Source organism: Oryzifoliimicrobium ureilyticum (assembly GCF_037199735.1).
Classification (GTDB): domain Bacteria; phylum Pseudomonadota; class Alphaproteobacteria; order Rhizobiales; family Rhizobiaceae; genus Rhizobium; species Rhizobium ureilyticus.
In genome coordinates this window covers 115,343-171,725 of record NZ_JBBBVQ010000005.1, presented here as the reverse complement: position 1 = coordinate 171,725, position 56,383 = coordinate 115,343, and the positions used below count along the sequence as shown (strand labels likewise).

The window sequence follows — 56,383 nt, the reverse complement described above, 5'->3', positions numbered from 1 at the left end:
GGGCCGACCAGCGCCGTCACGCTGCCTTCCTCCATCCGCAGATTGATATCCCTGAGGATGACGGCCTCGCCAAACCGCTTTTCAATCTCGATCAGTTCGATCATTGGTTTGCCTCCAGCATGCCGCCGTATCGGGCAAATCGCTTTTCCAGACGCACCTGCAATTGCGACAGGAAAGAACTCAACACGAGATAGATAAGCGCTGCCTCTATATAAAGGATCAAAGGCTCATAGGTGGTAGCCACAATTCGCTGCGCAGCCTGAAACATTTCCGGCACTGTAATGGCGGCAGCAAGCGACGTGTCCTTCACCAGGGAGATGAACGTGTTGGACAGCGGCGGTACGGCAACGCGGGCTGCCTGCGGTAAAATCGTGCGGATCATCGCCTGACGCCAGCTCATCCCAATGGAGTAGGCGGCTTCCCATTGGCCCTTGGGAACCGAGGAAATAACGGCGCGGATGATTTCCGAACTATAGGCCCCGATATTCAGCGTGAAACCGATCAGCGCTGCGGGAAAGGCATCGAGTAAGATGCCGATGCTCGGCAGGCCATAGAAGATGACAAAAAGCTGTACCAAAAGCGGCGTACCGCGGATAACCCAAACATAGAAGCGGGCGAGAAGCGATACTGGCAAAGGGGCGAACAGCCGGGCAAGGGCGGTCAAAAGACCGAGAACCAGCCCGAAGGCAAACGAGAGCAGTGTCAATGGAATGGTGAAGATCAACCCCGCCCAAAGAAGCGACGGAAGTGAATCCACCATGAGTTGGAGCCAGTGCGGCACGTATGTCCCTTTCCCTTACCAAAAGGCGTGAGGTCGGCAGACCCCACGCCTTCAGGCTCTATATGGCAAGATCGCTCTTTTCGGAAACGAGCGTCTATCGTTATTTTGAAACGTCCTTGCCGAAATATTTGTCAGCAATCTTCTGATAGGTGCCGTCAGCCTTGATGTCGGCAAGCGCCTTGTTGATGGCGGCAAGAAGCTCTGGATCACCCTTGCGGATGATGATGCCAGAATAGTCGGCGTTGGCTTCCTCAGCCACCACCTTCACCGGCGCGTCCGGCTTATGCTTCTTGAAGTCAAGGAAGGAAAGGCTGTCGTTTACCGTCGCATCGGCCCGGCGGGTCAGAACCAGCTGGATGGACTGATCAAAGCCGTCGGTTCCAACCAACTCTGCGCCGTTTTGCTGAGCGATCTTGCCAAAGTTACTGGTCAAGGACTGCGCCGCCTTTTTGCCCTTCAGATCGGCAAACGACTTGATCTCATCATTGCCTTCCTGAACGATCAGCACGGCTTTGGAGGCAATGTATGGGTCAGAGAAATCGTACTTCTGCTTCCGCGCCTCGGTAATTCCGACTTGGTTAATGACGGTATCGTAACGCTTTGCGTCAAGACCTGCGATCAAGCCGTCCCACTTTCCTTCAATGAATTGTGGCTTCACGCCAAGCTTTTGAGCAACAGCTTCGCCGATTTCGACATCGAAGCCTGTCAGCTTGCCTTTGTCATCATGATAAGTGAAAGGCGCATAGGTCCCTTCCGTACCGATCTTGAAGACACCAGCCGCCTTGATTGCATCAAAGTTTTGGCCAGCTGCAGCGGGAAGCATGCTCGCTGCCTGCAAAAGCGCAGCAGCGGCCAGTGTTTTCAGAAGGTATTTCACGTCTCGTTCTCCTTAAATTCGATGCGCAATGAATGGCAGAAATAATGCGGCGCGGCGTCGTAGAAAACTTCAAAGAAACGAAGCAGTTTCGAAAAAAATTCTCCAAATGCTGATTTTTTCGGCAAACGTGGATTCATAGCTCGGGAAATGGACTTGCTTTTCCTCTAATGCACGTTTATGCGGCTTCATACTGTTTTGTGCTGGATTCTGCATTGTCATGAGCGAATTGCTTCTTCCAGAGCGTCAGGCTCTCATTTGCCAGCGGTTGAAAAGCCAGGGTCGAGTTGTGTCAGCCGAACTTGCGGCCGAACTCTCGGTGTCCGAAGATACGATCCGCCGCGATCTGAAGGAACTAGCAGCGGCAGGCCTTTGCGAAAAAGTATATGGCGGCGCTCTGCCGCCGGCCTTTCATCCGGGCAGTCTTACCGAAAGAAGCCGTGTTGCCCCTGAGAACAAGGCAAGCCTCGCAAGATCTGCAATCTCGCGCATTGAGCCCGCAACCGTGGTCTTCCTCGACGCCGGAAGCACCAATTTGGCGCTGGCAGAAGCACTCCCGCAGGACTTTGCGTTGACGGCGGTGACGAACGCGCCTGCAATAGCGTCCATCCTCCTCGAAAAACCGGCCGTCGAGACAATTCTCCTTGGAGGAATCGTTGATCGCGCTATGGGCGGAGCGATCAGCGCCAAAGCGCGGGATGATCTGGCAGTCATCAAGCCGGACCTGTGTATCCTCGGCGCTTGCGGGATTGGGACTGAAGGCGATGTCAGAGCTTTCGGATACGAAGATGCTGGGTTCAAGCGCTTTGCAGCCTCGATCAGCAAAAAAACCATGGTGGTCGTCACAGCCGCCAAGTTCGAGATCGTAGCTCCCTATGCCGTTCTGCCGGCGAGCGCCTATGCATGCCTTGTCACCGAACAGGCTGCCGATCGAAACAGACTAAGACTCATCGCAGCCGAGGGCTGTGACATTGTCCTCACAAGGGACTGACAAGCGCTTAGCGCGTCATAAAGCCAGCGGAGGACAAGGGCGGATGACAGACATGAAGCTTGATAGGAAGACGGCGGCGCCCGTCATTACGCGCGAACGGATCGGCGTTTCGCTCATGTTTTTGATGAACGGATTCTACGTTGGTGCATGGGCTCCCAAGATTCCGGAATTCGCTGAGCGTCTGTCGCTGAACGAAACGCGGCTGGGCCTGATGATCCTCGTGTTCGGGCTTGGTTCCCTGGTCTTCATGCCCATCGCCGGAAGCCAGATTCCGCGTCTTGGATCCATGAAGGTTACACGCATCGCCTCTATCATGCTCACCCCGCTGCTGATTTTGCTCAGTATCGTCAGCGAGGTTTGGGAAGCCGCCATCGTCATCTTCCTCTTTGGTGGGCTGATCGGAGCCATGGATGTGGCCATGAACGCAAATGCCGTCGCGACAGAGCGCGGCATGCGACGAGCCATCATGTCTTCGTGCCACGCATTCTGGAGCCTCGGAGGTCTGATTGGCTCGGCAACCGGCGGCGTGCTGATCGCTCATCTCGGCGTTCTCGGTCATTCGATCGCGGCAACGGTCGGCGGTGCGATTGTTCTCGTCATTGGCCTACCTATGCTTCTGAGTGACCTGCCCGAAAAGTCCGAGACCGCGCCGAAGCGCGGACTCCCCCTGACGCCTCTGCCTTGGCTGATTGGCGTGGTTGCCTTGTTTTCAATGGTGCCGGAAGGCGCCGTGATCGACTGGAGTGCGCTTTATCTGCGTAATGAGTTGAACGCATCGCTCTCGCTATCCGGCTTCGCCTTTGCCGCCTTTTCAATGACAATGGCTGCCATGCGCTTTGCGGGTGATGTAGTCCGCGACCGTCTGGGCGCAGTCCTGACCATGCGCCTTTGCGGGATCATCGCTATTATAGGCTTGGTAATCGCCGGGCTCGCTCCCTCACCTTATGTTGCCATACCCGGCTTCGCCTTGGCGGGCATCGGCATATCCAACATGGTGCCGATTGCCTTTTCGGCTGCCGGCAACCTTCCAGGAATGGCCCCCGGCGTTGCACTCTCTGTTGTCACAGTCATGGGATATTCGGGAATTCTTGTAGCACCATCCGTCATTGGCTTTGTCGCCAATCACGTTGGGCTCGGCGTCGTTTATCTCACGCTTCCTGGACTTCTCCTCGTCGTCCTCCTGCTATCAAGCCTGGCGCGCTATGCCGAACAAGATCACGCAGCGGCAAAATGAAGCTGAAGAGTTGACAAGCGATATTGCTTGATCCACCTGAAGGGCAACTTGAAGGGTTGAAGAGACGCTGATGTCTACCGAATACGATCCGAAGCCGCGCCGTGCCTCCGTTGCCGTCGATGTTGGTGGCGTTATTGTTGGCGGCGGGGCGCCGGTTGTGGTTCAGTCCATGACGAACACCGACACGGCGGATGTCGATTCCACCGTTGCGCAGGTCGCCGCGCTCTACAAAGCCGGTTCCGAGATTGTTCGCATCACCGTGGACCGTGACGAAAGCGCTGCCGCCGTTCCTAAAATTCGGGATCGCTTGTTGCGGCTCGGCATGGATGTCCCGCTGGTCGGTGATTTTCACTACATCGGTCACAAGCTGCTTGCCGATCATCCGGCTTGTGCCGAAGCCTTGGCAAAATACCGCATCAATCCTGGCAATGTAGGTTTCAAGGACAAAAAGGACAAGCAGTTCGCCGAGATCGTCGAAATGGCGATCCGCTATGACAAGCCTGTTCGCATCGGCGTAAACTGGGGATCGCTCGACCAGGATCTGCTGACGCGCCTGATGGATGATAACCAGCAGCAGGGCTCGCCCTTGTCGGCGCGCCAGGTCATGCATGAGGCTATCGTGCAATCGGCGCTGATTTCAGCGGAACTGGCCGAGCAAATTGGGCTTGCCAGAAACCGCATCATTCTGTCGGCAAAAGTTAGCCAGGTGCAGGATCTAATCGCAGTGTATTCGATGTTGTCGCAGCGATCTGATCATGCCCTTCATCTTGGCCTGACCGAAGCCGGCATGGGCTCTAAGGGCATCGTCGCTTCTTCGGCGGCCATGGGCTACGTCCTCCAGCATGGGATTGGCGACACCATCCGCGTGTCCTTGACGCCGGAGCCGGGCGGCGACCGCACACGCGAGGTGCAGGTGGCGCAGGAGCTGCTGCAGGTCATGGGCTTCAGGCAGTTCATCCCCGTCGTGGCTGCCTGTCCCGGCTGCGGACGCACCACATCGACGGTGTTTCAGGAGCTAGCCCAGCGGATCCAGGAAGATATTCGCAAGAACATGCCGGTCTGGCGCGAAAAATACCCTGGCGTTGAAGCGCTCAACATCGCCGTGATGGGCTGTATCGTGAACGGGCCTGGCGAAAGCAAGCATGCTGATATCGGCATCTCGCTTCCGGGCACCGGCGAAACCCCGGCAGCTCCTGTTTTTATCGATGGTCAAAAGGCTATGACCCTGCGCGGCCCGAACATTGCGGGTGACTTCGAAGCTCTGGTGGCCGATTACATCGAAAAACGGTTCGGACAAAAGACAGCCGCGGAATAGAAGCCGGCATGCTCACAGTCTCTGTTGCCGCCAATCAGCTTTTGCGGTCGGCGACAAAATGCGCTGCGGCGATCAACAGCGAAGCCCGCTCGCCATAGGATTCAAGCAACGCTTCGGCGTCCTTGACATGCATAGCCAGCTGTTCTTCCGCCCATGACTGACCGTGAAGTCCGACGAGTGTGCCTTTGCCGCGATCTGCGTCCTTGCCCGTCGCTTTGCCCATGGTGGCCGCGTCGGAGGTGATATCGAGGAGATCGTCTGCAAGCTGAAACGCAAGCCCGATCTTCTCCCCAAACCGGCGCATCACCTTTCGCTCCACCTCGGAAGCCCCCGCGATAATGGCACCCGCCTCGCACGCAAAGCGGATCAGCGCACCGGTCTTCATGGCTTGAAGGGTGAGGATACCGGCTTCACCGGGGGATGCCTTTTCGGCCGCTAAATCAAGCGCTTGTCCGCCGACCATGCCGCCAATTCCGGCCGCTCTTGCCAATGCGAGGACGAGTTCGATCTTGGCCGTCGCGGCAAGCTCGGTTTCAGGCGCAGCAATAATATCGAAGGCATAGGTCAACAGCCCGTCACCGGCCAGGATGGCCGTCGCCTCATCGAACGCGATGTGAACCGTCGGCTTGCCACGACGGAGATCGTCATCATCCATTGCTGGAAGATCGTCATGAACGAGCGAGTAGCAATGGATGCATTCGAGCGCTGCCCCGATGCGTAGCGCCGCAGTTTGATTGCCGCCGAACATACGCGTGCTTTCCATCACCAAAAAGGGCCTAAGCCGCTTGCCGCCATTGAGAACAGCATAATGCATAGCCTGCCGCAGTGCCTCGGGACGGGCCACTTCCTGATCCAGCACATCGCCTGACAGCAATCTTTCCAGCAAGTTTTCGATCTCGCTGGCGCTTGCCTTCAGCTCGGCTTCAAACATGTCTCGGCTTGCAATCATGGCGGCTGTTTGGCACGCCGCAGCGGATATTTGCAATGGATTTATCCTTCCACCGATAAGATTTGCATTGGCACTGGTCAGGCTATGCTTCAAACTGTATTTGAAACGGGCAGGAACGGGGCAAGACCGGATTTGGATGTCACGACGGAGCAAGATAGCGCGACTGTCGCGCCCGCCTATCGGCGGGTGACAGCCTGGCTGAAAGGCAGATCCTTGGTACAACGGATTTTTCTTGCGCTCATCGCACTTTTTCTCCTGCCTTACGTCCTGATCGTTCTCTATCTTCCTTCTTTCGTGCACCCCGTCTCGACGCTGATGATCAGGGACCTCGCCCTTCTGCGCGGTTACGACCGGCAATGGGTCTCGATCGACGATATCTCTCCTGTGCTGATCAAATCGGTGATGATGTCGGAAGACGGCCAGTTCTGTTACCATCACGGGGTCGACTGGGGCGAAATGCGCGGACTTGTGCAGGATACGCTGAGCGGCGAGTCCACACGCGGCGGAAGCACCATTCCTATGCAAACCGTCAAGAACCTTTTTCTTTGGAACAGCCGGTCTTTCGTCCGCAAGGGGCTCGAGCTACCGCTCGCGGTGACCGCTGACTTCATCTGGTCGAAACGCCGGATGATGGAGGTTTACCTGAACATTGCCGAATGGGGTCCAGGAATCTACGGCATCGAGGCTGCAGCGCGTCACCATTTCAGAATCCCGGCATCGAAACTGACGCCGCGACAGGCCGCCTTACTTGCGGTATCCCTTCCTAACCCGTTTAACAGGGTTGCGAGCAGACCCGGTCGAGGCATGCGCAATCTTGCTGCAATCATCGAGCGGCGAGCACGTGGTGCGGACGAATACGCCCGTTGCATATTTTGAAACCGAAAGACCACGAGTAAGGACAGGCTAAATCCTTCGTGACGTGCGAGTCAAAAAAAATGCCAGGGGACTGGTCAACCCGGCCCAAGGCATGTATAAGCGCGCAAAATTTCCGAAATCGCGACATGTCCGTTTCGGCCGTAGGCTAGGCCGTGGATATGTTTTGCCTGAGAAGTGGAGTTATTGAAATGGCTGTACCGAAGAGAAAAACAAGCCCGTCCAAGCGCGGTATGCGCCGCTCTGCAGACGCGCTGAAGGCTTCGACCTACGTTGAAGACAAGAATTCCGGCGAACTGCGCCGTCCGCATCACATAGACCTGAAGACGGGCATGTACCGCGGTCGTCAGGTTCTGACGCCGAAGGAAAACGCATAAGGTTTCTGCCTTAGGCGCTTAACATTAAGAGGCTGGCGCGTGCGCCAGCCTTTTCTTTTGACACTTTTTCTCGTCTTGCGTCGAAGCAACCGCCGATCCTGCGTCGCGCGGCACTGGTAGACTGCTATGCCAGACTATCGAGCTTTTCCTGAAGGGCACGAAGCTGCTTCTTCAGTTCGTCGAGATCGGAAGGCTCGGCTTTGCGCGTTTCTTTCGGAGGCGTTCCGCCAAACGGCGTAAACATCTGCATCGCTTGCTGGAACAGCTCGGCATTGCGCTTCATCTGCTCCTCGACCATTTGGATCGGCAGCTGAAGGTTCTTGCCAAAAGGCGTATCGCCGAAGGCTCGTTCCACCTGTTCGCGCATTTGTGACTGCTGCGCCGTGAATGCCTTCATGGATTGATCCAAGAAGCCAGGCACGAACATCTGCATCTGGTCGCCGTAAAACGTGATCAACTGCCGCAGGAATGATATCGGCAGCAATGTGCTGGTGGCTTTCGATTCCTGCTCGAAGATGATCTGCGTTAAGACCGCATGAGTAATATCTTCGCCCGTCTTGGCATCTTGCACGGTGAAGTCTTCCCCCTTCTTCACCATAGCTGCCAAGTCTTCCAAGGTAACGTATGCACTCGTGCCTGTATTGTACAACCGCCGATTGGCATATTTTTTAATAACGGTTGGACCATCCTGCTTGGTCATCCTGCTCTCCCACAGCACAGTCTATTGTTGTTTGACTGCTTCCTCCGCGTTAACTTTAAACGCATAGGAAGGCCGATGACAATCAATTTGTGCAGCGCGGAAAAGTCTATCTGCGCCTATGGGAATGAGGAAACAACACGCATAGCCCGCGTTGTATCATTGCAACCATCGGCTTGGAGCGGGCAAGCAAGGAACAGTATCTACGGTCTTTGCAATTGCCGTGTTTGACTTGATAGACAAGCTCTGCTTGTTTTGCCCCCGAGAAGCGGGGAAGAGGAATGATCGCTATGAGCAACGCATCGATTGTCATTGCCAGTGCAGCACGCACAGCCGTTGGCGCGTTCAATGGAGTATTCGCGGGGGTTGCCGCGCATGAACTCGGTGCAACTGCCATGAAGGCAGCCTTGGATCGCGCGGGAGTTGAAGCTGCAGAAATCGACGAGGTCATCCTCGGTCAGGTGCTGACGGCAGCGCAGGGTCAAAATCCCGCTCGCCAAGCTGCGATGCTCGCAGGCGTCCCGCAAGAAAAGACGGCTATGGTCATCAACCAGCTGTGCGGGTCCGGGCTCCGGTCCGTCGCTCTCGGCATGCAGCAGATTATTTCAGGAGACGCAGAGATCATCCTCGCGGGCGGGCAGGAATCCATGACGATGGCACCCCATGCGGCCTTCTTGAGGTCAGGCGTCAAGATGGGCGACATGAAGATGATCGATACCATGATCAAAGATGGCCTAACGGATGCCTTTCATGGCTATCACATGGGTATCACGGCAGAAAACATTGCGCGCCAGTGGCAGCTGACACGCGAAGAACAGGATCGTTTTGCCGTTGGCTCGCAAAACCGAGCCGAGGCCGCGCAAAAGGAAGGTCGCTTCAAGGACGAGATTACGCCCCATACGGTGTCGACCCGAAAGGGTGACGTGAAGGTGGAGGAAGACGAATATATCCGCCATGGCGCCACACTGGAAGCAATGTCGAAGCTCCGCCCCGCCTTCGATAAGGAAGGCACAGTGACGGCAGGCAATGCCTCGGGGCTAAACGATGGGGCTGCCGCCGTGGTCTTGATGCGCGAGCAGGAGGCGGAACGCCGCAATCTTCAACCACTGGCCCGCATCGTGTCCTGGGCAACGGCAGGCGTAGATCCCAAAATCATGGGAACAGGGCCAATCCCCGCATCCCGCAAAGCGCTTGAAAAAGCGGGATGGTCTGTCGCCGATCTCGACCTGATCGAAGCCAATGAAGCATTTGCGGCGCAATCCTGCGCGGTCGTCAGGGAACTGGGGTTGGATCCTGCAAAGGTGAACGTCAATGGCGGAGCGATCGCAATCGGTCATCCGATTGGAGCCTCTGGCGCGCGCGTCTTGAACACGCTGCTTTACGAAATGCGCCGCCGTCAGGCGAAAAAAGGCCTCGCCACACTCTGCATCGGCGGCGGCATGGGAATTGCGATGTGCATTGAAGCACTTTGACGCCCCCAATCGACCATGATGAAAAAATAATCTAATGCGGGGCACGCCTGAGCGCTCCGACTGGGCAAGGCGAAGAGGCATGATTGTGAATGTCAGGCCAGCAGTGTGCTGATCCAGCAGCTTGTCGGCGCCTGATTTGCATCAAATGCCTCCCAAGGGTCTCGGAGGAACGGCCGATATGTGTCGGCAAAGGAGAAGTAATGAGCAGGGTTGCCTTGGTTACGGGGGGAACGCGCGGTATTGGTGCAGCCATCTCGACGGCTCTGCAGAACGCCGGTTACCGCGTTGCGGCCAACTACGCGGGAAATGATGAGCGCGCGGCTGCCTTCCACCAGGCCACCGATATCGCCGTCTTCAAGTGGGACGTGCGCGATTACGCAGCCTGCGGCGAAGGCGTAAAACGCGTCGAGCGCGATCTTGGCCCCGTCGACATTCTCGTCAACAATGCGGGCATCGCGCGCGATGCGATGTTTCACAAGATGACGCCTGAAGATTGGCATGCGGTCATTGCCACGAACCTGACTGGGCTTTTCAACATGACGCATCAGGTCTGGCCCGGCATGCGCGAACGCCAGTTTGGACGCATCGTGAACATTTCATCGGTCAATGGCCAGAAGGGTCAGGCCGGACAAGTAAATTATGCCGCCTCAAAGGCCGGCGACCTGGGGTTCACGAAAGCACTTGCACAGGAAGGTGCATCCAAAAACATCACGGTCAATGCGGTTTGCCCCGGCTATACCGGTACGGAAATGGTGAGAGCAATCCCGGAAGAGCTCTTGAAGGAGCGCATCCTTCCGCAAATTCCCGTCGGCAGGCTGGGTGAACCGCATGAAATTTCCAGATGTGTCGCATTCCTTGTTGCGGACGAGGCAAGCTTTATCACCGGAGCAACTATCAGCGCCAATGGCGGGCAATTCTTCGCATAGATTGGCAGCCGCCTTCGACCCAACGGTTCCGTTCGGATGGCTTCGCGATGCTGATCACGACCCCGTCCCAAAGAAAACGGGCGCCCAAGGGGCGCCCGTCGCGTTCGGTTGACCTCCGACCGCATGAATTTTAGCGAGGGCAGCGTGCCTCGTAACGACGACCGTAACGGTCACGATAGATGCAGTAGCCGCGATGCTCCTGCGACTGACCGATGAGCGCGCCAGCAAGACCGCCTGCAACCGCACCAACTGCTGCGCCGCCCCAGCTATTGCTGACTGCGCCACCGATGATGGCGCCCGTACCAGCACCGATCGCGGTGCCGCGTTCGGTTGGCGTGCATGACGCCAAGGTACCGACCAGAGCAGCCGCGACAACAATTTTCTTCATCATATTAAGATACTCCCCAGGTAAGATTTGTTTCAGATGCGTCCAAAGGCTATCAAAAGAACAATAATTACGACTACGAGGCCAAGACCTCCCGATGGCCCATAACCCCAACCACGGCTATAGCCCCAATTCGGAAGAGCGCCAATAAGCAGAAGAATAAGAATAATCAGTAGAATTGTACTCACAGCGTGATCCTCGCTTCCCCAATAATGAACCAAGCGAGAAACACTTGTGGCGAAATTTTGTTCCGTGCCAATGGAGCGATTTTTGCTTTGGAATGAATGACCTAAGGACAAGGTTAGTTTTTCGTTGCAGCAGCAACAGCGGGCGTAACCACTCAGCGTCCCAACGGACATAAAGCGCCCTCTCCAGCCGAATGTTTCCAAGCCGCTGTTGGGCATCCACAAGTTAGGAACAGACAGGCAACCTCAGCGAGTCCGCGATTCGTCGCCGATTCGTTCTCATGACGTTCCGCCAACCGGACAGAGGCACATTTCCGAGCGCGCAACGACATAAAGAGCGAGTGATTGTGAATTTGATCTTGCCTTTACGTCCATCACTGTCCATGTGTCAGTCAATCTTCATGAGGACGTCGCGCCTCACTGTGCAGAACGATGAATAGCATTTCGCAACCAATGATCACGAGTGGACGCGGCGTTATCGCCGTACTCGGCCCTACCAACACCGGAAAGACGCATTACGCGATCGAGCGTATGGTCGCTCACGGCACGGGTATTATTGGCTTACCACTGAGGCTTTTGGCCCGCGAAGTCTATACACGGGTTGTCGAAAAAGTCGGCCGCGAAAATGTTTCCCTGGTGACAGGCGAAGAGAAGATAACGCCTCCGCATGCGCGTTTTTCGGTTTGTACCGTCGAAGCCATGCCACGTGACACCAAAGCCGCCTTCGTTGCGATCGACGAAGTTCAGCTGGCCGGCGATCTTGAGCGCGGCCATATCTTCACGGATCGCATTCTCCATCTCCGGGGACGGGAAGAGACGCTGCTTCTTGGGGCAGCAACGATGCGGCCTATCCTCCAGCAGCTCTTGCCGGGGCTGACGGTTGTCGAGCGACCGCGCCTTTCCAATCTTCTCTATGCAGGGCAGAAGAAGATCACCCGCCTTCCACAACGCACAGCCATCGTCGCCTTTTCTGCAGACGAGGTCTATGCGATTGCGGAACTCATTCGCCGACAAAGGGGTGGCGCGGCCGTGGTCCTCGGCGCGCTTAGCCCTCGCACACGCAATTCTCAGGTCGAGCTTTATCAGAACGGTGATGTCGAATACCTCGTGGCGACCGATGCGATCGGCATGGGTCTTAATCTCGATGTCGACCACGTTGCATTCGCGCAGGACAGAAAATTCGACGGCTATCAGTTCCGCAACCTCAATCCGTCCGAACTGGGCCAGATCGCCGGGCGTGCGGGGCGGCATGTCCGCGATGGTACGTTCGGCGTGACCGGCCAGGTCGATCCCTTTGACGACGAACTGGTCCAGCGGATAGAGAGCCACGACTTCGACAGTGTTCGGGTGCTGCAGTGGCGTACACAGAAGTTCGATTTCTCTTCCCTGTCGTCCTTGCGCAAGAGCCTTGAAGATGCGCCGCCAATTGCCGGGCTGACCCGCGCTTTGCCGGCGGTCGATCAGCAAGCCCTGGATCATTTGTCACGATATCCTGAGATTATCGATCTTGCGACCACACCGGCGCGAGTCGAAAAGCTTTGGGAAGCATGTGCCCTGCCCGACTACAGGCGGATCACGCCGGCACAACATGCCGATTTGATTTCGACGCTGTTTTCCGATCTTGTGCGCAACGGCGCGGTGAGCGAAAGCTTTCTCGCCGAACAAGTTCATCGTGCCGATCGAACCGATGGCGAAATTGACACGCTTTCGGCACGAATCGCGCAGATAAGGACTTGGACCTATGTATCGAATCGGCCCGGTTGGCTTGCCGATCCGACACACTGGCAGGAAAAGACGCGGGAAATCGAAGACCGATTGTCCGATGCGTTACATGAAAGGTTGACGAAACGCTTTGTTGATCGCAGGACATCTGTGCTCATGAAGCGCCTGAGAGAGAATGCGATGCTGGAAGCTGAAATCAGTGTGAATGGAGATGTCTTCGTCGAAGGACATCATGTGGGGCAACTGTCCGGTTTCCGGTTCACGCCCGTTTCGGGGACGGAAGGGCCTGATGCGAAGGCGGTTCAGACAGCCTCGCAAAAGGCGCTTGCTCTTGAATTTGAGGCGCGCGCCGCGCGCTTGCATGCGGCGGGAAACAGTGACCTGGCGATGACCTCGGAAGGGCTGGTTCGCTGGCTCGGCGAACCGGTTGCTCGGTTGGCGGGGAGCGACCACATCATGCGGCCGCGCGTGATCCTGCTCGCAGACGAACAACTAACGGGCAACGCGCGCGATCATGTCGCCGCCCGCATCGAGCGGTTTGTCAACCACCATATCAGCACGGTCCTGAAGCCGTTGGACGATCTTTCTCGTGCAGAAGATCTTCAGGGACTTGCAAAAGGCTTGGCCTTCCAACTCGTGGAAGGGCTTGGGGTTCTCTTCCGCCGCGACGTCACCGAGGAAGTCAAGTCGCTGGACCAGGACGCCCGCGCCTCCATGCGTCGGTATGGCATCCGCTTTGGCGCTTACCATATTTTTATCCCAGCGCTGCTCAAACCAGCGCCGGCCGAACTGATCACACTGCTCTGGGCCCTCAGGAATGATGGCCTTGATAAGCCTGGATACGGCGAATTGATTCCGGTGTTGGCAGCGGGACGAACCTCGATTGTGACCGATCCGAGCTTCGAGCGCACCTTCTACAAGCTTGCCGGCTTCCGCTTCCTCGGCAAGCGTGCGGTGCGCGTCGATATTCTCGAGCGCCTGGCCGATATCATTCGTCCCCTTCTGCAATGGAAGCCAGGCCAGCCAAACCGGCCTGAGGGCGCTTACGACGGCCGCCGCTTCACGACGACGACAGCGATGCTGTCGATCCTCGGGGCAACTGCCGAAGACATGGAAGAAATCCTCAAAGGCTTGGGTTACCGCGCCGATGTTGTGACGGCGGAGGAAGCTGCAGCGCATCTTGCTGTCCAATCCAGCGCCGCATCCGAAGCCGCACCTGCCTCTGATGATCAGCAGGCAGCGTCGACCGAGTCTGAAACGGAAGCATCCGCGACGGATGACAGCGACAAAGTCGAGCCTGAAGACAAGGCTGAAGCTTCGGCGGAAGGCGAGGAAAAGCCGGAAGTGTCGCAGCAGCCAGAAGAAGTTCCAGCAGAGGCTTCGGAAGCCAGCGAACCCAAGCCAGTTCTTCTATGGCGGGTCGGCGGCCGTAACGACAATCAGCGCCAGCAGCGTCCTCATCACGGGGAACGCCGCAACGGCGGTGGTGGCCAGCCGGGCAATCAACGCCGTCAGGGCAAGGACGGAGCGAATGGCGAGCGAGATGCACGCGAAAACCGCCGTCCTCAGCCACGCAAGAACGAGCAAGGATCATCCGAAGGCAGGCCTGACCGCGACCGTCGCAACGACCGCTCCGATCGTAAGGACAACAAGCCGCAGCGCGGCGGTCCGCAGCCTGCTCGCTTTGAAGCGCGCCCTCCCAAGAAGGACAAGCCGATCGATCCGGATTCGCCCTTCGCAAAGCTGGCTGCTCTCAAGGAGCAGATGAAGAAGTAAGACATGAGCGACGAAAAACAGTCATCGGCCTCACTGCGCCAGCGCATTGACAAGTGGCTGTTCTTCTCGCGCATGATTAAATCGCGGTCTTTGGCGCAAGCTCATATCGAGCAAGGTCGCGTTCGTATCAATGGCGAAAGGGTCGCTCAGCCCAGTCACACCGTCCGCGTCGGCGATAAGGTCGAAGTCGCTTTCGATCGCCGTGATGTGACCCTTTTCGTTTTGGCACCTGGCACGCGGCGCGGCCCCTATGAGGAGGCCAAGCTTCTTTACGAAGACCTGACACCTGCGGAAACAGAAAAGCTTACTCCATACGAACAAGCCATCCGATCGGCAGGATCAGGCCGCCCGACCAAGAAAGAGCGGCGGGCTATTCAAAAGCTGATGTCGAAAGAAGACTGATCGGGCCTTGTTCTGTCGCTTTCAAAAGCAGATGAACAGGGCCATGGAAAATCATTCCCTGCATCGCGTAAACCATGGTCGCGTTTATTCTTGAAATCAAACAACAAAGCGGCTAGGTCACTTCCGACCTGAAGGAGGCGCTGACGGGCGCCACCGCCTTGTAGGCTGCCCAAGTGTGTCACCAGTTTTGGCCACGAAGCATCTTGCAGATTCCTGGAGTATTTCATGACCTATGTCGTCACGGACAATTGCATTCGTTGCAAATATACAGACTGTGTCGAAGTCTGTCCGGTAGATTGCTTCTACGAAGGTGAAAACTTCCTTGTGATCCATCCGGACGAATGCATCGATTGTGGCGTCTGCGAACCGGAATGTCCTGCCGAGGCGATCAAGCCCGACACGGAGCCAGGTCTGGACAAGTGGCTCAAGATCAACGCCGAATATTCGACGCAGTGGCCGAACATCACGGTGAAGAAAGATCCACTTCCAGACGCCAAGGAAATGGATGGCGTTGCGGCGAAATTCGATAAATACTTCTCCGATAAACCGGGCTCCGGTGATTAAGGCATATCTAGCCTGTGTCAGAGCAGGCTGTGATAGCCTCCAGCAGTCCAGCTTAATCACGCGCTGATACACACGCGGCAGGCACCAGTGAGCGGGCGCTTCAGTCGAGCCTGATCTTTTTTAAATAGCGGAATGCGCCAGATTGCCACGGCCGGGGTGGAACCAAATCGCAAACCGCGCGTTAAGTTGGTAGTTTTTGGCGCAAAGCGTCATCGAGCGGGCGTTTTAAGAAACAGCGTTTCATCATGTCCGTATATTACGGCATCGCATCTATACGTCAGATGCGAGCAACCAAATTATTGATTCCCTCATCTTTTTGTGATAGCTTTACCACACTGTTCCAAAAGGTGCGCCTCAGGTGCCCGAAAACCACCACGAAAGCAAAAATTACCACAGCGGTTTCCGTAACGAATCATTCACTTGAGCTGTCGGATCGTCAGATCGTGCCAGAGCCGCTTTGCTTGAGTTTGGCTGGACCAGAATAAAAGTCACCCGACGGAAGCCTCCGTCTCATCCGGGCCTGACTGACCCGGTTTCGGCGCAGTCCGAAAGCGTAACAGGGAGTTTTTGAATAGTATGACGACCCCGCAGAAGAAGCCTTCCACCGGAGCGCGCCACGGCTTTAAAACAGGCGAAGCAATCGTTTATCCCGCTCACGGCGTCGGTACCATTAGCGCCATTGAAGAGCAAGAAGTTGCAGGCATGAAGCTCGAACTTTTCGTGATCGACTTCGAAAAGGATAAAATGCGCCTGAAGGTTCCTGTTGCAAAAGCCATGAGCATTGGCATGCGCAAATTGTCAGAAACCGATTTTGTGGAGCGTGCGCTTAAGGTCGTTCAAGGCAAGGCACGGATCAAGCGGACCATGTGGTCTCGCCGCGCCCAGGAATATGATGCGAAAATCAATTCCGGCGATCTTATTTCCATCGCTGAAGTGGTGAGAGATCTTTATCGCGCCGAAAACCAGCCTGAGCAGTCTTATTCCGAGCGTCAGCTTTATGAAGCAGCACTTGATCGCATGGCGCGTGAAATTGCAGCCGTGAATAAGATGTCGGAAACCGAAGCCGTACGTCTTGTTGAAACCAATCTCAACAAGGGACCAAAGCGTGGCAAGGCTGTCGAAGAAGACGAAGCACAAGAGGAAGAAGAGGCAGCGTAATCTGCTGCGCTTCCTGAGCCTCAAAAAAACCCGGCCTCGCGCCGGGTTTTTTATTGGAACTTTTTCGGCGGAAAAGCGTTTCTACGCGGTAAGCGTCGAGAACTATGGCCTTCGCCACGGCACAAGACGCTCCCAAGAATATATGTAAAAGGAGCGTACCATGTCCGCTGCAGACCCCGATATCGGCACTTTTCAAGTAAATGCCGATCGCTGCGTATTATGGTTACGATCCTTTAGATAGGGCCTCCTCTGCAAACGTCCAGAGTGAGGCCTTTTCACATTTTGAGGTCATTTGCTTGATCGAAATCTCACCGAACAATTTTCAAAATGAAGCTTTCTAGCTCGCACTCCAGGAGACCGATATGAAGAACATGTCTGCAGACCGGCGCATGATCAAAATCGCGATGGCAGCTCCCTATTTGGACCGCGAGGAAGAGCACAATCTGGCCATCCGCTGGAAGAACAACGACGATCGCCAAGCCCGCAACGAGATCGCCATGGCGCATATGCGCCTCGTCATCTCGATGGCCGGTAAATTTCGCAACTTCGGTTTGCCGATGAGCGACCTCGTCCAAGAGGGCTATGTGGGCCTCTTGGAAGCGGCCGCCCGCTTCGAGCCGGAACGCGACGTCCGATTTTCGACATATGCGAGCTGGTGGATCCGTGCGTCGATCCAGGACTACATCCTGCGCAACTGGTCGATCGTCCGTGGCGGAACGAGCTCTGCACAAAAGGCCTTGTTCTTTAATCTTCGCCGACTGCGGGCCAAGCTGGCACGCGGGGATTCGCAGCTGACGCTCCAGTCCATACATCAGGAAATTGCGTCTGCACTTGGCGTTAGCCTGTCCGACGTTCAGACAATGGATGCCAGACTGTCCGGCAACGATACCTCTCTCCAAGCCCCATCGGTTTCCAACGACGCGGACAGCGCTGAAAAGATGGACTTTCTCATCAGCAACGAGCCGCTTCCCGATGAACAGGTCTCCTCAATGATCGACGGCGAACGCCGCCGTCATTGGCTCGCCTCCGCCTTGACGCATCTCAATGAGCGAGAAATGAAGATCATCAGCGCCCGGCGATTGGCAGAAGATGGCGCGACCCTAGAAGAGCTTGGAGCAGACCTCGGCATATCCAAGGAGCGTGTTCGCCAAATCGAAAGCAGGGCCATGGAAAAGCTTCGCAGCGCCCTCGTCAATGCTGATCCCCATATGGCCAACTACGCCTGACAGCATCGATACGGCCTCTCGCCGACCCGTCAGGCTTCCGAAAATCAACTATGACTTTCGGAAGCCTTTTTTGTTGTCCCGATCATATTTGCGCTTGGGCACTCTGTTGCGGATCTGTAGACGCCGACCGCTTCGGAAAAGATGAATGTCTCCGATGAGACAAGTTGGCGCAGAAATAAGAACAAATAACGGGTAGCGATGTGCCGTCGCCGCTTAAAGCCCTTATTCGGAAATGATTTTCACTCGGTCGCCGACTGCCACCGTAGCACCAGTTGGTAAGGCGTTGATGAGCCTGAAGAGATCGAGCTTGCGATCTGTGCCCATCATACGGGAGGCAAGCGTCGTGACATTGTCACCGGGGGCCACCTTGACCACGCGAATGCGCAACGGCTTCAGCGATTCAGCCTCTTGTGGCGTCATCTTTCTAAAGCTCGAGCGTAACGTATCCGCTGTCGATTGAAGCGCGCTACTTCCTTTGGGAACAGCGGTCAGGAAACGGAAGATCTGCGATTTGTCGCGCACAACGGTCACGTCGAAATCCCACCGGTCGGCGCTTGCCCTTGCAGTCGCCGCTTCCATTCCATTCACATTGGTTTCGCGAATGGTGGACGGATCGAGCCCGGTAACCCAGCCACTCGAAATATAGTTGGTGAGTGACTGCTTATCGGTATCCGCCACGCCATCGAACCGGATGGCAACATCGCCCGGCCCGGTCGCCATAACGGCTTCCACCTTATTATCGATCTTGAAGTAAGGCGGCACGTCGAAGCGAATGCCGAGCCCGCCATGCAGGAATGTCTGGCCGCGAACATAGCCTTCTTGCGGGCTGTCGCCGTAAAGCAAACCATCAATCCCGTCCAGAAAGTAATCCCTGCCTTTGTCGCCAACCTGCCCTTCCTGACCAAACATCCGGGCATGATCGCGCGCAAGTTCGATCCGCTGCGTCGAATTTGGATGGCTGGAGAGGAAGTCCAGGCTTTGGTCAGCGTCAGGATCCACAGACATGAATCGGCTATAGGCTGCCATGGATTCCAGGAAGCGCACCGAGGCATAGGGATCGTAACCTGCCTGTCCCAACATGCGCACGCCGATCGCATCCGCCTGCAGCTCCTGCTGCCGTGAGAAGGCTGCAAGGCGAAGCTTTCCGCGCGCCAAGGCCTGCTTACCGGCGATATCGCTTGAAAGAACCTCGGCAACCACGCGGCTGGCGATGACCTCGGCCTCTTCACGTTTTTGCCGCTCGATGCCGTGATTGGCGGTCACGTGCCCCATCTCATGAGCAAGAACCGCAGCAACTTCCGAGGCATCATTCGCAAGCGCCAGCAGGCCACGCGTGACGTAAAGATATCCGCCGGGAAGTGCGAACGCGTTGATCGCAGGCGAATTCAAGATCGTAATGCGGTAGGATTGACTGGGGTTTTCCGATACCGCCGTCAATGCGCCCGCGATACGCGCAACGAGCTTTTCAGTCTTCGGATCTTTATATTCGCCGCCATAGCTTGCCAGAATGCGTGGATGTTCACGCGCACCCATGGCAGCACGCGGGTCGTTCTTCTGAACCTCATCGACAATCTGCGGGTTCGAGGAAGGCCCGATCTGCGGCTCGTACGTCTTTTCCAGAACGGATTGGCAGCTGCTCAAGGCAACGCACATGGCAAGGAGCAGAACTCCCGCACGCGGCGATACCGATCCCGTTGCGCGACGCGGAGTAAATCGATTGGCAGCACCTCGGCGGATGTCTAGGCTCATAAATGGCTGTTCCGTTATTTTTCTGTCAGCCTGAGTCACTCTAAGCCGCGACTGACCGCTCGTCATCCTTGCCAAGGGGCATACATCCCGCTTCTTTTTACACAATAATGCGGCAAGAGGCTGAGGAGCCGTGCAAATTCAGCAATCGCGAATTGCACAAATCTCCGAAATTTTCAGCCATGCGACTTGAACGACATGCCGCCGCCGCATTCTGTGCCGCCTTAGTACCTGATTTCCATTGGTTTTGCATAGCAGCACTTTTGGTCATCGTTAAAATTACATTCGTCCTAAAGCAGATGTTAATCTTCTGCTGTGCGGCCGGAATTAAGGCAAATGGACGCGACCTTCAAGAAAATCGCAATTAAGCGAAGAAACGCCCAAGGCCGGATCTGCTCCACGACGCGGGCCGATCCCTCATCAGCGCTCGATCAATGATCGTTCCCTCATCGACAAACACAACCTTTTCGGCCAGATGCTCAACTTCCTGCGGATCGTGCGATACAATGAGCATGGTTGCACCACTTTCCCGATGAAGGAGAAGAAGCAGATCGGCCATTTCCCTTCTCAATCCTGGGTCGAGCGATGCGAAAGGCTCGTCAAGAAGAAGCAGTGGCCTCCCCCGCACCAGGGCTCTGGCGAACGCCACCCTTTGACGCTCGCCTCCTGAAAGGCTCGAAGGCAGCCGCTTGTCAAAGCCAGCCAAGCCAACAGCTGCAAGTGCAGTGCTTATCTTTTGTCGCTGGTCCGGCCGCAACCGCCAGGACGAGGTTATGCCGATGCTAACATTTGTGAAGACGTCGAGATGGGCAAAGAGGTTGTTGTCTTGAAACACGAAAGACAGTGGCCGTTGCGAAGGGTGACGAGCTGTCACATCCTGCCCCTCAATTTCGATTTTACCCGAAGCAGGTGTCTCGAACCCAGCTATCAGGTTCAAAAGGGTCGATTTACCGCCACCGGAAGGCCCCGTGACAGCCGTGATTGCGCCCACAGGAAAGCTCTCGTCAAAGAAAAAGTCTCTATTCCCCAGTGACAGGCGAACATCCGTCAATGCGAGAGCGCAACCCCTATCGGCCATGTGAACCTCCGGGCACTGTCGCACGGCGCGTGCCGATCATCGTCAGCGCAAGACACAAGATCGCCAGCAGGAATGCATAACCTTGCGCGTCGTCACTGCGATAATTACCAAGTTGGCTGAAGATCAGCCAAGGCAGCGTTATGAAACTGTCCGAACCGAATAGCGCAACGGCACCGAGATCGCCAAGCGACAATGCCATGGCAAAAGAAAAGGCGATGAGCAATGGACCTCGCAACGACGGCCAGTCAACCAGCCTCAGGCGTGCTATTCCGACCAGACCAAGGCTCGCCGTAAGCTTCAAGGTGCGGGCCCTGTGGCTGGCATAGGCTGGCTCCAGAACACGCACGACGAAGGGTAATGCCATCAACATATTGATGAGGATGACGATTGGCGGCGCTGCAAGATCAAGATCGCCTCCGACTGCCCGAACGGTCATGAACCATCCCGTTGCCAGGACAAGCGGCGGGATCAGCAACACAAAGGATGATGCTGCATTCAAGCCAAGGCTGACGCCTCCTAGCAGGAGCCGGGGCACAAAGCGCGCGCGTTCACCGATCGAGGCTGCAAAGCGAGCATGAATGAGCGTTACGCTGACCGTCAAGGCGCACATTGCCGAAAGAAAGGATATCGTCAGGCTCATCGATAAAGCCCTCCAGAAGAGCGCCTCGCCGACAAGCCGCATGAGATCAGCTTTCAAACCGCTGATCACGATCGATAGCAAAGGAGCGCCGATGAACAGCACGGCTGCCAAAATGACCGACGAGTCAATGATCTTGGATGATTGCGAATGACCGTCCAGGCGCCTCAATCGCTTCCCAACCGTGACGCCATCTTCAGCTGCTCCCGCAAAAAACTGCATGAGAGCCAATATCAAACCCGTCATGCAGACCTGCAACACACATAGAGCAACGGCACGGGCGGGATCGAAGTCAAAACGAAGCGCTTGATAGATTGCCACCTCAATCGTGGTTGCCGCCGGCCCTCCCCCCAGCATGAGGACAAGGGTGAAGCTGGCGGCACACAGCATGAAGATCAATCCTGCAATGCCCGGTAAAACCCTTTTCAGCAGCGGCCACTCGATGAGCCGAAAGACAGAAAACGGCGACATGCCGAGAACGCCGGCGGTCAGCCAATATTCGGCAGGTGTCCTTTCCAGTTGGGCGAGCATCAGCCTGCAGGCGAGCGGCAGATTGAAAAAGACGTGCGCGAGCAGAATACCCGCCAAGCCATAGATGCTGATGGGCTCGAGGCCAAGTCCATGTTGAACGATTGCATTCAGCCATCCCTGCCGGCCCCAAACGCCGACCAGGCCAAGTGCCCCGATCAGCGCAGGTAATCCCATCGGAATCGCCATAAGCCGCAAAATCCAGCTTCTGCCTGGAAAATGAGGCTGACGAGCGAGCGAAAGAGCCACCGGCAGGCCAAGCAGGATCGATAAGAGCGTCGATAAAATGGCCTGCGCCAAAGTGAAGCGCAGGATCTTGAGAATGTAGGGATCGGCGAAGATTGCACTCCATTCGCCATCGGTAGCGAACAGAAGCATGAAGACGGCAAAACTGATGAAAATTGAGATGCCGGCGAGGACGCCGGACCCACCGGCAATGGCAACGCGGCGTTCTGCCGTCGTCAGAAGCATCAATTCAAGCTCATGGCTTGAAGCCACTCATCGATCCAGGCTTTCCGGTTATCAGCAACGGTCTTCGGATCCATCAGGAACGTTTTCGAAGGCTGAACGATCTTGCCGAACGCGTCAGGCAACGGTGTCGATGTCGCAGCGACAGGCATCATCCAGTTATTGGTAGGAATGGTGTCCTGGAAGCCGGTGCTGGTCATGAACTTGAGAAAATCGGTGGCCAAGGCTTTATGCGGCGCGTTCTTCATCAGGCCAGCGACTTCAATTTGAATGTAATGTCCTTCGGAAAAAGCGGCAGCCTGATAGCGATCCGTCTTCTCGGCGACCATATGGTAGGCAGGCGACGTCGTGTAGGAAAGCACCATCGGTGCTTCACCCTTGGTGAAAAGTCCGTAAGCTTCCGACCAGCCAGGCGTAACGGTCAGAACGCGCTTCTTCAGTTTTTCCCATGCTTCAGGTGCTTTATCGCCATAGACGGATTTAACCCATAGCAGCAGACCAAGTCCGGGTGTGGACGTGCGTGGATCTTCAATCACGATCTTCTGCGAAGGATCGCCTTCCACGAGTTCGTGCAGGCTCTTGGGCGGGCTCTTGATCGCTTGCGTGTCGTAAACGACGGCAAAGTGCCCGTAGTCATAGGGCACAAAGACATCATCGGAAAATCCGCCCGGCACTTTGAGTGCGCTCGTGTCGATGCCGCTTTTATCGAACAATCCTGTGCGGCGCGCTTCCTCGACCAAATTGGTGTCGAGCCCAAGAGCGAGATCAGCCTTCCCACTCGCCCCTTCCAGTTTGAGGCGCGACAACAGAGCCACGCCATCAGCGACGCTAACGAAGTTCACCGTGCAGTCGCAGGTCTTTTCAAACGCCGCTTTGACCTTGGGACCTGGTCCCCATTCAGAGGTGAAGCTCTCATAGGTGTAAATCGTCAGCACCTTGGCTGGTGTCTGTGCGTGAACCACCACATGCGATGTAGTGAGGATCGCCAGAGCTGAAAGCGCCCTGACAAAAAATGGAGCTTGCGGCATACGCCTTCCCTTATACTGTGTGCGGAAGAAAGGGGCGGCCAGTGCCACGCATCTAATCCCTCCGCCGGTTTTAACCGGATCAGGTTCCGCGGGTTGGCTTTGCGCCTCTCAGCCCCTTCCTTTTCGGAGAAGAGCACCCCGTTAGATCTCTGTCATGATGTATCGCTGCCGTTCGTTTCTGACAAGAGCCGCAGCGAGGAACGGCTCACTCCGCCGGCGCAGCTTTCACAATACCCGGCAGCTGCACAGGCTTCAGCATAATTGCAGCGATCAAACCAACCAGCCCCATGGCACAGGACGTCATGAAAAGAGGCGAGAACGCCGCGGCATAGGCCTCCTGCACAAGGATCCTCGAGGCCTCCGGCAACGCTGCCATCATTTTCGGCGTCAATTCCTCGATCCGTCCTGCTCCCGGCAGAACAACATGACTTGCTCCGATAGAGGCGCCGATGATCGCCCCATAGATCGATATCGCGATCGAGGCACCGCCCATCCGCGACAGAGTTACAGAGCCGGTTGCGGCACCGACATCGCGTGCGGGTGCAGCATTCTGCACCCCGATCACAGGGACCTGCTGCGCCAAACCAATGCCGATGCCATGCAGCAGCATCAGCAACCCGACAACCCAACCCGGCGTGCCGTAATGGAGTTGGCTAAGCACAGCAAAGGCGAAGGTGCTGATGGTCAAGCTTGCCACGGCAAAGGGTTTATAGCGTCCTGTCCGCGAAATAATGCGACCGGCTGAAATGGAGCCGCAGACAATCCCGCCCGTCAACAGGATGAAAAAGCCGCCAGCGGCAGACGGTGACAGGCCCGTCGTCGTCTGCAGGAAAAGTGCAAAGTAATTCGCCATCCCGATGGCAATGCCGCCGCTCATGACCGAAATGATCAAGAGGAGCGTAAAGGTCGAATTTCGAAAAAGCGGAATGGGAACAATGGGTTCGCTTGCCTTCCGCTCCACGAAAACCCAAAGGCTTGCCGCAACAATACCGATGGCAAGGACGATCGCGGTCTGCGGGGAAAACAGCGAGCCGAAGAGGCTCGATCCATCCGCTGCAATCACGATACTTGTCGTGACGGTCGCAAGAAGCAGAGCACCGGCATAATCGATCTTGGGGCGCCGATGCGGTTTGCGATAGGGCAGCATCCAGGCAAGTCCGAGCAGGACAATCACCCCGATCGGAATATTGACAAGGAAGATCGAGCGCCAGCCGAACAAGTCGCTCATCGTGCCGCCGAGAACCGGACCGATTGCGCCAGAGGCCATCAGCACCAAACTGGAGTAACTTTGGTAGCGCGCGCGCTCGCGAGGCTCGAAAAGATCGGCATTGACGGAGAAAATCGATACCATAATGCCGCCGCCGCCCAGTCCCTGCAACACGCGAGCGGCAATGAGGGTATCCATGGAAACGGCTAGACCGCAAACCGCAGAGCCCACAGTGAAGATGGCGATCGCCGTCATCATCACATATTTGCGCCCGAAAAGATCACCCAGCTTCCCATAAAGCGGCATGACGGCACTCAGAGAAAGAAGATAGGCAGACCCGATCCAGCCAAACCTCTCAATATGCCCGAACTCTCCGACAATGGTTGGAAGGGCGGTCGAGACAATCTGGTTGTCGAGCGTCGCCATGAACATGGCCGTCATCAAGAACAGAAAGAGTATGATCTTTCGCCGCGGGTCGGTAACGAGCGGTTGGAAGGTGGCTTGCATGTCCATGAGTGGCACCTCAATAAGATCGTCCAGATATGTGCTTTTAGCATATAAATGTCAATATCAAGGAATTGCGCTCAGCATATTCTATTGCGCCTTCACTTCTGCTAAGCTGACAACATGGTAGAAGAAGATATTCAAGAACGCCCCGTCCTCGAAGTATACGTCGAGTCGATCGGTGAGAGCATGAGCCGCATGCGGCTGCTGACCGCACGGCGGATCATTGCACGCTTGGCTGTCAGCACCGTCGCTCCGGAACTTGAGGTCTCGCATCTGGATGCGCTTCACGCCGTTGTGCGCGCCGAGCAAACAGGTGAAGTGACCGTGGGAACCGTGGCAGAGGCATTGCGGATAGATCCGTCGAGGGCCAGCCGCATCGTCTCGGATATGGTGAATCGCAATGTGCTCCGGCGGAAAGCATCGCAGAGCGACGCGCGACGCATCGTTGTTGTGGTGACCGCGAAGGGTCAGAAGCTGCTTTCGGAACTGCGCAGGCAGAAACTGTCAGTCGTCTCGGAAATCGTTAAAGATTGGCCTAAACAGGACACCGAACGTTTTGCGGCCCTCTATGAGCGCTATATGAATGGCCTAGAAGAGGTCATTTCGACACGCGGCAAAGAAATCGCCGAATCCTCCGAAAGATGAGATTTGTTTGACCAAGATCAAACAGGGTCTGCGCGACATCCGTTATATTCCGTTGAGACAACAGAGGGCGAGCGTTCACGGGAGGCGAAAGCTTACTCTGCCAACGATGAAGGCTCCTTGCGGCGATTGAATTCGGACGGGCGTCGGGGCGCCTATCCGATGCTGGAATGCGGGATGCGCCTCGCGCGCGACGCAGGTCCAGCTTTTACGGGGCGTCTGCCTGTTTGGCAGCGCCCCTTTTCTTTTTGCCTGGCTTTGCGCTATGGGCATCTCCATGAGCTTATCAGCATTCACCATTCTGCTCGGCGGCGAGCTTGAACCGACAGAGCGCGTTCGCGCTGCGGTCGCTGAAACCCGTGTTATTGCGGCGGATGGTGGTATTCGTCATGCGGGTAGCCTTGGGCTGGTGCCTGAACTTTGGGTTGGCGATTTCGATTCCTCTTCCGAGGATCTTCAGGCTGCCTTTCCTGATGTGCCGCGTATGCCTTATCCCGCAGCCAAGGGTGAGACGGATGGAGAGATTGCGATTGGTGCGGCCATCGCAAGGGGTGCCCGCCGCCTGATTTTAGCAGGTGCGCTGGGTGGCGAACGATCCGATCACGCCCTGCAGCATCTTGCCTATGCGGTCAAACTTGCTGAAGACGGTTATGAGGTTCTGGTCACCACAGGACAGGAGGAAGCCGTTCCACTGGTGGAGGGTGCTATCGAACTTGATCTGCCGCCAACAAGTCTCTTTTCCGTCGTTGCATTTGGTGCCCTTGAGAAGCTTTCGATTGACAACGCGCGCTATCCGCTGGCGATGTTCAACCTTCCCTTTGGTTCGTCGCGAACCATTTCCAACGTGGCTGAGGGTAAAGTGCGGCTGACCCTCAAACATGGTCGGGCTATAGTGATTGCTCGACCTTATGACCTCTCCGGAGTATAATTTTTGGCGCCTCCTATCCTGAAACTGGACAATATTTTCCTGAGCTTTGGCGGCACGCCGCTGTTGGCCGGTGCGGACATGCAGGTGGAGCCTGGAGACAGGATCTGTCTCGTCGGCCGCAATGGATCGGGCAAATCGACCCTCCTTAAAATTGCCGCAGGGTTCGTCGAGCCCCAATCGGGAGAGGTTTTTCGCCACCCTTCAGCAACCATCCGCTATCTGGAGCAGGCTCCCGATTTTGCTGGCTTCGCCACCGTTCGTGCCTATGCAGAAGCGGGCCTTGGTCCAAGCGATGATCCCTACCGCGTGACGTACCTCCTGTCGCATCTCGGGCTGACAGGCGATGAGGACCCCAAGAACCTTTCCGGAGGGGAAGCAAGACGTGCTGCCCTGACGCGTGTTCTGGCGCCCGAGCCGGATATTCTCCTGCTGGACGAGCCGACGAACCATCTCGATCTGCCGACGATCGAATGGCTGGAAGGCGAGCTGCAAAAAAGCCGCAGCGCGCTTGTGGTCATCTCGCACGACCGGCGCTTTCTTGAGCGGGTTTCGACCGCAACGATCTGGCTGGATCGCGGCTTCTCGCGCCGTCTGGACAGGGGGTTCGGCGCCTTTGAAGCCTGGCGCGATGAAGTTCTGGAAGCAGAAGAGGTCGAACAGCATAAGCTCGGCAAAGCGATCGAGCGGGAAGAACATTGGCTACGTTACGGTGTCACGGCCAGACGCAAACGCAACATGCGACGCCTGGGTGACCTCCAGACCATGCGTTCCCAGTATCGCGGCCATCGCGGTCCTCAAGGAACCGTACTAGCGACCGTCACGGAAGGGCAAGAATCCGGCAAACTGGTCATCGAGGCAGAACGGATCGAGAAATCGTTCGGAGACCGCCAGATCATTGCGCCTTTCTCCATCCGCGTGCATCGCGGCGATCGGATCGGTCTGGTCGGCCCCAACGGCGCAGGTAAGACAACGCTTCTCCAACTGCTCACTGGCAGTCTGCAACCCGATGCCGGCACGATCAAACTCGGCACCAATCTGGAAATCGCGACGCTGGACCAGAAGCGCGAAGATCTGGACACGGATGATACGCTCGCAAATTATCTGACGGATGGACGCGGTGAAACGCTGATCGTCAATGGCGAGCAACGCCATGTCACAGGCTACCTCAAGGATTTCCTGTTTCAGCCGGAGCAGGCGCGCACGCCGATCCGCAACCTTTCCGGCGGAGAGCGCGCGCGAATGATGCTGGCAAGAATGTTGGCGCGTCCCTCCAACCTCCTGATCCTTGACGAGCCGACGAACGATCTCGATATCGAAACGCTCGATCTCCTGCAGGAGATCGTCGCAGGCTATGCGGGCACCGTCATTCTCGTCAGTCACGATCGCGACTTTCTCGATCGCACGGTCACGTCCACCATTGCGCCTGCCGTGCCCGAAGCCCCCGATGGCCGCTGGATAGAATATGCCGGTGGCTACAGTGACATGCTCGCGCAGCGCAAAGGCGCAGCAGCCGAGCGCAAGAAAGCGGAGAAGGCAGAGCCCGCCAAACAGACTGAAACAGCCTCGGCCAGCAACGCGAAGGGCAAAGGCAAGCTGTCGTACAAGCAGAAGTTCGCGCTCGATAATCTCCCGCTGCAGATGGCCGAAAACGAGAAGAAGATTGCGGCACTGGAAGAAAAGATGGCTGATCCCAATCTGTTTTCGCGCGATCCCAACAGCTTCAATCGGATCGCCGGAGATCTTGAAAAATTGCGTACCGATCTGGCGCGAATGGAAGAGGAATGGCTCGAGCTGGAAATGCTCCGCGAGGAACTTGAGGGCTGACGCGTCTTAAGCGCAAAGATCTCGCTTGAGCTGACCCAACACGCCTTCAATCAAAAGCGTATCCTAAGCTGATCGCTTCGCCTGACAGAACGCTAAAAGAAAGATTGTTCTCTTACTGGGCCACACTGCAAGCTCGATTGGTTTCAGGGCCGGCGATCCAACCGGCCCTCCGGGGGCTCTACCGAAGCGATCAAATCGCCGGCGCGGTCTCCCGCGGCGCACTCTGCTTTGCCTGTGTTGCCGGCTGCAATGATTGGAGATGCAGAATGCGAGGCTTGAAAGTCTCCGCGAAAGCCGTCGAGCGGCCCATATAGATCATCGTTGACTCGGGAAGGCCGCCAAGCAGCGACATCATGACGGACTGACGTTCAGGCTCGAGACTATCGAGCGTTTCGTCAAAGACGATCCAGCGTGGCTTGGACAAGAGCAGCCGGGCAAAGGCGATCGCTTTATGCTCATCTGCGTTGAGCATTTTGTCCCATCGGGCAACCACATCAAGCCGTGCTATGAGGTTGTCGAGACCCGACTTACGCAAAGCGTTCTCAATATCGGCCTGCTGATAGGCATTGGCGCTCTGCGGGAAAGCAAGCGCCTCGCGCAAAGACCCTCCGGGAACATAAGCTTGCTCCGCGAGAAATGCCATGTCCTCAGCGGGCGGCAAGGCTAGCCGGCCGCTACCGAAAGGCCAAAGACCTGCCAGCGCGTTAAAGACCAGCTTGCGATTCTCGCTATGATCCGCCTCGATCATGATCTTGTCACCTTGATTGATGGTGACCTTGTTCTCCACCAAATAGGCGCCGCCGCATGTGTCGACAGCTTCGTATATTTTTGAGGATACGCGCAGATGATCGGCTTCGAGCTTGTCGCCCTCGTTCGTATCGTACTGGATGGCGTCCTTCAGCGGCTGATCAGCGTCCATCTCTGTCAAGGCCTTTCGGAAATCCGTGACGCGCATCAGCGTGGCACGCCATTCCGCGATCGGTCCGAAATTCGAGACATACCAGCGCAACGCTGTATTCACCTGAGTAAACGCCCCGACCGACATCATGAGCTGGCCGAATGTGAGATTGCTGGAAAAGTAGGCTGGGGCCGCGACGATGATAGGAATGACAACCACCAGCCAGCCATAGCCGGCCGAAACCCAAGTCAGATTGGTATTGGCAAGCGCCAGAGACTTCATCACCTTCAGGACGGAGCTGATATCGGTATCGATCCGCCGCCTCTCATTGTCTTCGCCGCGAGCCAGCGCAATAGCAGGCATATTCTCATTGGCATGCATCAAGGAAAATCGCAGCTCGGCTTCCTTGGAAAAGCGATCTGCATTGAGCGGGACCAATCTGCGACCCACCACCTTGCTAAGAACGGAAGCCGATGCCGCATAGAAGATGGCAGCCCAAACCATATAGCCGGGGATGGAAAAATGGTGACCGGCGAGATTGAAGATGAAGCCGCTGGAAAGCTCCCAGAGTACACCGGTGAAACTGACGAGCAGGATGGTTGCCTGGATAAGACCAATCAACAGGCTGGTCGTGCTCTCAGCAAGGTTACGAGCGTCCTCATGAAGACGCTGATCCGGATTGACACCGATGAGACCGCTGGCAGCCAAACGAATCGCACGCTTGCGCCTCAGCCATTGATCGACGAGATCGCGCGTTAGGCCCTCGCGCATATAGAGCGCAGTCATCTGGTTGAGCCAGGACTGCAGGACGTTCAATAATAAAAGTCCGCCAGCAATGAACGCAAAGATCTTCAACTGATGAAAGAATGACGGAAGATCGCGTCGCGCTATCGCATCGTAAAAAGGCGCGTTCCAGCGATTGAGAATGACGGTAGCATAGGCCGTGGCGAGAATGACAACAATGAGAACCGTTCCGAGAGTAAGGATCCGGAAACGGACCTCAGACGCCCAGAATGCGGCAAACATGATCTTCAAGCGGTCGAACAAACCGATCTCGGCGATGGGCTTCGGCTGGCGCGTGTCATCCCCGCTGCCTCTGTCTTCATCTCTCATTACGCACTTCCATAGGGTTGGCGACAAGACGACTATCTATCACGAGCCTTCAGTCATAGACAGGTCACGCATCGACGGATGGATGGGCGCCCGATCCGCAAGACAAACATGGATTGATTCGGATGTTGAGTCGCTATATCAACAATATTCCTGTGGTGATTTGGCCGGCCGGCTTGCAGCCACGTTAAAAAAATCGCTAAAGGGCCGCGTGCGGACCGGTGGCGATATTTGTCGTTTCAGATGAGTAACCGCAATGCCCATCAAGATTCCCGATACTTTGCCTGCATTCCAGACCCTCGTTCAAGAGGGCGTTCGCGTCATGAGCGAAACGGCCGCGATCCGTCAGGACATCAGACCCCTGCAGATCGGCCTGCTGAACCTCATGCCGAACAAGATCAAGACGGAGCTGCAGATGGCGCGGCTCGTGGGCGCAACGCCGCTGCAGGTCGAGCTTTCGCTGATCCGAATCAGCAACCACAAGGCCAAGAATACGTCAGAAGAACATCTCCTGGCATTCTATGAGACCTGGGAAGAAGTAAAGCATCGCAAGTTCGACGGCTTCATTATTACCGGCGCGCCAATCGAGACGCTGCCTTATGAAGACGTCAATTATTGGGATGAAATGCAGCAGATCTTCGACTGGACGACGACCAATGTCCACTCGACGATGAATGTCTGTTGGGGGGCGATGGCAGCGATCTACCATTTCCATAAAGTCCCCAAATACGAGCTTTCGGAAAAGGCCTTTGGTGTCTACCGCCACCGCAACTTGAAGCCTTCATCCATCTATCTCAACGGCTTTTCGGATAATTTCGAAGTTCCCGTCTCCCGTTGGACGGAGGTTCGGCGCGCCGATATCGAGAAAGTGCCTGAACTGGAAATCCTCATGGAATCGCCAGAGGTTGGCGTATGTCTGGTGCACGAGATCAAGGGACGGCGCCTTTATATGTTCAACCACGTCGAATATGACTCGACGTCGTTGGCGGACGAGTATTTCCGCGACGTCGACGCGGGCGTGCCGATCAAAATGCCGATCAATTATTTCCCGCATAACGACACTTCGATCCCGCCGCAGAACCGTTGGCGCAGTCATGCCCATCTTCTCTTCGGCAACTGGATCAATGAAATGTACCAGACTACGCCCTACGAGCTGGATGCGATCGGCAAGCAGCACCACGATTGAAGTCGGAATTACCGTCGTAACAGCTTCACGCGTCGGCGATACTGTCGCGCGCCGACCGTTGAAGTTTCGAAAGAAGAAGCGCAGGTTCCGTCTCGAACGGTATGCATGACATAGAGGAGATCAGCATGGAGAAACCAACGCGGGAACATTTCGGAACAACGGCAGCAGGGGAGGCCGTCCATCGCGTTTCGATTTCCGGCGGAGGTCTGACCGCAAAAATTCTCACCTGGGGTGCCGTCATTCAGGATCTGCGGCTGGAGGGCCATGATGCGCCCCTTACTCTGGGCTTCGAGGATTTTGCGAGCTACGAGCGCCACTCGCCCTATTTTGGCGCGACGCCTGGCCGCTGCGCCAATCGTATTGCCGGCGGTCGCTTCGAACTGGATGGCACGACCTATCAACTCGAGCTGAATGAAAATGGCCAAACGCACCTTCACGGCGGCAGCGATGGGATAGCAAAGCGTGTCTGGACGATCGTCGAGCATGAAAAGGACAGCCTGGTTCTGAAGATCGTCGATCCGGCAGGTCGAGCCGGTTACCCCGGAAACTGCACGATCCAAGCCACTTTCCGGCTGCGCAAAGATGGCGATCTCTCCATTACCTATGAAACCACAACCGACGCACCGACCATCGCCAATGTGTGCCAGCATGCCTATTTCAATCTTGACGGACAGGGCGATATCCTCGATCACCAGTTGATGATCGCAGCTGATGCTTATTTGCCGACCAATGACGCGCAGATCCCAACCGGCGAAATTCGCAGCGTGGAAGGCACGCCGTTCGACTTTCGGCAATCAAGACCGATCCGGCAGATGGAGAATGGCGCTCAGCTCCCTTACGACCACAATTTCTGCCTATCGCCGAAAAGGGTCGCCAAGCGCTCTGTCGCAATGGCGCGAGGCGCTCGCTCGGGCGTTTCGATGGAAGTGCGCACGACTGAGCCTGGCGTGCAATTTTATAGCGGCTTCAAGATTGCCGTCCCTGTGACCGGGTTGGACGGGCAGAGCTACCAACCTTATTCAGGCTTTTGCTTGGAAACACAAATCTGGCCGGATGCCATCAATCAGGCGGGCTTTCCGGAGGCTGTGATCCACACTGGTGAAGTTTTGCGTCAGCAGACCGATTATATCTTCTCAAAGACCTAACACCGGCCGGCTGAACAAGACCACTTGCGAAAAGGTTCTAAATAGGTCTTAATGTGGGCCTATGGATAGGACCAGTCTTTTTGCTGAATTAAAGCGGCGCGTGGGCGATCTATCGTCCGGGCCGCTTTATAAACGTCTGTCTGCAGCACTGCTTGGCCTTGTTCAGGAAGGTTTACTCAAACCGGGCACAAGCCTGCCGGCAGAACGCGATCTGGCTGAAGGCCTTGACCTTGCGCGCGTCACCGTTCGTTCGGCTTACCGCGACCTCATTGCAGCAGGAATTTTGGAAAGTCGGCAAGGCAGCGGCACCTCCGTTGTCGCACAAGCCGAGAAGATCGAGCATCCGCTCTGGCGTCTTTCCTCCTTTTCCGCCGAAATGCGCTCACGCGGGCAAACGCCTGTCGCAAAGGTACTTTCACGCGCCATCAATAATCCAACCCCAGAGGAAGCCTTTCTGATGGGCCTGGAACCATCGGAAGAGGTGCTGCGCCTTGATCGTCTTCGCCTCGCAGATGGTCGCCCACTTGCCATCGAGCGCGCTGTTGTTCCTCTCAAATTCCTGGGCGGCCGAGCTGCAGGCGAAGGATCGCTCTACGAGGCACTGGCCGCATTCGGCCACCGGCCTGTCAAAGCCGCACAGCGGCTAACAGCTGTTGTACTCGATCGATCTTCTGCCAGGCTGCTGGAAGTAGAACCTGGCGCACCCGCGCTTCTCATCGAACAGATCTCGCGCCTGGTGGACCAGCGGGTCGTTGAATACACGCGCTCGCATTTTCGCGGTGACGCCTATGACTTCATCACTGAACTCAAACTCGGAGATAATGGATGAGCGACGTCAAATCCCTCATGTTGGAAGAAGCGGGCCAGTCCCCAAGCGTGGTTGCCGGCCTGCTTGAGAAAGAGACGTCTACTTTCGCCTCGATCGCAAAGCTCTTTGCAGATATCAAACCTTCCGTTGTCAGCACGGCTGCGCGCGGCTCATCAGACCATGCCGCCACCTTTTTTAAATATCTGTTCGAGATCAAGTGCGGTATTCCGGTCGCATCGATCGGGCCCTCCATCGCCTCGGTCTATGGGGCGCCTCTTCAGTTGAAGAACGGGGTTCATTTCACCGTGTCCCAATCGGGCGCAAGCCCGGATATCGTTGCCCTTCAGGAAACGGCGAAGAAGGGCGGTGCAACGACCATTGCAGTCGTGAACGTCACCGATAGCCCTCTCGCCAGACAGGCAGACATCGTGCTTGATATCTGTGCCGGCCCTGAGCGCAGCGTCGCTGCAACCAAATCATTTATCGCCTCCGCGGCAGCTCTTGCGGGCGTGACGGCGGCCGTCAGCGGGGATCAAGATCTAGCTAGCGCCCTGCGAAAGCTACCGGACGCTCTAAGCTCGACGTCCGGCCTGGAAACTGCGGCTGCCGAAGACAGACTTCTTCAGGCAAGCTCCCTTTATATTTCCGGCCGCGGACCTGCTTTCGCGATCGCACTCGAAGCTGCCTTGAAGTCTAAAGAAACTGCCGGTCTTCATGCGGAGGCCTTCTCCCTCGCCGAGCTCATGCACGGTCCGATGCGTCTCATCGACCGAGGCTTTCCCATCATCGCCTTTACGCCGGAAGATGCGGCCTATGAAAACAACGCAGCCGCCCTCGCGCATCTCGAAAAGCTTGGAGCATCTGTTATCTCGCTTTCGACAAGGCCTTCAACGGGCCTCGGACTTCAATCCACGACCACAGGCAACACCTTGCTCGATCCGCTCGTCTCGCTCCTCGTCTACTACCGGATCATTGAGTCCGTGACGCGCCGCAAAGGCTTCGATCCGGACAAGCCGGCTAATCTTCTGAAAGTGACGGAGACCGTCTGATGAGCCGTACGATCTTCCTCGGAAGTCGCATTTTTGACGGAGACCATTTTCACGACGGCAAAGCGCTGATCGTCCGCGACGGTCGGATCGAAGCCATCGTTGCTGGCGAAGCACTTCCTGAAGGCAAGATGGTGAAGCTTGAGGGTGGCGTTCTAGCGCCAGGCTTCATCGATGCCCAGGTGAATGGTGGCGGTGGTCGGATGTTGAACGACGCGCCGTCTCCCGAGTCGATGTTCATCATTGCGGATGGCCATAGTCCCTATGGCACGACCAGCCTCCTGCCGACCTTGATTACCGATACGTCGACAGCAACGAAGGAAGCGATCGCGGCCGCCAAAGACGCGGTTAAAACCGACCGCGGCGTGGCGGGCCTTCATCTGGAAGGCCCTCATCTTGCTCCCGCCAGAAAAGGCGCGCATGTCGCAGAGCTAATGCGGCCGGTCGAGGATGCCGATGTGAGGCAACTCGTGGACGCTCGGCAGGCGATTGGCACGTTGATGGTAACGATGGCCGCCGAACAGGTGACGCCAACCCAGATCCGGGCGCTATCGGAGGCCGGCGTCATCGTCAGTATCGGTCATTCGGACGCGAACGCCGAACAAGCCGAGGCGGCCTTTGCCGCCGGAGCGCGCGGCGTGACCCATCTTTTCAACGCCATGAGCCAGATCGGTCATCGCGCGCCGGGGTTGGCCGGCACGGCTCTCGATCATCCTTCAATATGGTGCGGCATCATTGCGGATGGGCATCATGTCGATCGCAAGACGATGAGGATTGCGCTGCGCGCCAAGCAGGGCGAAGGCAAGCTCTTCTTCGTGACCGACGCGATGTCCCTTGTGGGATCGGAACAGGACAGTTTCACGCTGAACGGTCGGACTGTGCGCCGGCAGGAAGGCGACTTCTGCTCCAAACTGGTCCTGGCCGACGGTACCTTGGCCGGCGCGGATATCGATATGACGGCGGCCATTCGTTACGGCCTTACCTATCTGGATTTGTCCCTTGCCGAAGCTTTGAGGATGGCGAGCGCCTATCCCGCGGCATTCCTTCGTCTTGCTGATCGGGGCTTTCTGCGGCCGGGAATGCGCGCCGACCTTGTTCATCTCTCCGATAAATTGGAGGCGAAGGCGACCTGGCGTGCCGGCACTCTTCTCTGAGAGAGCGATCAAAACGTAAAGCGGGCTTGGACGTGCTCGCGCAACAAAAAAGGCGGCCGTAAAGACCGCCTTTTTTCAATAGATGGATCGCAGATCTTATTCTGCTGCGTTCTCTGCAGAGGAAGCTGCTTCGGCTGCGGCCTTTTCAGCGGCGAGAGCCTGTGCTGCTGCGACCTTTTCAGCCTCGATGCGTGCCTTCTCCTCGGCCACGGACTGACGCTCAGCTTCGTTCAGCTTACGAGCGCGTGTGCCGGTGTTTTCAACGATACGAGCAGACTTACCGCGACGGTCGCGCAGGTAGTAAAGCTTCGCACGACGAACCTTACCGCGACGAACGACTTCGACGCTTTCAACGGCAGGCGAGCAGATTGGGAAAACGCGCTCTACGCCTTCGCCGTAAGAAATCTTGCGGACCGTGAAGCTCTCATTCAGGCCACCGCCGGAACGAGCAATGCAAACGCCTTCATAGGCCTGAACGCGGGTACGATTGCCTTCCTTAACGCGAACGTTAACGCGAACCGTATCACCTGGTGAAAATTCTGGAAGCTTGCGCTGTGCTTCAATCTTGGCGACCTGTTCGGCCTCAAGCTGCTGGATGATATTCATCGTCTCTACCTTCTTCTGAAACAGCCAGAGCGCTCAACACAGATCCTTTGGCTTATGCCTCCGGACATTGCCCTTGTGGGCGGGAGCGGATTCACCATTCTTTTTTGCTGACGGACTGGGTTTGACCCATTTCCGCGTGCGCTCTTACACGAATGATCCGACTTTGTCACCCCTCAAGCGCTATTTTTCAACGCGCTTGCGTGCATTTTTCACGCCGAGCAGCTCGGCATAAGGGTCTTCGCTGGAAAGAAGCTCGGGCCGTCTCTGCTGCGTCAGGGCAAGTGCCTGCTCATGCCGCCACTTTTCGATCGCACGGTGATTGCCGGATGTTAGAACCGCTGGAATAGAGCGGCCCTCCCATTCCTGCGGCCGTGTATAATGCGGATGCTCCAGCAAACCTGTCTCGAAGCTTTCGTGCTGGCCAGACAAATCATTGCCCATCACACCAGGCAAAACGCGAACGACCGCGTCCAGCAGAATCAAAGCGGCCGGTTCGCCGCCCGACAAGATATAGTCCCCGATGGAAACTTCTTCGAGCTCCCGTGCCTCGATGACGCGCTGGTCTACCCCTTCAAACCGCCCGCAGACAATGACGGCGCCTTCACCTTCGGCAATCCTTCGGACCTTTTCTTGGGTCAGAGGCGTACCGCGCGGGCTCATCAGAAAGCGGGGGCGATGATCGCCTGAAGCGGCGACGCTGTCGATCGCCTTGGCCAGGATATCAGGCCGCAGGACCATGCCCGCTCCGCCTCCGGCCGGCGTGTCGTCTACGGTGCGATGGCGATCTTCGGCAAAGTCCCTGATCTGCACGGTTTCGATTTGCCAGAGCCCGCGTTCAAGCGCACGCCCGGAAAGGGACGAGCCAAGATGTCCGGGAAACATTTCGGGATAAAGGGTCAGCACCGTGGCTTTGAAAGCCATCGAAAGCCTCTCATTTCTTCTTTTTAGGATGGTTCGATGAAAAGGGTTCAGACCCCTCCTCATCGTCGTCATCATTGATAAGACCGGCGGCAACCGGATCGATCGTGATCCGCCCCGCCTCAAGATCGATAACCAGTACCGAAGCTTCAGAGAAAGGGATCAGCGCAGGCCTCTTGCCCGGCCCCTTCAATTCCAAGAGATCGCCCGCCCCGAAATCAAAGACGGCCGTAACCTTACCGTAACTCACACCTTCGCTGTCGAAGGCTTCCAGCCCCTCAAGATCAGCATAAAAAAATTCGTCTTCCTCGAGCTCTTCATCCGGCAGATTGTCCCTTTCGACGTAAAGCTCGATGCCGTTCAATGCTTCTGCAGCATTACGATCATTGATACCGCGAAACCGCACGACCAGCATGTTCCGCATTTCGCGCAGCTCGAGAATTTCGAAGCTACGGCCATCTTGAGCATAAAGAAGCTCGTAATCGCCCAGCGCCAACGGATCGGCGGTGTATGGTTTCACGCGAACTTCGCCGCGAATGCCCTGAGCCGCACCAATCGTTGCCATCAAGACGGGATTTTCAAGTTTGGTCATAGCGTCCTGTATCCGAACCGGTTGCCGACAATCATAAAGAAAGCGATCTCAGATGAAAACGGATGCGGGCGGCATGTCGCCATACCGCCCGCATCGCAATCTTCTAAAATTCTAAATTACTCTGCAGCGGCAGCGTCAGCAGCCTTCTGAGCGCGCTCAGCGGCACGCTCCTGAGCCTTCTTGCCCGGCTTTGCCTTGTCCGGATTGTTGCGAGCTTCGCGCTGTGCAAGGCCAGCATCGTTGAGGAAACGCAGAACGCGATCGGTCGGCTGAGCGCCGTTGTCGAGCCAATGCTTGATGCGGTCAGCATTCATTTCGATGCGCTTTGCATCTTCCTTCGGCAGCATCGGGTTCCAAGAACCGACCTTTTCCAGGAAGCGGCCATCGCGCGGCGAACGGGCGTCGGCAATAACGATATGGTAGTACGGACGCTTCTTGGAGCCACCGCGGGCGAGACGAATTTTCAGGGACATAGTTATACTCCTTGGTTAGCTTGACCGCTTAAGCGGTCTTTTCCTTTGACGCAGCATGGTCTGCTGCAATCTGCTCATGATGTCGGATCACTTCCTTGATGATGAAGTTTAGGAACTTCTCAGCAAAATCCGGGTCCAGATTGGCGTCGACCGCAAGGCGGCGCAGGCGTGCAATCTGAAATTCTTCGCGCGCCGGATCAGCCGGCGGCAATTTGTATGTCGCCTTCAAGACGCCAACTTCCTTTGTGCAACGGAAGCGTTCGGCGAGAAGGTGAACGAGAGCGGCATCGATGTTATCGATGGACTGGCGATAGGAAGAAAGTTGTGCCTTAATATCAATTTCGTTCATGAAATCATATCCTTACTTCTTCTTCGGCAAACCGGGCAATCCCGGAAAGCCTCCCCCGAGGCCAGGAAGTTTCGCGCCGCCTAATCCAGGCAAGCCGCTGCCAAGGCCAGGAAGACCTGCACCCGGCTTGCCGAGGCCAGCCGCTTCGGCTTGCTTTTGCAGCGCTTCAAGCTGCTTAGGGTCGATGTTGGAAAGATCCGGCATGCCCCCCATGCCGCCCATTCCTCCAAGCCCCATCTTGCCGGCAAGACCGCCCATCATCTGCTTCATCATGCCGCCTTTGCCCTTGCCGCCCATCATTTTCATCATGTCGGCCATCTGGCGGTGCATTTTGAGAAGCTTGTTGATGTCGGATGCGTCCGTGCCGGAGCCTGCAGCGATGCGCTTCTTGCGCGAATGCTTGAGTAGATCTGGATTGGAGCGCTCTTGCCGCGTCATCGACGAAATGATGGCGAGCTGGCGCTTGAAAAGCTTGTCGTCCAGGCCGGCAGCAGAGAGTTTGTCCTTCATGCCCCCCATGCCGGGCATCAGACCCATGATACCGCCCATGCCGCCCATCTTCTGCATTTGGCGAAGCTGATCAGCGAGATCGTTAAGGTCGAATTTGCCTTTGGCCATCTTCTCGGCCATGGCCTTGGCTTTTTCGGCATCGATCGTTTCGGCGGCCCGTTCGACCAGCGAGACAATGTCGCCCATGCCAAGGATGCGGTCTGCGATGCGGCGCGGATGAAATTCATCCAGTTCCGACATTTTTTCGCCCGTACCAATCAGCTTGATCGGTTTACCGGTCACGGCACGCATGGAAAGCGCTGCACCGCCGCGGCCATCACCATCCATACGGGTGAGGACGAGACCGGTGATCCCGACACGCTCATCGAAGTTACGCGCCAGATTAACGGCGTCCTGACCCGTCAGGGAGTCGGCAACCAGAAGAATTTCATGCGGGTTGGCCTTCTTCTTGATGTCGGCCATTTCGACCATCAAGGGCTCGTCGATATGCGTGCGGCCTGCCGTATCGAGAATGACGACATCATGTCCGCCTAGTTTGGCAGCCTGCACGGCGCGCGCCGCAATATCGGTGGGAGATTGGCCGGCGATAATCGGCAGCGTATCGATATTGGTCTGGACGCCGAGCTGGCGAAGCTGCTCTTGCGCAGCCGGACGGCGCGTATCGAGCGACGCCATCAAAACCTTTTTCTTCTCGCGCGTCGTCAGCCGGTTAGCGATCTTTGCCGAAGTCGTCGTTTTACCGGAACCTTGAAGACCGACCATCATCACGACGACAGGCGCCGGAGCATGCAGGTCTATCCCCACACCTTCGCCGCCCAACATGTCTACAAGCTCGTCATGAACGATCTTGACGACCATCTGGCCCGGCTTGATGGACTTGAGGATCTCGGCGCCGACGGCTTTTTCTCGAACTTTGTCGGTGAAGGAGCGCACGACATCCAGAGCCACGTCGGCTTCCAGAAGCGCGCGCCGAACCTCCCGGAGCGCTGCGGAAACATCTGCTTCCGAAAGCGAGCCGCGGCCTGTCAGTCCATTCAAAATGGAACCAAGACGGTCCTGGAGGTTCTCAAACATCACTTCTTCCTTGCTACGTTTTTCGGGAGTGCCGGAAACGTCGTGCTTTTCTTTGACGAAAACAAGACGCAAAGCCAAAAAGCACCCGAGGGCGCATCGCGCTGTCGGGTGTTGACCTCCGGATTCCAAGGGTTCCGGTCGGCGGCTCGGAGTCTAAAGCTCGTCGCAGATTGCGCGGCTTAAACAGGAAAGTTGTGCGAAAGTCAAGCAAAGCAGTGTGCTTTCACGACGGTTCGCTTTTCAGCGCCACAAGTGCAGTGGACCTCGGAAAGACCGCGCCAAGGCAGCTTCCTGGTCAAGAGATAATGAGACACTGGCAATTGACGCCACTTTCGGCCATATACAGCGCGAAGACAAGGAATGCGTGACCGATGGCTACAATGGTCGAATTCGCCAAGATGAACGGGCTTGGCAACAAGATTCTCGTGATCGACATGCGGGGGCGGCCGGATCGGATCACCCCTGACGCTGCGCGCACGCTCGCCGCCGATCCGAAAACATCCTTCGATCAGATCATGGCCATTCATGATCCTAAGCTGGAAGGCACCGACGCCTATATCGATATCTTGAACTGCGACGGCTCGAAGGCACAGGCATGCGGCAACGGTACGCGTTGCGTGGTCCAGGCTTTATCGGCCGAAACCGGCCGCAAGGTCTTCACCTTTCAGACCGTCGCGGGGATTCTCAATGCGGTGGAACACAACGACGCGACGATCTCCGTCGATATGGGCCGCCCCGTCTTCGATTGGAACAAGATCCCACTTGCAGAAGAATTTCACGATACGAGCCGCATTGAACTGCAAATTGGTCCGATCGATGCACCAGCACTTCATTCGCCTTCTGCCATGTCCATGGGAAATCCTCACGCCGTGTTCTGGGTTGATAAGGATGTGATGTCCTACGACTTGGAGCGCTTCGGTCCGCTCCTGGAAAACCACCCGATCTTTCCCGAGCGCGCCAATATCACCTTGGCGCAGATCAATTCGAAGCACCAGATGACGACACGAACCTGGGAACGGGGCGCTGGCCTGACACTCGCCTGCGGTTCGGCCGCCTGCGCCGCAGCCGTTTCCGCCGCAAGGACGGGACGCACCGGTCGCAAGGTCGAGGTAACGGTTGCCAGCAGCCCCAACAGGGGAATGCTGACGATCGAGTGGCGCGAGAATGATGACCGGGTCGTCATGACCGGACCTGCGGAATGGGAATGGTCCGGCCACGTTGATCCCGTCACAGGCGAGTGGCAGGCAGATACAGCCGAGGGAGCGATTGCCCTGTGAGCGGCGTCGAGGTCATCACATTCGGCTGCCGGCTCAATACTTATGAATCGGAAGTCATGAAGGGCGAGGCCGAGAAAGCCGGACTTAACAACGCGGTTCTGGTCAATACCTGTGCCGTTACCGGCGAAGCGGTGCGACAGGCGCGTCAGGCGATCCGGCGGGTTCGCCGTGAAAACCCGCACGCGCGGATCATCGTGACGGGCTGCGCCGCACAAACGGAGGCAGACGTTTTTGCTGCCATGCCGGAAGTCGATGCGGTTCTTGGCAATGAGGAAAAGCTGAAGGCGACCTCTTACCGGGCTCTGCCGGATTTCGGTGTCTCTGCAGAAGAAAAGTTGCGCGTCAACGATATCATGAGCGTTCGTGCGACTGCCCCGCAAATGATCCGCCACATCGATGGCCATGTGCGAGCCTTCATTCAAGTTCAAAACGGCTGCGATCATCGCTGTACCTTCTGCATCATCCCTTACGGCCGTGGCAATTCCAGGTCGGTGCCGATGGGCGCGGTCGTGGATCAGGCTCGGCAATTGGCCGAGGCCGGTTACTGCGAAATCGTCCTGACGGGGGTCGATGCAACCAGTTACGGAGCCGACCTTCCCGGCCAGCCTTCGCTTGGTCAGCTTGCAAAAACGCTTCTGAAGCAGATTCCCGATATCAAGAGATTGCGCCTGTCTTCCATCGACGGCATTGAAGCTGACCATCATCTGTTCGATTTAATTGCCGACGAGGCTCGTTTCATGCCTCACCTGCATCTTTCGCTGCAGCATGGCGATGACATGATCCTGAAAAGGATGAAGCGCCGCCACAGCCGCGCCGACGCACTCGATTTTGTCGAAAAAGCCCGAGCCTTGCGCCCGCAGATGAGTTTTGGTGCGGATATGATCGCGGGCTTCCCGACGGAAACCGAAGAGATGTTCGCCAACGCGGTTCGCCTCGCACAAGAGGCCGAGATCGCACACCTGCATGTTTTCCCCTATAGTCCGCGACCGGGCACGCCGGCAGCACGCATGCCGCAGCTCGACCGCTCGGCAATCAAAGAACGTGCTGGCCGTTTGCGTTCCGCTGGACAACAGCTATATCAGTCGCATCTCGACAAGATGGTCGGCACCGAGCAAGTCGTTCTCGTCGAGAACAATGGCTTGGCGCATACCGAAAATTTCACACTTGCCGCAGCGCCGGGGCTCAAGCCTCGCAGCTTGCTGACCGTGCGCATCACGGGCCATGACGGCATGCATCTCGCCATGCAACCGGTGGCCAAGGCCGCCTGACTTCAACGGATAGCGAATGGCCCTCGGCTTCATCAAAAAAGTCTTCACGTTCGGCAAAGAAAAGCCGGCAGAAGAACAGGATCGTCCCACGCCGCAGGAAAATGACCCTGCCTCGCTTTCAGTCTCGCCTGTTGATCCGGTCGCCGATATCGAAATGGAGACGGCCGGCGGGCCTGCCGGCGATCTCACTGACGATTTGCCTCCCGCAGACTTGGCGGAGAGCGAAGAGGATGCGCCGCTCCTTCCGCCGATCGACGCACTGAGCGATATCGGCGTTGTGCCTCTGTCTCTTCTACAGGCAGAGGCTGCCGCAGAGGACGTATCTGCCCTTGAGCAGGACGAAGCGGCGGAAGAGGCGCTCGCCAGTGAGAGCCTGTCAGACACGCCTTCCCTCCCGGAAGAGCTCCCCCCGCTTCCAGACGCTTATCCACCACAACCTGAGACCTTATCTGAGCCGCCAGTCGACCTGCCGGACTTCCTCAAAGAAAGTGACGAGAGCGAAAATTCCGGCGAGATAGAACAGGAAGCGCCGGAAACATCCTCCTCGACCAGCCTGCCGAAGGGTTTTGCGATCGGGGCAGCCGAGCCGGACTATGTTGCGCCGGAACCGCAAGCCAAGACAACTTGGTTCCAGCGTCTGCGCGATGGCCTCGCACGCACCTCCTCTCAACTCACGGGCCAGATTTCGGCTCTTTTCACCAAGCGCAAGCTGGATGAAGAGACGTTGCAGGACCTTGAGGATCTTCTGATCCAGGCCGACCTCGGTGTGGAAACCGCGATGCGTGTAACCGACACGCTTTCCTCGGAGCGTTACGGCAAGGATGTCACGGGAGAAGATGTCTCTCGGATTATGGCAAGCGAAATCGCAAAGGTTCTGAAGCCGGTGGCCAAACCGCTGCAGCTCGATTTGGCGCATAAGCCGCATGTCATTCTCGTGGTGGGTGTCAACGGCACCGGCAAGACGACCACGATCGGCAAGCTGGCTGCCAAACTTTCTGGCGCGGGCCTGAAAGTCATGCTTGCCGCGGGCGATACCTTCCGAGCTGCCGCGATCGAGCAGCTGCGCATCTGGGCTGACCGCACCAAGTCCGAATTCGTCGGCACCAAGTTAGGCGCCGATGCGGCCGGTCTGGCTTATGATGCCTTTGAGCAGGCGAAGGCCAAGAAGTGCGATGTTCTGATCATCGACACGGCCGGACGGCTGCAGAATAAGACGGAACTGATGGCAGAGCTTGAGAAAATCGTGCGCGTGCTCGCCAAGCTTGATCCGGATGCACCTCATACAGTTCTTCAGACGCTGGATGCCACTACCGGGCAGAACGCCCTCTCCCAAGTGGAAATCTTCCGCAACGTTGCCGGCGTCAACGGGCTGATCATGACCAAATTGGACGGAACGGCCCGAGGCGGAATTCTCGTGGCGATTTCGGCCAAACACCGCTTGCCGGTGTATTTCATCGGTGTCGGCGAAGGCATAGACGATCTCGAGCCATTCGAGGCCGAGGATTTCGCCCATGCTATTGCGGGCCTGCCGCGTTGATGCGATAGGACCGGGCGTGTAAATGGCGTGGCACCCCACAAGATTGAGGACAAGATGACGACCGAAAGCGACTTGAAGCCATCAGCGGCGGATCAAGAGCACCCCATGCTGAAGCTTGGCCTTGAGCTCGGCCCGTTGCTAGTCTTCTTCTTCGCAAATCTTCGTGGCGAGTGGCTGATCGAAAAGATCCCTGCCTTGGGGACGTTGGGTGGCCCGCTTTTTGTCGCAACCGCTGTCTTCATGGTAGCGACAGTCATTTCGCTGCTCGTCTCAAAGATCGTGCTAGGCCATATGCCCATCCTCCCGCTCATTTCGGGCGTCGTCGTTTTGATTTTCGGCGCAATCGGAATCTATCTGCATAACGAAACCTTCATCAAGGTGAAGCCGACCATCATCAATGCAATGTTCGGGATCGTCTTGTTGGGCGGTCTCGCATTTGGCAAATCGCTGCTCGGCTATGTTTTTAACACCGCTTTTGCGCTTGACGATGCCGGCTGGAGGAAGCTGACCTTCCGTTGGGGCGCCTTCTTTATTTTCCTTGCCGTCCTCAACGAAGTCGTCTGGCGCAATTTCTCCGACAATTTCTGGGTGGCGTTCAAGGTATGGGGCACCATGCCGATCACCATCATCTTCACGATGGCCCAGATGCCGCTCATCATGAAGCATAGCGTCGATGAGAAGGAAACCTCTCGCCGCGACGGCGCGGCAGATTGAAACGTCGCTGCAGGCAGCTTGATGTTTAAAGATACCACCGTGATCGTCGGATCAACGACGGAGCATCGGCTTCGTCCCTCAACCACCTGGAAAAGCGAGACCAAGCATTGAGCACAATGGAAGAACGCCCTCTGCTGCAGTCATCCCGTTTCTGGCTGACGGTCTGCCTTCTGGTTCTGCTGGTGCAGATTGTCTCAGAATATATGATGGGACGCGTGCCGATCTGTACCTGCGGCTATGTGAAGTTGTGGGAGGGCGAGGTCAAGTCGAGCGGTAATTCGCAGCACATTTCCGATTGGTACACTCTCTCGCACATCATTCACGGTTTCCTGTTTTACGCGCTCGGCTTTTTCGTCCTGCGTGGCAAACCGCTCTCGATGCGTTTGTTCCTGGCACTCGTCATTGAGTCCGGCTGGGAAATCTTGGAGAACTCACCGATCATTATCGAGCGCTATCGCGCGACGACCATCTCGCTGGATTATGTCGGGGACAGCATCCTGAATTCGACGATGGACACGGTCTTCATGATCGTCGGCTTTTTCTTCGCGGCTCGCGCCCCCGTCTGGCTGACCGTCGTTCTTGCAATTTTCTTCGAGCTACTTGCCGGCTACGTCATCCATGACAATCTGACGCTGAACGTCCTCATGCTCGTCTATCCGGTCGATGCCATTAAAGCCTGGCAATCAGCGATTTGATCAGCTTGAAGGGTGCGGCTGCTGTTTTTCATCTGCCAGCGCCTTTTCAACCGCTGGGAACAAACCCTCTTTCAGACTGATATCGTCGAATGGGCCGACCCGCTTGTAAAGGATCGTGCCCTCGGGGCTGACGAGATAGCTTTCCGGAACACCGTAAACGCCCCAGTCGATAGCAGCCTGCCCGTTTGGATCAACGCCGATCGCCTTGAACGGATTGCCCAGTTCCCCCAGAAACCCTAGCGCCGCCTCGGGCTTATCCTTGTAATTGATGGCGACGATGGTCAATCGGTTGTCTTTCGCCAACTCCTTGAGGATTGGATGCTCCTGTCTGCACGGAATGCACCATGACGCAAAGACATTGACAAGGGTCAGCTTGCCGCGCACGAAGCCATCTGTCAGCGCAGGCAAATCTGCACCGGCCAAAGGTGGAAGGTTTAGGCTCGGTGCTTTCTGTCCCAAAAGCGCAGATGGGATTTCGGCAGCATTCCGCCCGTGGACATCCTGATCATAGAGCATCTTTGCAGCAACACCCGCGATCCCCGCAAAGATCAGCAAAGGCAGCAGCACCAGAAGACGTCTTGACGATCTATTTGGGCTATCTGTCTGGCTCATGACGCATCGACCTTACGAGAGCGCCTCAGCGAGTTTGCTTCGAGCGCTGCTAGTTCTTTGCGGCGATTACGACCGTCCAACCAGACCCAAAGAACAAGAAGCCCAACCACAAGAGCCGCGCAGCCATAGGACCCGTAAACATAAAACGCGTAATTCATTCTATCGCGATCCTGCCTCGTGTCCCGCCGCTTTGACGGCCATGCGCCGTCGCGCCGCAATGCGCCGGCGCCATATCTCGTTGCGCATTGCCGCCACATGCAGGGTAAAGAACAGCATGGTGAATGCCGCGGCCATGACGAACAGCGGACGCAAGAACTCTGGATCGATCGCAGGGCCATCCAAACGAATGACGCTTGCAGACTGATGGAGGGTATTCCACCAGTCCACCGAGAATTTGATGATCGGAATATTGATGAAGCCGACAAGAATGAGGATTGCGGAAAGACGCGCTGCCCGCGACGGATCGTCGAGTGCACGATTGAGGGCAATAAGGCCAAGATACATCAAAAACAATATGAAGACGGAGGTGAGGCGGGCATCCCAGACCCACCAGGTGCCCCACATCGGCTTCCCCCACAAAGAACCTGTCACCAGAGCAATGAATGTGAAGGCAGCGCCGAGTGGCGCAGCTGATTTGGCCGAGACATCCGCAAGGGGGTGGCGCCAGACCAGCGTACCAACCGCCGATACACTCATTACTGTATAACACATCATGGATAACCAGGCCGACGGTACGTGCAGATACATGATCCGCACCGTCTCGCCCTGCTGGTAATCCGCTTCCGTCGTAAAGCTCAAGGTAAGACCGACGATAAAGAGAACGGCTGTCACAAAAGCCATCCACGGCAGCGCGCGTGCCGCCAGCGCCAGGAACCGCGTGGGATTGGCAAGCAATGTCAAAGGTCCGGCGGAAGTCGTGTCACTCATATCAAATGCTTTACCTCGATCGAGCTTCGCCTGCAATCAGTCCCGGCTCAATCACCGGCATTGTGCAGTGCAAGAGCCGCAGCGGCCGGACCCAACGCCGCAAAAAACAAGTTAAGGGCGATCAGAATGAGGAATGGCGGTAAAAACGGCGATGGTCCCTCGATCGCGGAATAGACGGCACTGACGCCGAATATCAGCACCGGGATCGTCAAGGGCAGAATCAGGATGGACACAAGAAGTCCACCGCGCGGCAGAGCAACGGCAATGGCCGCCCCCACGGCACCAATAAAAACGATAGCCGGCGAACCAAACAGCAGGGTTAGACTTGTTACGCCAACCGCCTTCACGCTCATATTCAAGAGAAGACCCAGAAATGGCGAGGCAAGCACCAGCGGAAAACCGGTAGCAAGCCAATGGGCAACGCATTTGACAAAAACGGTCAGAGCCAACGGCGTTTCCTGCATCAGCATAACATCAAGCGATCCGTCCTCTCGGTCCGCCTGAAAAAGTCGCTCGAGACCAAGCAGGCAGGAAAGCAAAGCCCCGATCCAAACGATGGCTGGGCCTATTCGCGCCAGCAGGGCAAGATCGGGCCCAACCCCAAAGGGCACAACGACGGCAACGGCAAGGAAGAACAGAATACCAACAACCGCGCCGCCTCCGGCACGCACTGACAAAGTGAGATCGCGCAGAAGCAAAGCCTTCAAGCTATGAGCCTCCAGCAACGATTGGCGAATGGATCAGGCCAGGAACACGAGAGCTCTATCCCCATGCACTCTCTCCACCTGCCGAAAAGCCTTGCATATGAAGCTCACGTGCGTTCAGAAGGCCAAGTTGACGGTGCGTGGCTGCGCAGACGATACCGCCCTTAGCGCGATGATCGTCGATGATCTTGGCAAAGACTTTATCGGCCTGCGAATCAAGGGCGGTGGTCGGCTCGTCCAATAGCCAGACGGATCGAGAGGCCACCAGCAACTTTGCGAAGGCCAAGCGTCTTTGCTGACCTGCCGACAGATACCCGAAAGGCAGATGGAGAATATCCGAAAGTCCAACGGCATCCGCCGCTTCTTCGACAACGAACTCGTCATCTGTCGTCGTGGCGTCGCAAAAGCGCCGCCAGAAAAGCAGGTTTTCCCGGGCGGTCAGCTCCTGTTTCATGGCATTGCGATGCCCGAGATAATGGCTTGCCTCCGCAAGCGGACGCGGCGCTTCTTGGGCTCCATCATAGAAGACAACCTGGCCCGCATCCGGCCTTAATAGACCGGCAAGAACGCGCAGAAAAGTGGACTTCCCGGTGCCGTTCGCACCGGTCACAACAAGTGCATCCCCTGCCCCAAGCGCAAGGTTGAGATCACTGAAAATCACATCTTCGCCGCGCCGCGCCGCGAGACTTTCAACGAGGAGCCTGGCAGTCCGAGGCGCTTCTTCATTTTTAATCATGATGGCGGAAAAAATGTCCAAAATCAGTGATATCCTCTCTGGCACGTTTCTTAGAAATTATCTATAAGACGCGCAACCACGCCAGCGGCCGGCGTGAATTTCATCCTTCCGCCGAACATGAGGTGCTTGCGTCTCACGTGCGGACAGCGGAAATGGTCGCACCCGCATCCTGATGTGCATTAAAGTGCATGGGCGTTCGCACGGCTATGTTGGCAATCAGATACGGGGTCCTTCCGTGGCTAAATCCCTTGACAGCTTTAAATGTCGGTCCACCCTTTCCGTTGAAGGAAAGGAATACGTTTATTACAGCCTCCCGAAGGCTGAACAGAACGGTCTCGCAGGGATATCGAAACTACCTTACTCCATGAAGGTTCTCTTGGAGAATCTGTTGCGCTTTGAAGACGGTCAATCCGTCACCAAGGAGCACATCCAGGCTGTGGCCGAATGGCTGGTCAACAAAGGCACCGTCGAAAAAGAGATCGCCTATCGTCCAGCGCGCGTTTTGATGCAGGACTTCACCGGCGTTCCGGCGGTTGTCGATCTGGCTGCCATGCGCGACGGGATCAAGGCTTTGGGCGGCGATCCTGAAAAGATCAATCCGCTTGTCCCTGTCGATCTCGTCATCGACCACTCGGTTATCGTTGACGAATTCGGCACGCCACAGGCTTTTGCCCGTAACGTGGAACTCGAATATGAACGCAACGGCGAGCGTTACCGCTTCTTGAAGTGGGGCCAGCAGGCTTTCGAAAACTTCCGCGTCGTGCCTCCCGGTACCGGCATCTGTCACCAGGTTAACCTCGAATATCTCGGTCAGACCGTCTGGACCAAGGAAGAAGACGGCGAGACGATCGCTTATCCGGACACATGCGTCGGCACCGATTCGCACACGACCATGATCAATGGCCTCGGTGTTTTGGGCTGGGGCGTGGGCGGCATCGAAGCCGAAGCTGCCATGCTCGGCCAACCTGTCTCCATGCTGCTTCCTGAAGTCGTCGGCTTCAAGCTGACGGGCAAACTCAAGGAAGGCGTCACGGCAACCGACCTCGTTCTGACCGTCACGCAGATGCTCCGCAAGAAGGGTGTGGTGTCGAAGTTCGTAGAGTTCTTCGGACCGGGCATGGACAACATGCCGCTCGCCGACCGCGCGACGATCGGGAACATGGGACCTGAATATGGCGCAACTTGCGGCTTCTTCCCGGTCGACGGCGAAACGATCCGCTACCTGACGATTTCCGGCCGCGCAAAAGATCGTATTGCTCTGGTCGAAGCCTATTCCAAGGCGCAGGGCATGTGGCGCGATGGCGATGGCGCCGATCTCGTGTTCACTGATACGCTCGAACTCGACCTCAACGATGTCGTCCCATCGATGGCCGGTCCAAAGCGTCCCGAAGGCCGCATCGCGCTCGAAAACATTGGCTCCGGCTTCGCTTCCTCTATGGAAAGCGACTATAAGAAGCCTGGCCAACTTTCCAATCGTTACGCTGTCGAAGGCACAGACTTCGATATCGGTCACGGCGACGTGGCGATTGCCGCCATCACCTCCTGCACCAACACGTCGAACCCGAGCGTCCTGATCGCAGCCGGCCTTTTGGCACGCAATGCGGTGGCAAAGGGTCTAAAATCCAAGCCATGGGTTAAGACCTCGCTGGCGCCAGGATCGCAGGTCGTTGGCGAATATCTGGAAAAGTCCGGCCTTCAGAAGGATCTGGATGCACTTGGCTTCAACCTGGTGGGCTTTGGCTGCACCACCTGCATCGGCAACTCCGGTCCACTTCCGGCTCCGATCTCCAAGACCATCAACGACAAGGGTCTGATCGTCGCTGGCGTGCTGTCCGGCAACCGTAATTTCGAAGGTCGTATCTCCCCGGATGTTCAGGCGAACTACCTGGCATCGCCACCGCTGGTGGTGGCACATGCTCTTGCCGGAACGGTAACCAAGGACCTCACGAAAGACCCGATCGGCGAAGACAAGGACGGCAAGCCGGTCTACCTGCGCGACATCTGGCCAAGTGCTCAGGAAGTTCAGGAGTTCATCGAGAAATACGTGACCCGTGAACTCTATGAAACGAGATATGCGGACGTCTTCAAGGGCGATGCAAACTGGCAGGCCGTCAATGTGCCGGCCGGTCAGACCTATGCATGGGACGAAAACTCCACCTATGTGCAGAACCCTCCTTACTTTGTGGGTATGGGCAAGCAGGGATCGGGCGTTTCGGACATCAAGGGCGCACGCGTTCTGGGCCTCTTCGGCGACAAGATCACGACCGACCACATCTCGCCCGCAGGTTCCATCAAGGCTGCGTCGCCGGCAGGCGCCTATCTCCTGGATCATGGCGTAGGCGTTGCTGACTTCAACCAGTACGGCACGCGTCGCGGCAATCATGAAGTCATGATGCGCGGCACCTTCGCGAATATCCGTATTCGCAACCACATGCTTGGCCCGAACGGTAAGGAAGGTGGTTACACCATCCATTATCCGTCGAAGGAAGAAACCTCGATTTACGAGGCTGCCATGCAGTACAAGGCAGAAGGTGTTCCTCTGGTCATCTTCGCCGGCGTCGAGTACGGCAATGGTTCATCGCGTGACTGGGCGGCAAAGGGCACGAACCTGCTCGGCGTCAAAGCTGTGATCGCACAGTCCTTCGAGCGTATCCACCGGTCGAACCTCGTCGGCATGGGCGTTATCCCCTTTGTGTTCGAAGACGGCACATCCTGGCAGAGCCTCGGTCTGAAGGGCGACGAGATCGTGACCATTGAAGGCCTTGGGCAGATCAAGCCGCGTGAGCGCAAGATCGCCAAGATCACCTACAGCGATGGCACCGTGAAGGACGTCCCGCTGATTTGCCGTGTCGATACGCTGGATGAGGTCATCTACCTCAACAATGGCGGTATTCTGCAGACGGTTCTGCGCGACCTCGCGGCTTAATCGGAAATCCGAGTTACCAAGCCGCCGGCGCGAAAGCTTCGGCGGCTTTTTCATGTCTTGTCACGCGCTTGTGTCCCCGGACCGTAAGCTGTCGCGATGTCTCACCCTATCGTGAGTTTTGAAACTGGGAACGAAAAGCTATTTTTAGGTCTTCGGTTCTATATGTGATCCATCACGCAAGCCTTGAGCAACAGTTGGATGATCGAATATTGACATGGCCGCCGGACGAAACGGCGGTGGGGTAGAGGTACGACGAATGTTTGCGAGGTTTCAGATCTTACTTCTGACAAGTGCGCTTCTGGCGGGGCCTTTGCATGCGGAAGAAAGGCCGAAGGGCGTTGTCGAGCTTTTCACCTCGCAGGGCTGCGCCTCATGTCCGCCGGCAGATGATGCGTTTCGGCAGATCGCCGGCCGGCAAGACGTGATCGCCCTCGCCTATCACGTCGACTACTGGAACTACATGGGCTGGACCGACACGCTGAGCTCGAAGGAAAACACGGAGCGGCAGTACGGTTATGCCCGCATGATGGGCCGTGGCAATGTTTATACGCCGCAGGTGATCATCAACGGTCGCGACCACGTCAGGGGTTCGGATCTGTCCGGTATCGTTTCGAAGGTCGAGACATATCCAGGCGAAGGCAAGGGCCTGACTGTCCCAATCACCACAGCAATGACTGGCGACGAGTTGGAGATCACTGTTGGCGACGGACAAGGCAAGGCAAATGTCGTGCTTGTCTACTACAACAAGGAAAAGACGATCGACGTCGAGAAGGGCGAAAACACTGGTAAGAAAATCGCCTACCTGCATAGCGTCGCGAATGTCGAAACGATCGGCATGTGGAACGGCAAGCAGGCCGTCTTCAAACTACCGGCGACTGTTCTACAAAAGCAGGATCTCGAAGGCTGCGCCGTCCTTCTGCAGACGTCGACCAGTGATGGCGATCCAGCTGCGATCATCGGCGCAACTGTTATACCGGCAGGAAAAAATATCTGATCAATCGAACCGCTGATGCGTTCTTCCTGGAGGCCCGGCCAACCGCATTCGGGGCTGGGGTTAAGGTCGATGCAACCAGCCGGGCCCTTTGGCGCGTCAGAGCGCCAAACTGTCGGGCGGACGTTCGCCCGAAAATGAGGCACGCGTTTGACGGGAATGAGGCACAACTTGTGGAAAATCCACCGCCAGTTTTTAGAGTAAATGCCTTGCAATTTGGCAGCGGTCGGGCACACTGTCACTCTCTCGTCATATGGAGGAGGCTTGAGCTGGAATGACAGATCAACCGGATTTGCGGCATGGAAGAAGCCATGCTGGCGAAGAGAACGGCTCTGTTGTCGTTGATCTCAAGGAATATAAGCGCAGCAAAGATCCTCTCCCAATTACGTTTCACCGTCGCGAACTCGACCAGATCCTTTGGATTTACGGCCGCATGGTTGGCGAAGGTGAATGGCGTGACTACGCCATCGACCACGGGCGCGAAAAGGCTGTCTTTTCCGTCTTCAAACGCTCTGGCGAAATGCCGCTGTTCCGGATCGAGAAGAACCCAAAGCTGGCTGCCAAGCAAGGCGCCTTCAGTGTCATCAATACCAACGGAACGATCCTCAAGCGCGGGCATGACCTTGCACAGGTGCTGAAGGTTTTCGACAAGGCATTGAAGCTCGTCGAAAAATAACCGCTGTGAGAATGATGACCGGTTGAGTTGCCCTCGTCTTCAACCGTTCCTCATATGGCGATGCAGCGGCTGATCTATTTGGGCTAAGGAATCGGATTTGGCCTGGATTGATCCGCTTCGCCAAGCGCACGCTGCATGAGTGCGGTATCCAACCAGCGGCCATGCTTATAGCCAGTTGCTTTCAAAACGCCGCTGTAGATGAAGCCCTGCGAGTGATGCAGCGCAACCGAGGCCGGCGAAGCACCGCCGATAACGGCGATCATCTGCCGAAAGCCGAGGCCTGTACACCGCTCAACGAGATCTGAGAGCATCCGCTTGCCGATCCCTCGACCTTGAGCGCGTGGCGCAAGATAGATGGAATCTTCTACCGTCCAGCGATAAGCAGGCCGAGTGCGAAAAGAAGACGCATAGGCATAGCCGACGACCTCCCCTTCATCGTCCACCGCGACTCGGTACGGGAAGCTGCCGCCCTTAATCGCCAGGAAGCGTTCCTTCATTTCGGCAGAAGACGGTGGAGTGAGCTCGTAACTGGAGACGCCGTTCATCACCGCATCGGCATAGATCGTTGTTATGACGGAAACATCCGCCACCTCGGCATCGCGAAGTTCAACATGCATCTGGCTCCTCCCGCTTAGGATCGTTTTCGTAAGCCATGTTGTCGCATAAAAAATCCCGCCGGTGGAGCCGGCGGGTTTTGATCTTGATGGCCTCAGCGACCGATGCTGATCACTGCCTCGCGCCCGAACAAATCATCAGGCGCAGCGCGCTAGATTAGTCCTTGGCGCGCTCGACGTAGGAGTTGTCTTCCGTCGCGATGACGACACGCGTTCCTGCGGTGATGTGCGGAGGAACCAGGGTGCGGATACCGTTCGACAAGATAGCCGGCTTATAGGAAGACGAAGCCGTCTGACCTTTGACGACCGGTTCTGTTTCGCTGATCTCGAGGGTGACGTGACGCGGCAATTCGATCGCGAGCGGAATTCCTTCGTGGATCGAAAGAATGCAGGTCATGCCTTCCTGCAGATAGGCCTTTTGATCGCCCATGGTGTCAACATCGACAACCACCTGATCATAGCTTTCCGGATTCATGAAGTGGAAGCCCTCGCCATCTTCATAGAGATACTGAAAGTTGACGTCCTCGACGAAGGCCCGTTCGACCTGTTCCGTAGTACGCCAACGTTCCGAAACCTTCACACCATCAACGATGCGGCGCATGTCGACCTGCGTCACCGGCGTGCCCTTGCCTGGATGGAAGTTCTGCGCGGTGAGAACGACGTAAAGCTTGCCGTCCACATCGAGAACGTTGCCCTTGCGGACGGAAGAGGCGATGATCTTGACCATAAGACTTCCTTGTAACTCGGCTTCTTGCGTCGTAGAGGACGATAAATGATCGCCGGAGACGCAATGAGAATTGTTGTTTGGGGCGCAACTAACCTAAATTCCGCTGGAAAGCCAGCCTTGCTTGGCTTTTGCCGAGAAGAAAGCAAAGAATGACCCGCACCAATAGCAAGCCCTCCGCCTGGTGGTCTTCCCATGTGCATGCCGATCGCAGGCCATTTCTGATTGGGCGAAACAAGATCCGCGCCGCGCTGGCTAACGATTTCGCAGTGCATGACTTCATCGAAGTCGATTGTGCTTCGTTGCAAACCTCTCCTGGCAACGAAGCGCATTTGCATGCCTTCGGCACCCAAGCGATCAGCACCGATGGTAGGTCGGTACCGCTTTATCTGCACACATCTCCTGAATTTGCCTGCAAGAAACTTCTGGCTGCGGGGGAAAAGCGAATCGTCTGCTTTGCTCATGTCTATCGCAACCGGGAGCGCGGACCTCTCCACCATCCGGAATTCACGATGGTCGAGTGGTATCGCGTTGAGGAAACCTATGAGAGCCTGATGCGCGATTGCGCGCGCGTTCTGGCGCTCGCCGCGGAGACATCGGGAACGAAAACTTTCCGCTTTCGCGGCATGGAGGCCGATCCGTTCCTGGAGCCAGAACGTCTAAGCGTAGCGGACGCCTTCCGGCACTATGCGAAGATCGATCTTCTCGCCACCATCGACATAAACGGACAGACCGACAGAGACGCACTGGCGGCAGCTCTTTCTGCAAACGGCATACGATCGGCTGAAGACGACAGCTGGGCCGACTTGTTCAGCCGCGTCCTTGTGGAGCGGATCGAGCCTCACCTTGGCCAGGGCCGAGCAACCATTCTAGACCGATACCCGGTCAGCGAGGCGGCACTTGCAAGACCGGCGGCGGACGACCCTCGCGTTGCAGAACGGTTCGAACTTTATGCATGCGGCGTCGAACTCGCCAACGCCTTTGGCGAACTGACGGATGCAGACGAGCAGAAGCGCCGCTTTATGGAAGAGATGGCGGAGAAGGCCCGTATTTATGGGGAGACCTATCCGATTGATGAGGACTTTCTTGCAGCCTTGCGCTTGATGCCGCAAGCAAGCGGCATTGCCCTTGGTTTCGATCGTCTTGCCATGCTCGCAACCGGCGCAACACGAATAGATCAAGTCTTGTGGACGCCAGTCGCGGAGACTTGCACATGACCTTGTCGCGCTCCCTCCGCACGGTAACCGATCTTGTGGAAGCCGGTTTGGTAAAAGAGACGGATGCGCCGAAGCTTGAGCCGGTCGCACAGCATTATGCGGTTGGCTTGACGGCCGATGTGGCGACGCTGATCAATCCACAGGACGTGAGCGATCCAATTGCCTTGCAATATGTCCCGCATCCCGATGAACTCGTCACAACGCCGGAAGAGCGGTCTGATCCGATCGGAGACGCAGCGCATAGCCCAGTCGAAGGCATTGTCCATCGTTACCCCGATCGTGTTCTCTTGAAAGCCGTGCATGTCTGCCCGGTCTACTGCCGCTTCTGTTTCCGCCGCGAGATGGTCGGGCCGCAAGGGCTTGGAACCCTTGAGCCGCCGGCCATGGCGGCAGCCA

At 56.6% G+C, this 56,383-nt stretch carries 56 protein-coding genes and 2 riboswitches (2 of these 58 cut by a window edge); of the genes, 30 read left to right on the top strand and 26 right to left on the bottom strand.

Translation table 11 applies throughout. The features are described from left to right. From VQ830_RS09455 to VQ830_RS09445, 3 genes are all read right to left on the bottom strand, one after another. Positions 1–104, bottom strand: the start of a protein-coding gene (locus VQ830_RS09455) for an amino acid ABC transporter ATP-binding protein (RefSeq protein ID WP_337267845.1). Its footprint begins 688 nt before the window's first position; the window shows 104 of its 792 coding nt (coding positions 1–104); it begins with the start codon at positions 102–104; its stop codon lies beyond the left edge, outside the window. Beyond that, positions 101–781 (bottom strand): amino acid ABC transporter permease, encoded by a 681-nt coding sequence (locus tag VQ830_RS09450; RefSeq protein ID WP_337267844.1) that lies wholly within the window; start codon positions 779–781, stop codon positions 101–103. The genes VQ830_RS09455 and VQ830_RS09450 overlap by 4 nt, the downstream gene beginning before the upstream one ends. 100 nt (positions 782–881) lie before the next feature. Beyond that, positions 882–1,604, bottom strand: a complete 723-nt coding sequence (locus VQ830_RS09445; RefSeq protein ID WP_337267926.1) for an amino acid ABC transporter substrate-binding protein — start codon at positions 1,602–1,604, stop codon at positions 882–884. A gap of 271 nt (positions 1,605–1,875) precedes the next feature. Here VQ830_RS09445 and VQ830_RS09440 point away from each other — a divergent pair, with 271 nt between their 5' ends. From VQ830_RS09440 to ispG, 3 genes are all read left to right on the top strand, one after another. Continuing rightward, positions 1,876–2,646, top strand: coding sequence for a DeoR/GlpR family DNA-binding transcription regulator (locus VQ830_RS09440; RefSeq protein WP_337267843.1), 771 nt, complete (start codon positions 1,876–1,878; stop codon positions 2,644–2,646). Between the two features lie 52 nt (positions 2,647–2,698). Then, positions 2,699–3,880: an MFS transporter gene (locus VQ830_RS09435; RefSeq protein WP_337267842.1), complete on the top strand. Its 1,182-nt coding sequence runs from the start codon at positions 2,699–2,701 to the stop codon at positions 3,878–3,880. A 70-nt stretch (positions 3,881–3,950) separates the two neighbouring features. Continuing rightward, on the top strand, positions 3,951–5,195 hold the full coding sequence (ispG, locus tag VQ830_RS09430) for a flavodoxin-dependent (E)-4-hydroxy-3-methylbut-2-enyl-diphosphate synthase (protein WP_337267841.1): 1,245 nt from the start codon (positions 3,951–3,953) through the stop codon (positions 5,193–5,195). Between the two features lie 34 nt (positions 5,196–5,229). Here ispG and VQ830_RS09425 read toward each other — a convergent pair whose 3' ends face one another. Then, positions 5,230–6,144: a polyprenyl synthetase family protein gene (locus VQ830_RS09425; protein ID WP_337267925.1), complete on the bottom strand. Its 915-nt coding sequence runs from the start codon at positions 6,142–6,144 to the stop codon at positions 5,230–5,232. A gap of 132 nt (positions 6,145–6,276) precedes the next feature. Here VQ830_RS09425 and mtgA point away from each other — a divergent pair, with 132 nt between their 5' ends. Together mtgA and rpmF are read left to right on the top strand one after the other, a co-directional pair. After that, positions 6,277–7,020: a monofunctional biosynthetic peptidoglycan transglycosylase gene (gene mtgA, locus VQ830_RS09420; protein ID WP_337267924.1), complete on the top strand. Its 744-nt coding sequence runs from the start codon at positions 6,277–6,279 to the stop codon at positions 7,018–7,020. Between the two features lie 188 nt (positions 7,021–7,208). Next, a complete protein-coding gene (gene rpmF, locus VQ830_RS09415; protein ID WP_025603474.1) occupies positions 7,209–7,394 on the top strand; it encodes a 50S ribosomal protein L32 in 186 nt (61 codons plus the stop codon). 124 nt (positions 7,395–7,518) lie between these two features. Here rpmF and phaR read toward each other — a convergent pair whose 3' ends face one another. Then, a complete protein-coding gene (gene phaR, locus VQ830_RS09410) occupies positions 7,519–8,094 on the bottom strand; it encodes a polyhydroxyalkanoate synthesis repressor PhaR (protein WP_337267840.1) in 576 nt (191 codons plus the stop codon). A 287-nt stretch (positions 8,095–8,381) separates the two neighbouring features. Between phaR and VQ830_RS09405 the strand changes: the two genes are divergently transcribed. Together VQ830_RS09405 and phbB are read left to right on the top strand one after the other, a co-directional pair. Next, entirely contained in the window at positions 8,382–9,563 is a 1,182-nt protein-coding gene (locus VQ830_RS09405) for an acetyl-CoA C-acetyltransferase (protein ID WP_337267839.1), read from the top strand. 200 nt (positions 9,564–9,763) lie between these two features. Next, entirely contained in the window at positions 9,764–10,489 is a 726-nt protein-coding gene (gene phbB / locus VQ830_RS09400; protein ID WP_337267838.1) for an acetoacetyl-CoA reductase, read from the top strand. Positions 10,490–10,619: 130 nt separating this feature from the next. On the opposite strand, the gene VQ830_RS09395 is transcribed toward phbB, so the two are convergent. Both VQ830_RS09395 and VQ830_RS09390 read right to left on the bottom strand, forming a co-directional pair. After that, a complete protein-coding gene (locus tag VQ830_RS09395) occupies positions 10,620–10,880 on the bottom strand; it encodes a YMGG-like glycine zipper-containing protein (protein WP_337267837.1) in 261 nt (86 codons plus the stop codon). Positions 10,881–10,909: 29 nt separating this feature from the next. Next, positions 10,910–11,062, bottom strand: a complete 153-nt coding sequence (locus tag VQ830_RS09390) for a DUF3309 family protein (RefSeq protein ID WP_337267836.1) — start codon at positions 11,060–11,062, stop codon at positions 10,910–10,912. Between the two features lie 429 nt (positions 11,063–11,491). Here VQ830_RS09390 and VQ830_RS09385 point away from each other — a divergent pair, with 429 nt between their 5' ends. The 5 genes from VQ830_RS09385 to VQ830_RS09365 all read left to right on the top strand — a co-directional run bounded on the left by VQ830_RS09385 (position 11,492) and on the right by VQ830_RS09365 (position 17,907). After that, positions 11,492–14,557, top strand: coding sequence for a helicase-related protein (locus VQ830_RS09385; RefSeq protein ID WP_337267835.1), 3,066 nt, complete (start codon positions 11,492–11,494; stop codon positions 14,555–14,557). Between the two features lie 3 nt (positions 14,558–14,560). After that, positions 14,561–14,959: an RNA-binding S4 domain-containing protein gene (locus VQ830_RS09380; RefSeq protein WP_337267834.1), complete on the top strand. Its 399-nt coding sequence runs from the start codon at positions 14,561–14,563 to the stop codon at positions 14,957–14,959. A 225-nt stretch (positions 14,960–15,184) separates the two neighbouring features. Further along, entirely contained in the window at positions 15,185–15,523 is a 339-nt protein-coding gene (gene fdxA / locus VQ830_RS09375; RefSeq protein ID WP_337267833.1) for a ferredoxin FdxA, read from the top strand. Positions 15,524–16,099: 576 nt separating this feature from the next. Further along, positions 16,100–16,681: a CarD family transcriptional regulator gene (locus VQ830_RS09370; protein WP_337267832.1), complete on the top strand. Its 582-nt coding sequence runs from the start codon at positions 16,100–16,102 to the stop codon at positions 16,679–16,681. A gap of 362 nt (positions 16,682–17,043) precedes the next feature. Continuing rightward, positions 17,044–17,907: an RNA polymerase factor sigma-32 gene (locus VQ830_RS09365; protein ID WP_337267831.1), complete on the top strand. Its 864-nt coding sequence runs from the start codon at positions 17,044–17,046 to the stop codon at positions 17,905–17,907. 222 nt (positions 17,908–18,129) lie between these two features. On the opposite strand, the gene VQ830_RS09360 is transcribed toward VQ830_RS09365, so the two are convergent. The 5 genes from VQ830_RS09360 to VQ830_RS09340 form a co-directional block, all read right to left on the bottom strand. Beyond that, a complete protein-coding gene (locus VQ830_RS09360; protein ID WP_438617602.1) occupies positions 18,130–19,560 on the bottom strand; it encodes a M48 family metalloprotease in 1,431 nt (476 codons plus the stop codon). Between the two features lie 457 nt (positions 19,561–20,017). After that, positions 20,018–20,731 carry a thiamine ABC transporter ATP-binding protein gene (locus VQ830_RS09355; protein ID WP_337267829.1) on the bottom strand — a complete coding sequence of 238 codons (714 nt, stop codon included), beginning with the start codon at positions 20,729–20,731 and terminating at the stop codon, positions 20,018–20,020. Beyond that, positions 20,721–22,367 carry a thiamine/thiamine pyrophosphate ABC transporter permease gene (gene thiP, locus VQ830_RS09350; protein ID WP_337267923.1) on the bottom strand — a complete coding sequence of 549 codons (1,647 nt, stop codon included), beginning with the start codon at positions 22,365–22,367 and terminating at the stop codon, positions 20,721–20,723. The genes VQ830_RS09355 and thiP overlap by 11 nt, the downstream gene beginning before the upstream one ends. Continuing rightward, positions 22,367–23,392, bottom strand: coding sequence for a thiamine ABC transporter substrate binding subunit (gene thiB, locus VQ830_RS09345; protein ID WP_337267828.1), 1,026 nt, complete (start codon positions 23,390–23,392; stop codon positions 22,367–22,369). Before thiB ends, thiP begins: the two co-directional genes overlap by 1 nt. Positions 23,393–23,431: 39 nt before the next feature. Further along, a riboswitch (TPP riboswitch) is annotated at positions 23,432–23,543 on the bottom strand. Between the two features lie 54 nt (positions 23,544–23,597). Then, positions 23,598–25,112, bottom strand: coding sequence for an MDR family MFS transporter (locus tag VQ830_RS09340; protein WP_337267827.1), 1,515 nt, complete (start codon positions 25,110–25,112; stop codon positions 23,598–23,600). 114 nt (positions 25,113–25,226) lie between these two features. Here VQ830_RS09340 and VQ830_RS09335 point away from each other — a divergent pair, with 114 nt between their 5' ends. The 3 genes from VQ830_RS09335 to VQ830_RS09325 all read left to right on the top strand — a co-directional run bounded on the left by VQ830_RS09335 (position 25,227) and on the right by VQ830_RS09325 (position 28,500). Further along, positions 25,227–25,751 (top strand): MarR family winged helix-turn-helix transcriptional regulator, encoded by a 525-nt coding sequence (locus tag VQ830_RS09335; protein WP_337267826.1) that lies wholly within the window; start codon positions 25,227–25,229, stop codon positions 25,749–25,751. A 274-nt stretch (positions 25,752–26,025) separates the two neighbouring features. Next, positions 26,026–26,676, top strand: a complete 651-nt coding sequence (locus tag VQ830_RS09330; RefSeq protein WP_337267825.1) for a thiamine diphosphokinase — start codon at positions 26,026–26,028, stop codon at positions 26,674–26,676. Between the two features lie 3 nt (positions 26,677–26,679). Next, a complete protein-coding gene (locus VQ830_RS09325; protein ID WP_337267824.1) occupies positions 26,680–28,500 on the top strand; it encodes an ABC-F family ATP-binding cassette domain-containing protein in 1,821 nt (606 codons plus the stop codon). 190 nt (positions 28,501–28,690) lie between these two features. On the opposite strand, the gene VQ830_RS09320 is transcribed toward VQ830_RS09325, so the two are convergent. Beyond that, the gene (locus VQ830_RS09320; protein WP_337267823.1) at positions 28,691–30,511 is read right to left on the bottom strand and encodes an ABC transporter ATP-binding protein/permease; all 1,821 of its coding nucleotides are present in this window, start codon (positions 30,509–30,511) and stop codon (positions 28,691–28,693) included. Between the two features lie 142 nt (positions 30,512–30,653). Beyond that, a riboswitch (SAM riboswitch) is annotated at positions 30,654–30,731 on the top strand. Positions 30,732–30,764: 33 nt separating this feature from the next. Between VQ830_RS09320 and metA the strand changes: the two genes are divergently transcribed. The 5 genes from metA to nagA all read left to right on the top strand — a co-directional run bounded on the left by metA (position 30,765) and on the right by nagA (position 35,847). Further along, the gene (gene metA / locus VQ830_RS09315; protein ID WP_337267822.1) at positions 30,765–31,694 is read left to right on the top strand and encodes a homoserine O-acetyltransferase MetA; all 930 of its coding nucleotides are present in this window, start codon (positions 30,765–30,767) and stop codon (positions 31,692–31,694) included. Between the two features lie 125 nt (positions 31,695–31,819). Next, a complete protein-coding gene (locus VQ830_RS09310; RefSeq protein ID WP_337267821.1) occupies positions 31,820–32,839 on the top strand; it encodes an aldose epimerase family protein in 1,020 nt (339 codons plus the stop codon). Positions 32,840–32,900: 61 nt separating this feature from the next. Further along, positions 32,901–33,668, top strand: coding sequence for a GntR family transcriptional regulator (locus tag VQ830_RS09305; RefSeq protein ID WP_337267820.1), 768 nt, complete (start codon positions 32,901–32,903; stop codon positions 33,666–33,668). After that, the gene (locus VQ830_RS09300) at positions 33,665–34,696 is read left to right on the top strand and encodes an SIS domain-containing protein (RefSeq protein ID WP_337267819.1); all 1,032 of its coding nucleotides are present in this window, start codon (positions 33,665–33,667) and stop codon (positions 34,694–34,696) included. Before VQ830_RS09305 ends, VQ830_RS09300 begins: the two co-directional genes overlap by 4 nt. Next, positions 34,696–35,847 (top strand): N-acetylglucosamine-6-phosphate deacetylase, encoded by a 1,152-nt coding sequence (gene nagA, locus VQ830_RS09295; protein ID WP_337267818.1) that lies wholly within the window; start codon positions 34,696–34,698, stop codon positions 35,845–35,847. Before VQ830_RS09300 ends, nagA begins: the two co-directional genes overlap by 1 nt. A 96-nt stretch (positions 35,848–35,943) precedes the next feature. On the opposite strand, the gene rplS is transcribed toward nagA, so the two are convergent. The 6 genes from rplS to ffh form a co-directional block, all read right to left on the bottom strand. Then, the gene (gene rplS / locus VQ830_RS09290; RefSeq protein ID WP_337267817.1) at positions 35,944–36,453 is read right to left on the bottom strand and encodes a 50S ribosomal protein L19; all 510 of its coding nucleotides are present in this window, start codon (positions 36,451–36,453) and stop codon (positions 35,944–35,946) included. 180 nt (positions 36,454–36,633) lie between these two features. Next, positions 36,634–37,374: a tRNA (guanosine(37)-N1)-methyltransferase TrmD gene (trmD, locus tag VQ830_RS09285; RefSeq protein WP_337267816.1), complete on the bottom strand. Its 741-nt coding sequence runs from the start codon at positions 37,372–37,374 to the stop codon at positions 36,634–36,636. Positions 37,375–37,384: 10 nt separating this feature from the next. Next, the gene (rimM, locus tag VQ830_RS09280; RefSeq protein WP_337267815.1) at positions 37,385–37,963 is read right to left on the bottom strand and encodes a ribosome maturation factor RimM; all 579 of its coding nucleotides are present in this window, start codon (positions 37,961–37,963) and stop codon (positions 37,385–37,387) included. Positions 37,964–38,079: 116 nt separating this feature from the next. Then, entirely contained in the window at positions 38,080–38,436 is a 357-nt protein-coding gene (gene rpsP, locus VQ830_RS09275) for a 30S ribosomal protein S16 (RefSeq protein ID WP_337267814.1), read from the bottom strand. Positions 38,437–38,464: 28 nt separating this feature from the next. Next, positions 38,465–38,785 carry a chorismate mutase gene (locus VQ830_RS09270; RefSeq protein ID WP_337267813.1) on the bottom strand — a complete coding sequence of 107 codons (321 nt, stop codon included), beginning with the start codon at positions 38,783–38,785 and terminating at the stop codon, positions 38,465–38,467. A 12-nt stretch (positions 38,786–38,797) separates the two neighbouring features. After that, positions 38,798–40,369 carry a signal recognition particle protein gene (gene ffh / locus VQ830_RS09265; protein WP_337267812.1) on the bottom strand — a complete coding sequence of 524 codons (1,572 nt, stop codon included), beginning with the start codon at positions 40,367–40,369 and terminating at the stop codon, positions 38,798–38,800. A gap of 371 nt (positions 40,370–40,740) precedes the next feature. Between ffh and dapF the strand changes: the two genes are divergently transcribed. The 5 genes from dapF (at position 40,741) to VQ830_RS09240 (ending at position 45,860) form a co-directional block, all read left to right on the top strand. After that, entirely contained in the window at positions 40,741–41,646 is a 906-nt protein-coding gene (gene dapF / locus VQ830_RS09260; RefSeq protein WP_337267811.1) for a diaminopimelate epimerase, read from the top strand. Further along, positions 41,643–42,914, top strand: coding sequence for a tRNA (N(6)-L-threonylcarbamoyladenosine(37)-C(2))-methylthiotransferase MtaB (gene mtaB, locus VQ830_RS09255; RefSeq protein ID WP_337267810.1), 1,272 nt, complete (start codon positions 41,643–41,645; stop codon positions 42,912–42,914). The genes dapF and mtaB overlap by 4 nt, the downstream gene beginning before the upstream one ends. A gap of 16 nt (positions 42,915–42,930) precedes the next feature. Continuing rightward, positions 42,931–44,451: a signal recognition particle-docking protein FtsY gene (ftsY, locus tag VQ830_RS09250; protein ID WP_337267809.1), complete on the top strand. Its 1,521-nt coding sequence runs from the start codon at positions 42,931–42,933 to the stop codon at positions 44,449–44,451. Positions 44,452–44,505: 54 nt separating this feature from the next. Further along, complete coding sequence (locus VQ830_RS09245; protein WP_337267808.1) at positions 44,506–45,165, top strand: septation protein A; 660 nt, start codon at positions 44,506–44,508, stop codon at positions 45,163–45,165. A 116-nt stretch (positions 45,166–45,281) separates the two neighbouring features. Further along, positions 45,282–45,860, top strand: a complete 579-nt coding sequence (locus VQ830_RS09240; protein WP_337267807.1) for a DUF2585 domain-containing protein — start codon at positions 45,282–45,284, stop codon at positions 45,858–45,860. Here VQ830_RS09240 and VQ830_RS09235 read toward each other — a convergent pair whose 3' ends face one another. The 5 genes from VQ830_RS09235 to ccmA are packed head-to-tail and all read right to left on the bottom strand — an operon-like array spanning position 45,861 to position 48,839. Continuing rightward, positions 45,861–46,472, bottom strand: a complete 612-nt coding sequence (locus VQ830_RS09235; RefSeq protein ID WP_337267806.1) for a DsbE family thiol:disulfide interchange protein — start codon at positions 46,470–46,472, stop codon at positions 45,861–45,863. Next, on the bottom strand, positions 46,469–46,630 hold the full coding sequence (ccmD, locus tag VQ830_RS09230) for a heme exporter protein CcmD (protein WP_337267805.1): 162 nt from the start codon (positions 46,628–46,630) through the stop codon (positions 46,469–46,471). Before ccmD ends, VQ830_RS09235 begins: the two co-directional genes overlap by 4 nt. Before the next feature lies 1 nt (position 46,631). After that, a complete protein-coding gene (locus VQ830_RS09225; RefSeq protein ID WP_337267804.1) occupies positions 46,632–47,399 on the bottom strand; it encodes a heme ABC transporter permease in 768 nt (255 codons plus the stop codon). 47 nt (positions 47,400–47,446) lie between these two features. Then, a complete protein-coding gene (gene ccmB, locus VQ830_RS09220) occupies positions 47,447–48,106 on the bottom strand; it encodes a heme exporter protein CcmB (protein WP_337267803.1) in 660 nt (219 codons plus the stop codon). A gap of 55 nt (positions 48,107–48,161) precedes the next feature. Next, a complete protein-coding gene (gene ccmA, locus VQ830_RS09215; protein ID WP_337267922.1) occupies positions 48,162–48,839 on the bottom strand; it encodes a heme ABC exporter ATP-binding protein CcmA in 678 nt (225 codons plus the stop codon). Positions 48,840–49,074: 235 nt separating this feature from the next. Here ccmA and acnA point away from each other — a divergent pair, with 235 nt between their 5' ends. The 3 genes from acnA to VQ830_RS09200 all read left to right on the top strand — a co-directional run bounded on the left by acnA (position 49,075) and on the right by VQ830_RS09200 (position 53,432). Further along, positions 49,075–51,765, top strand: coding sequence for an aconitate hydratase AcnA (acnA, locus tag VQ830_RS09210; RefSeq protein ID WP_337267802.1), 2,691 nt, complete (start codon positions 49,075–49,077; stop codon positions 51,763–51,765). A 256-nt stretch (positions 51,766–52,021) separates the two neighbouring features. Beyond that, entirely contained in the window at positions 52,022–52,759 is a 738-nt protein-coding gene (locus VQ830_RS09205; protein ID WP_337267801.1) for a DUF1223 domain-containing protein, read from the top strand. 271 nt (positions 52,760–53,030) lie between these two features. Further along, the gene (locus tag VQ830_RS09200) at positions 53,031–53,432 is read left to right on the top strand and encodes a DUF2794 domain-containing protein (RefSeq protein ID WP_337267800.1); all 402 of its coding nucleotides are present in this window, start codon (positions 53,031–53,033) and stop codon (positions 53,430–53,432) included. 83 nt (positions 53,433–53,515) lie between these two features. On the opposite strand, the gene VQ830_RS09195 is transcribed toward VQ830_RS09200, so the two are convergent. Both VQ830_RS09195 and efp read right to left on the bottom strand, forming a co-directional pair. Further along, positions 53,516–54,049, bottom strand: coding sequence for a GNAT family N-acetyltransferase (locus VQ830_RS09195; RefSeq protein ID WP_337267799.1), 534 nt, complete (start codon positions 54,047–54,049; stop codon positions 53,516–53,518). A gap of 154 nt (positions 54,050–54,203) precedes the next feature. Beyond that, a complete protein-coding gene (gene efp, locus VQ830_RS09190) occupies positions 54,204–54,773 on the bottom strand; it encodes an elongation factor P (protein ID WP_337267798.1) in 570 nt (189 codons plus the stop codon). A gap of 149 nt (positions 54,774–54,922) precedes the next feature. Here efp and epmA point away from each other — a divergent pair, with 149 nt between their 5' ends. After that, positions 54,923–55,987, top strand: a complete 1,065-nt coding sequence (gene epmA, locus VQ830_RS09185; RefSeq protein WP_337267797.1) for an EF-P lysine aminoacylase EpmA — start codon at positions 54,923–54,925, stop codon at positions 55,985–55,987. After that, positions 55,984–56,383, top strand: the 5' end (the start) of a protein-coding gene (locus VQ830_RS09180) for a lysine-2,3-aminomutase-like protein (RefSeq protein WP_337267796.1). Its footprint extends 659 nt past the window's final position; 400 of the gene's 1,059 nt are visible here — the first part of the coding sequence; the start codon lies at positions 55,984–55,986; its stop codon lies off the right edge, out of view. Before epmA ends, VQ830_RS09180 begins: the two co-directional genes overlap by 4 nt.

What these genes read in the sequence shown, in the direction of transcription:
- VQ830_RS09440 (WP_337267843.1), top strand. Translation starts at nt 1,876, where the DNA reads ATGAGCGAATTGCTTCTTCCAGAGCGTCAGGCTCTCATTTGCCAGCGG.
- VQ830_RS09305 (WP_337267820.1), top strand. Translation starts at nt 32,901, where the DNA reads ATGGATAGGACCAGTCTTTTTGCTGAATTAAAGCGGCGCGTGGGCGAT.
- VQ830_RS09270 (WP_337267813.1), bottom strand. Translation starts at nt 38,785, where the DNA reads ATGAACGAAATTGATATTAAGGCACAACTTTCTTCCTATCGCCAGTCC.
- phbB (WP_337267838.1), top strand. Translation starts at nt 9,764, where the DNA reads ATGAGCAGGGTTGCCTTGGTTACGGGGGGAACGCGCGGTATTGGTGCA.
- nagA (WP_337267818.1), top strand. Translation starts at nt 34,696, where the DNA reads ATGAGCCGTACGATCTTCCTCGGAAGTCGCATTTTTGACGGAGACCAT.
- VQ830_RS09395 (WP_337267837.1), bottom strand. Translation starts at nt 10,880, where the DNA reads ATGATGAAGAAAATTGTTGTCGCGGCTGCTCTGGTCGGTACCTTGGCG.
- trmD (WP_337267816.1), bottom strand. Translation starts at nt 37,374, where the DNA reads ATGGCTTTCAAAGCCACGGTGCTGACCCTTTATCCCGAAATGTTTCCC.
- VQ830_RS09405 (WP_337267839.1), top strand. Translation starts at nt 8,382, where the DNA reads ATGAGCAACGCATCGATTGTCATTGCCAGTGCAGCACGCACAGCCGTT.
- VQ830_RS09445 (WP_337267926.1), bottom strand. Translation starts at nt 1,604, where the DNA reads ATGCTTCCCGCTGCAGCTGGCCAAAACTTTGATGCAATCAAGGCGGCT.
- epmA (WP_337267797.1), top strand. Translation starts at nt 54,923, where the DNA reads ATGACCCGCACCAATAGCAAGCCCTCCGCCTGGTGGTCTTCCCATGTG.
- VQ830_RS09200 (WP_337267800.1), top strand. Translation starts at nt 53,031, where the DNA reads ATGACAGATCAACCGGATTTGCGGCATGGAAGAAGCCATGCTGGCGAA.
- rimM (WP_337267815.1), bottom strand. Translation starts at nt 37,963, where the DNA reads ATGACCAAACTTGAAAATCCCGTCTTGATGGCAACGATTGGTGCGGCT.
- thiB (WP_337267828.1), bottom strand. Translation starts at nt 23,392, where the DNA reads ATGCCGCAAGCTCCATTTTTTGTCAGGGCGCTTTCAGCTCTGGCGATC.
- VQ830_RS09355 (WP_337267829.1), bottom strand. Translation starts at nt 20,731, where the DNA reads ATGGCCGATAGGGGTTGCGCTCTCGCATTGACGGATGTTCGCCTGTCA.
- efp (WP_337267798.1), bottom strand. Translation starts at nt 54,773, where the DNA reads ATGGTCAAGATCATCGCCTCTTCCGTCCGCAAGGGCAACGTTCTCGAT.
- rpsP (WP_337267814.1), bottom strand. Translation starts at nt 38,436, where the DNA reads ATGTCCCTGAAAATTCGTCTCGCCCGCGGTGGCTCCAAGAAGCGTCCG.
- VQ830_RS09360 (WP_438617602.1), bottom strand. Translation starts at nt 19,560, where the DNA reads ATGTGCGTTGCCTTGAGCAGCTGCCAATCCGTTCTGGAAAAGACGTAC.
- VQ830_RS09245 (WP_337267808.1), top strand. Translation starts at nt 44,506, where the DNA reads ATGACGACCGAAAGCGACTTGAAGCCATCAGCGGCGGATCAAGAGCAC.
- VQ830_RS09310 (WP_337267821.1), top strand. Translation starts at nt 31,820, where the DNA reads ATGGAGAAACCAACGCGGGAACATTTCGGAACAACGGCAGCAGGGGAG.
- ccmA (WP_337267922.1), bottom strand. Translation starts at nt 48,839, where the DNA reads ATGATTAAAAATGAAGAAGCGCCTCGGACTGCCAGGCTCCTCGTTGAA.
- VQ830_RS09240 (WP_337267807.1), top strand. Translation starts at nt 45,282, where the DNA reads ATGGAAGAACGCCCTCTGCTGCAGTCATCCCGTTTCTGGCTGACGGTC.
- VQ830_RS09225 (WP_337267804.1), bottom strand. Translation starts at nt 47,399, where the DNA reads ATGAGTGACACGACTTCCGCCGGACCTTTGACATTGCTTGCCAATCCC.
- VQ830_RS09425 (WP_337267925.1), bottom strand. Translation starts at nt 6,144, where the DNA reads ATGATTGCAAGCCGAGACATGTTTGAAGCCGAGCTGAAGGCAAGCGCC.
- thiP (WP_337267923.1), bottom strand. Translation starts at nt 22,367, where the DNA reads ATGCTTCTGACGACGGCAGAACGCCGCGTTGCCATTGCCGGTGGGTCC.
- ffh (WP_337267812.1), bottom strand. Translation starts at nt 40,369, where the DNA reads ATGTTTGAGAACCTCCAGGACCGTCTTGGTTCCATTTTGAATGGACTG.
- VQ830_RS09380 (WP_337267834.1), top strand. Translation starts at nt 14,561, where the DNA reads ATGAGCGACGAAAAACAGTCATCGGCCTCACTGCGCCAGCGCATTGAC.
- ftsY (WP_337267809.1), top strand. Translation starts at nt 42,931, where the DNA reads ATGGCCCTCGGCTTCATCAAAAAAGTCTTCACGTTCGGCAAAGAAAAG.
- VQ830_RS09235 (WP_337267806.1), bottom strand. Translation starts at nt 46,472, where the DNA reads ATGAGCCAGACAGATAGCCCAAATAGATCGTCAAGACGTCTTCTGGTG.
- VQ830_RS09340 (WP_337267827.1), bottom strand. Translation starts at nt 25,112, where the DNA reads ATGGACATGCAAGCCACCTTCCAACCGCTCGTTACCGACCCGCGGCGA.
- VQ830_RS09320 (WP_337267823.1), bottom strand. Translation starts at nt 30,511, where the DNA reads ATGAGAGATGAAGACAGAGGCAGCGGGGATGACACGCGCCAGCCGAAG.
- rpmF (WP_025603474.1), top strand. Translation starts at nt 7,209, where the DNA reads ATGGCTGTACCGAAGAGAAAAACAAGCCCGTCCAAGCGCGGTATGCGC.
- fdxA (WP_337267833.1), top strand. Translation starts at nt 15,185, where the DNA reads ATGACCTATGTCGTCACGGACAATTGCATTCGTTGCAAATATACAGAC.
- VQ830_RS09385 (WP_337267835.1), top strand. Translation starts at nt 11,492, where the DNA reads ATGAATAGCATTTCGCAACCAATGATCACGAGTGGACGCGGCGTTATC.
- metA (WP_337267822.1), top strand. Translation starts at nt 30,765, where the DNA reads ATGCCCATCAAGATTCCCGATACTTTGCCTGCATTCCAGACCCTCGTT.
- VQ830_RS09365 (WP_337267831.1), top strand. Translation starts at nt 17,044, where the DNA reads ATGAAGAACATGTCTGCAGACCGGCGCATGATCAAAATCGCGATGGCA.
- rplS (WP_337267817.1), bottom strand. Translation starts at nt 36,453, where the DNA reads ATGAATATCATCCAGCAGCTTGAGGCCGAACAGGTCGCCAAGATTGAA.
- VQ830_RS09195 (WP_337267799.1), bottom strand. Translation starts at nt 54,049, where the DNA reads ATGCATGTTGAACTTCGCGATGCCGAGGTGGCGGATGTTTCCGTCATA.
- VQ830_RS09370 (WP_337267832.1), top strand. Translation starts at nt 16,100, where the DNA reads ATGACGACCCCGCAGAAGAAGCCTTCCACCGGAGCGCGCCACGGCTTT.
- ccmD (WP_337267805.1), bottom strand. Translation starts at nt 46,630, where the DNA reads ATGAATTACGCGTTTTATGTTTACGGGTCCTATGGCTGCGCGGCTCTT.
- VQ830_RS09300 (WP_337267819.1), top strand. Translation starts at nt 33,665, where the DNA reads ATGAGCGACGTCAAATCCCTCATGTTGGAAGAAGCGGGCCAGTCCCCA.
- VQ830_RS09335 (WP_337267826.1), top strand. Translation starts at nt 25,227, where the DNA reads ATGGTAGAAGAAGATATTCAAGAACGCCCCGTCCTCGAAGTATACGTC.
- VQ830_RS09205 (WP_337267801.1), top strand. Translation starts at nt 52,022, where the DNA reads ATGTTTGCGAGGTTTCAGATCTTACTTCTGACAAGTGCGCTTCTGGCG.
- phaR (WP_337267840.1), bottom strand. Translation starts at nt 8,094, where the DNA reads ATGACCAAGCAGGATGGTCCAACCGTTATTAAAAAATATGCCAATCGG.
- VQ830_RS09435 (WP_337267842.1), top strand. Translation starts at nt 2,699, where the DNA reads ATGAAGCTTGATAGGAAGACGGCGGCGCCCGTCATTACGCGCGAACGG.
- VQ830_RS09330 (WP_337267825.1), top strand. Translation starts at nt 26,026, where the DNA reads ATGAGCTTATCAGCATTCACCATTCTGCTCGGCGGCGAGCTTGAACCG.
- dapF (WP_337267811.1), top strand. Translation starts at nt 40,741, where the DNA reads ATGGCTACAATGGTCGAATTCGCCAAGATGAACGGGCTTGGCAACAAG.
- ispG (WP_337267841.1), top strand. Translation starts at nt 3,951, where the DNA reads ATGTCTACCGAATACGATCCGAAGCCGCGCCGTGCCTCCGTTGCCGTC.